The organism is Streptomyces sp. NPDC017936 (assembly GCF_044328485.1).
In the GTDB taxonomy this organism is placed as follows: Bacteria; Actinomycetota; Actinomycetes; order Streptomycetales; family Streptomycetaceae; genus Streptomyces.
In genome coordinates, this window is record NZ_JBIRHK010000002.1 from 117,887 (window position 1) to 174,249 (window position 56,363).

General features: G+C 74.8%; 50 protein-coding genes and 4 pseudogenes (2 of these 54 running past the window's edge). 36 read left to right on the plus strand and 18 right to left on the minus strand.

Annotated features, from left to right (window positions below):
- The 3 genes in view from ACH4F6_RS04105 to ACH4F6_RS04115 are tightly spaced (each overlapping or abutting the next) and all read left to right on the plus strand, a layout consistent with a single transcriptional unit that may run on beyond the window.
- Window positions 1–388 carry the 3' portion of a LysR substrate-binding domain-containing protein gene (locus ACH4F6_RS04105; protein ID WP_397958316.1) on the plus strand. It extends 236 nt beyond the left edge of the window, so the window shows 388 of its 624 coding nt (coding positions 237–624); its start codon lies beyond the left edge, outside the window; the stop codon is at window positions 386–388.
- A complete protein-coding gene (locus tag ACH4F6_RS04110) occupies window positions 385–1,137 on the plus strand; it encodes an alpha/beta fold hydrolase (protein ID WP_397958317.1) in 753 nt (250 codons plus the stop codon). The genes ACH4F6_RS04105 and ACH4F6_RS04110 overlap by 4 nt, the downstream gene beginning before the upstream one ends.
- Window positions 1,134–1,961, plus strand: coding sequence for a class I SAM-dependent methyltransferase (locus tag ACH4F6_RS04115; RefSeq protein WP_397958318.1), 828 nt, complete (start codon window positions 1,134–1,136; stop codon window positions 1,959–1,961). Before ACH4F6_RS04110 ends, ACH4F6_RS04115 begins: the two co-directional genes overlap by 4 nt.
- Here the strand turns inward: ACH4F6_RS04115 and ACH4F6_RS04120 are convergent.
- Entirely contained in the window at window positions 1,954–2,262 is a 309-nt protein-coding gene (locus tag ACH4F6_RS04120) for an ArsR/SmtB family transcription factor (protein ID WP_397958319.1), read from the minus strand. The two genes, ACH4F6_RS04115 and ACH4F6_RS04120, sit on opposite strands and share 8 nt — an antisense overlap.
- Window positions 2,263–2,429: 167 nt before the next feature.
- Here ACH4F6_RS04120 and ACH4F6_RS04125 point away from each other — a divergent pair, with 167 nt between their 5' ends.
- The 5 genes from ACH4F6_RS04125 to ACH4F6_RS04145 all read left to right on the plus strand — a co-directional run bounded on the left by ACH4F6_RS04125 (window position 2,430) and on the right by ACH4F6_RS04145 (window position 8,050).
- Entirely contained in the window at window positions 2,430–3,665 is a 1,236-nt protein-coding gene (locus ACH4F6_RS04125) for a serine hydrolase domain-containing protein (RefSeq protein WP_397958320.1), read from the plus strand.
- A gap of 14 nt (window positions 3,666–3,679) precedes the next feature.
- Complete coding sequence (locus ACH4F6_RS04130) at window positions 3,680–4,507, plus strand: cyclase family protein (RefSeq protein WP_397958321.1); 828 nt, start codon at window positions 3,680–3,682, stop codon at window positions 4,505–4,507.
- A 28-nt stretch (window positions 4,508–4,535) separates the two neighbouring features.
- Window positions 4,536–5,366, plus strand: coding sequence for a class I SAM-dependent methyltransferase (locus tag ACH4F6_RS04135; RefSeq protein ID WP_397958322.1), 831 nt, complete (start codon window positions 4,536–4,538; stop codon window positions 5,364–5,366).
- A 171-nt stretch (window positions 5,367–5,537) separates the two neighbouring features.
- Window positions 5,538–7,013: an MFS transporter gene (locus ACH4F6_RS04140; RefSeq protein ID WP_397958323.1), complete on the plus strand. Its 1,476-nt coding sequence runs from the start codon at window positions 5,538–5,540 to the stop codon at window positions 7,011–7,013.
- Window positions 7,010–8,050 carry a GDSL-type esterase/lipase family protein gene (locus ACH4F6_RS04145; protein ID WP_397958324.1) on the plus strand — a complete coding sequence of 347 codons (1,041 nt, stop codon included), beginning with the start codon at window positions 7,010–7,012 and terminating at the stop codon, window positions 8,048–8,050. Before ACH4F6_RS04140 ends, ACH4F6_RS04145 begins: the two co-directional genes overlap by 4 nt.
- Window positions 8,051–8,163: 113 nt before the next feature.
- Here ACH4F6_RS04145 and ACH4F6_RS04150 read toward each other — a convergent pair whose 3' ends face one another.
- From ACH4F6_RS04150 to ACH4F6_RS04160, 3 genes are all read right to left on the minus strand, one after another.
- The gene (locus tag ACH4F6_RS04150) at window positions 8,164–8,571 is read right to left on the minus strand and encodes a hypothetical protein (RefSeq protein WP_397958325.1); all 408 of its coding nucleotides are present in this window, start codon (window positions 8,569–8,571) and stop codon (window positions 8,164–8,166) included.
- 230 nt (window positions 8,572–8,801) lie between these two features.
- A complete protein-coding gene (locus ACH4F6_RS04155) occupies window positions 8,802–9,449 on the minus strand; it encodes a nitroreductase family protein (RefSeq protein ID WP_397958326.1) in 648 nt (215 codons plus the stop codon).
- 240 nt (window positions 9,450–9,689) lie between these two features.
- Entirely contained in the window at window positions 9,690–10,511 is an 822-nt protein-coding gene (locus ACH4F6_RS04160) for an alpha/beta fold hydrolase (RefSeq protein WP_397958327.1), read from the minus strand.
- Window positions 10,512–10,704: 193 nt separating this feature from the next.
- On the opposite strand from ACH4F6_RS04160, the gene ACH4F6_RS04165 reads away from it, so the two are divergent.
- The 3 genes from ACH4F6_RS04165 to ACH4F6_RS04175 all read left to right on the plus strand — a co-directional run bounded on the left by ACH4F6_RS04165 (window position 10,705) and on the right by ACH4F6_RS04175 (window position 13,146).
- A complete protein-coding gene (locus ACH4F6_RS04165; RefSeq protein WP_397958328.1) occupies window positions 10,705–11,643 on the plus strand; it encodes a LysR family transcriptional regulator in 939 nt (312 codons plus the stop codon).
- Between the two features lie 310 nt (window positions 11,644–11,953).
- Window positions 11,954–12,868 carry a HipA family kinase gene (locus ACH4F6_RS04170; RefSeq protein ID WP_397958329.1) on the plus strand — a complete coding sequence of 305 codons (915 nt, stop codon included), beginning with the start codon at window positions 11,954–11,956 and terminating at the stop codon, window positions 12,866–12,868.
- Window positions 12,865–13,146 (plus strand): SelT/SelW/SelH family protein, encoded by a 282-nt coding sequence (locus ACH4F6_RS04175; RefSeq protein ID WP_397958330.1) that lies wholly within the window; start codon window positions 12,865–12,867, stop codon window positions 13,144–13,146. The genes ACH4F6_RS04170 and ACH4F6_RS04175 overlap by 4 nt, the downstream gene beginning before the upstream one ends.
- 3 nt (window positions 13,147–13,149) lie before the next feature.
- Here ACH4F6_RS04175 and aceB read toward each other — a convergent pair whose 3' ends face one another.
- A complete protein-coding gene (aceB, locus tag ACH4F6_RS04180; protein WP_397958331.1) occupies window positions 13,150–14,775 on the minus strand; it encodes a malate synthase A in 1,626 nt (541 codons plus the stop codon).
- A gap of 206 nt (window positions 14,776–14,981) precedes the next feature.
- Window positions 14,982–15,581, minus strand: coding sequence for an NTP transferase domain-containing protein (locus ACH4F6_RS04185; RefSeq protein WP_397958332.1), 600 nt, complete (start codon window positions 15,579–15,581; stop codon window positions 14,982–14,984).
- Window positions 15,582–15,798: 217 nt separating this feature from the next.
- Here ACH4F6_RS04185 and ACH4F6_RS04190 point away from each other — a divergent pair, with 217 nt between their 5' ends.
- Window positions 15,799–16,086: a DUF5955 family protein gene (locus tag ACH4F6_RS04190; protein WP_397958333.1), complete on the plus strand. Its 288-nt coding sequence runs from the start codon at window positions 15,799–15,801 to the stop codon at window positions 16,084–16,086.
- 36 nt (window positions 16,087–16,122) lie between these two features.
- Here ACH4F6_RS04190 and ACH4F6_RS04195 read toward each other — a convergent pair whose 3' ends face one another.
- Window positions 16,123–16,923, minus strand: a complete 801-nt coding sequence (locus ACH4F6_RS04195; protein WP_397958334.1) for an IclR family transcriptional regulator — start codon at window positions 16,921–16,923, stop codon at window positions 16,123–16,125.
- A gap of 287 nt (window positions 16,924–17,210) precedes the next feature.
- Here ACH4F6_RS04195 and allB point away from each other — a divergent pair, with 287 nt between their 5' ends.
- The gene (allB, locus tag ACH4F6_RS04200; RefSeq protein WP_397958335.1) at window positions 17,211–18,548 is read left to right on the plus strand and encodes an allantoinase AllB; all 1,338 of its coding nucleotides are present in this window, start codon (window positions 17,211–17,213) and stop codon (window positions 18,546–18,548) included.
- 53 nt (window positions 18,549–18,601) lie between these two features.
- The gene (alc, locus tag ACH4F6_RS04205) at window positions 18,602–19,726 is read left to right on the plus strand and encodes an allantoicase (RefSeq protein WP_397958336.1); all 1,125 of its coding nucleotides are present in this window, start codon (window positions 18,602–18,604) and stop codon (window positions 19,724–19,726) included.
- A gap of 253 nt (window positions 19,727–19,979) precedes the next feature.
- Here alc and ACH4F6_RS04210 read toward each other — a convergent pair whose 3' ends face one another.
- Window positions 19,980–20,726, minus strand: a complete 747-nt coding sequence (locus tag ACH4F6_RS04210) for an SDR family oxidoreductase (protein WP_397958337.1) — start codon at window positions 20,724–20,726, stop codon at window positions 19,980–19,982.
- 205 nt (window positions 20,727–20,931) lie between these two features.
- Here ACH4F6_RS04210 and ACH4F6_RS04215 point away from each other — a divergent pair, with 205 nt between their 5' ends.
- Window positions 20,932–21,327, plus strand: coding sequence for a ribonuclease domain-containing protein (locus tag ACH4F6_RS04215; RefSeq protein ID WP_397958338.1), 396 nt, complete (start codon window positions 20,932–20,934; stop codon window positions 21,325–21,327).
- A gap of 90 nt (window positions 21,328–21,417) precedes the next feature.
- On the opposite strand, the gene ACH4F6_RS04220 is transcribed toward ACH4F6_RS04215, so the two are convergent.
- On the minus strand, window positions 21,418–21,621 hold the full coding sequence (locus ACH4F6_RS04220) for a hypothetical protein (RefSeq protein WP_397958339.1): 204 nt from the start codon (window positions 21,619–21,621) through the stop codon (window positions 21,418–21,420).
- Between the two features lie 177 nt (window positions 21,622–21,798).
- Between ACH4F6_RS04220 and ACH4F6_RS04225 the strand changes: the two genes are divergently transcribed.
- From ACH4F6_RS04225 to ACH4F6_RS04235, 3 genes are all read left to right on the plus strand, one after another.
- Window positions 21,799–23,046, plus strand: coding sequence for a histidine kinase (locus tag ACH4F6_RS04225; protein ID WP_397958340.1), 1,248 nt, complete (start codon window positions 21,799–21,801; stop codon window positions 23,044–23,046).
- 99 nt (window positions 23,047–23,145) lie between these two features.
- Complete coding sequence (locus ACH4F6_RS04230) at window positions 23,146–23,877, plus strand: response regulator (protein WP_397958341.1); 732 nt, start codon at window positions 23,146–23,148, stop codon at window positions 23,875–23,877.
- Window positions 23,878–23,929: 52 nt separating this feature from the next.
- Window positions 23,930–25,114: a cytochrome P450 gene (locus tag ACH4F6_RS04235; RefSeq protein ID WP_397958342.1), complete on the plus strand. Its 1,185-nt coding sequence runs from the start codon at window positions 23,930–23,932 to the stop codon at window positions 25,112–25,114.
- A gap of 413 nt (window positions 25,115–25,527) precedes the next feature.
- Here ACH4F6_RS04235 and ACH4F6_RS04240 read toward each other — a convergent pair.
- Window positions 25,528–26,538: pseudogene (locus ACH4F6_RS04240) on the minus strand (Gfo/Idh/MocA family oxidoreductase); the annotation flags it as partial.
- Window positions 26,539–26,668: 130 nt separating this feature from the next.
- Here ACH4F6_RS04240 and ACH4F6_RS04245 point away from each other — a divergent pair.
- The 9 genes from ACH4F6_RS04245 to ACH4F6_RS04285 all read left to right on the plus strand — a co-directional run bounded on the left by ACH4F6_RS04245 (window position 26,669) and on the right by ACH4F6_RS04285 (window position 38,178).
- Complete coding sequence (locus ACH4F6_RS04245; protein ID WP_397958776.1) at window positions 26,669–27,406, plus strand: GntR family transcriptional regulator; 738 nt, start codon at window positions 26,669–26,671, stop codon at window positions 27,404–27,406.
- A gap of 232 nt (window positions 27,407–27,638) precedes the next feature.
- On the plus strand, window positions 27,639–28,643 hold the full coding sequence (locus tag ACH4F6_RS04250; RefSeq protein WP_397958343.1) for a sugar ABC transporter substrate-binding protein: 1,005 nt from the start codon (window positions 27,639–27,641) through the stop codon (window positions 28,641–28,643).
- Window positions 28,640–29,683, plus strand: a complete 1,044-nt coding sequence (locus tag ACH4F6_RS04255) for an ABC transporter permease (RefSeq protein ID WP_397958344.1) — start codon at window positions 28,640–28,642, stop codon at window positions 29,681–29,683. Before ACH4F6_RS04250 ends, ACH4F6_RS04255 begins: the two co-directional genes overlap by 4 nt.
- Window positions 29,680–30,537, plus strand: a complete 858-nt coding sequence (locus ACH4F6_RS04260; protein ID WP_397958345.1) for an ATP-binding cassette domain-containing protein — start codon at window positions 29,680–29,682, stop codon at window positions 30,535–30,537. Before ACH4F6_RS04255 ends, ACH4F6_RS04260 begins: the two co-directional genes overlap by 4 nt.
- Before the next feature lie 136 nt (window positions 30,538–30,673).
- Window positions 30,674–31,822, plus strand: coding sequence for an ROK family glucokinase (locus tag ACH4F6_RS04265; protein WP_397958346.1), 1,149 nt, complete (start codon window positions 30,674–30,676; stop codon window positions 31,820–31,822).
- Entirely contained in the window at window positions 31,819–32,412 is a 594-nt protein-coding gene (locus tag ACH4F6_RS04270; protein WP_397958347.1) for a sugar kinase, read from the plus strand. The genes ACH4F6_RS04265 and ACH4F6_RS04270 overlap by 4 nt, the downstream gene beginning before the upstream one ends.
- A gap of 133 nt (window positions 32,413–32,545) precedes the next feature.
- Window positions 32,546–35,377: an SNF2-related protein gene (locus ACH4F6_RS04275; RefSeq protein ID WP_397958348.1), complete on the plus strand. Its 2,832-nt coding sequence runs from the start codon at window positions 32,546–32,548 to the stop codon at window positions 35,375–35,377.
- On the plus strand, window positions 35,377–37,959 hold the full coding sequence (locus ACH4F6_RS04280; protein ID WP_397958349.1) for an SWIM zinc finger family protein: 2,583 nt from the start codon (window positions 35,377–35,379) through the stop codon (window positions 37,957–37,959). Before ACH4F6_RS04275 ends, ACH4F6_RS04280 begins: the two co-directional genes overlap by 1 nt.
- 42 nt (window positions 37,960–38,001) lie before the next feature.
- Window positions 38,002–38,178, plus strand: coding sequence for a hypothetical protein (locus ACH4F6_RS04285; RefSeq protein ID WP_397958350.1), 177 nt, complete (start codon window positions 38,002–38,004; stop codon window positions 38,176–38,178).
- 96 nt (window positions 38,179–38,274) lie between these two features.
- Here ACH4F6_RS04285 and ACH4F6_RS04290 read toward each other — a convergent pair whose 3' ends face one another.
- Complete coding sequence (locus ACH4F6_RS04290; RefSeq protein WP_397958351.1) at window positions 38,275–38,649, minus strand: hypothetical protein; 375 nt, start codon at window positions 38,647–38,649, stop codon at window positions 38,275–38,277.
- A 466-nt stretch (window positions 38,650–39,115) separates the two neighbouring features.
- Here ACH4F6_RS04290 and ACH4F6_RS04295 point away from each other — a divergent pair, with 466 nt between their 5' ends.
- The 3 genes and pseudogenes from ACH4F6_RS04295 (at window position 39,116) to ACH4F6_RS04305 (ending at window position 41,735) form a co-directional block, all read left to right on the plus strand.
- Window positions 39,116–40,021, plus strand: a complete 906-nt coding sequence (locus ACH4F6_RS04295; RefSeq protein ID WP_397958777.1) for a universal stress protein — start codon at window positions 39,116–39,118, stop codon at window positions 40,019–40,021.
- A gap of 58 nt (window positions 40,022–40,079) precedes the next feature.
- Window positions 40,080–40,481: pseudogene (locus ACH4F6_RS04300) on the plus strand (universal stress protein); the annotation flags it as partial.
- Window positions 40,482–40,694: 213 nt separating this feature from the next.
- Entirely contained in the window at window positions 40,695–41,735 is a 1,041-nt protein-coding gene (locus ACH4F6_RS04305; protein WP_397958352.1) for a 2-hydroxyacid dehydrogenase, read from the plus strand.
- 100 nt (window positions 41,736–41,835) lie between these two features.
- Here the strand turns inward: ACH4F6_RS04305 and ACH4F6_RS04310 are convergent, their stop codons facing one another.
- On the minus strand, window positions 41,836–42,300 hold the full coding sequence (locus ACH4F6_RS04310; RefSeq protein ID WP_397958353.1) for a Crp/Fnr family transcriptional regulator: 465 nt from the start codon (window positions 42,298–42,300) through the stop codon (window positions 41,836–41,838).
- A 367-nt stretch (window positions 42,301–42,667) separates the two neighbouring features.
- On the opposite strand from ACH4F6_RS04310, the gene ACH4F6_RS04315 reads away from it, so the two are divergent.
- From ACH4F6_RS04315 to pflA, 6 genes and pseudogenes are all read left to right on the plus strand, one after another.
- Window positions 42,668–43,594: a carbamate kinase gene (locus tag ACH4F6_RS04315; protein ID WP_397958354.1), complete on the plus strand. Its 927-nt coding sequence runs from the start codon at window positions 42,668–42,670 to the stop codon at window positions 43,592–43,594.
- A gap of 511 nt (window positions 43,595–44,105) precedes the next feature.
- Entirely contained in the window at window positions 44,106–44,546 is a 441-nt protein-coding gene (locus ACH4F6_RS04320) for a pyridoxamine 5'-phosphate oxidase family protein (protein ID WP_397958355.1), read from the plus strand.
- Window positions 44,547–44,740: 194 nt separating this feature from the next.
- Window positions 44,741–44,986, plus strand: a pseudogene (locus ACH4F6_RS04325) (universal stress protein); the annotation flags it as partial.
- Window positions 44,987–44,991: 5 nt separating this feature from the next.
- Window positions 44,992–45,216: pseudogene (locus ACH4F6_RS04330) on the plus strand (hypothetical protein); the annotation flags it as partial.
- 236 nt (window positions 45,217–45,452) lie between these two features.
- Window positions 45,453–47,714: a formate C-acetyltransferase gene (pflB, locus tag ACH4F6_RS04335; protein WP_397958356.1), complete on the plus strand. Its 2,262-nt coding sequence runs from the start codon at window positions 45,453–45,455 to the stop codon at window positions 47,712–47,714.
- Window positions 47,711–48,457, plus strand: coding sequence for a pyruvate formate-lyase-activating protein (pflA, locus tag ACH4F6_RS04340; protein ID WP_397958357.1), 747 nt, complete (start codon window positions 47,711–47,713; stop codon window positions 48,455–48,457). Before pflB ends, pflA begins: the two co-directional genes overlap by 4 nt.
- A 165-nt stretch (window positions 48,458–48,622) precedes the next feature.
- Here pflA and ACH4F6_RS04345 read toward each other — a convergent pair whose 3' ends face one another.
- The 6 genes from ACH4F6_RS04345 to ACH4F6_RS04370 form a co-directional block, all read right to left on the minus strand.
- Window positions 48,623–48,973 (minus strand): ArsR/SmtB family transcription factor, encoded by a 351-nt coding sequence (locus ACH4F6_RS04345; RefSeq protein WP_397958358.1) that lies wholly within the window; start codon window positions 48,971–48,973, stop codon window positions 48,623–48,625.
- A gap of 386 nt (window positions 48,974–49,359) precedes the next feature.
- A complete protein-coding gene (locus ACH4F6_RS04350) occupies window positions 49,360–51,084 on the minus strand; it encodes a SulP family inorganic anion transporter (RefSeq protein ID WP_397958359.1) in 1,725 nt (574 codons plus the stop codon).
- A gap of 417 nt (window positions 51,085–51,501) precedes the next feature.
- Entirely contained in the window at window positions 51,502–54,165 is a 2,664-nt protein-coding gene (adhE, locus tag ACH4F6_RS04355; protein ID WP_397958360.1) for a bifunctional acetaldehyde-CoA/alcohol dehydrogenase, read from the minus strand.
- A 207-nt stretch (window positions 54,166–54,372) separates the two neighbouring features.
- A complete protein-coding gene (locus tag ACH4F6_RS04360; RefSeq protein ID WP_397958361.1) occupies window positions 54,373–55,035 on the minus strand; it encodes a CBS domain-containing protein in 663 nt (220 codons plus the stop codon).
- Between the two features lie 480 nt (window positions 55,036–55,515).
- Window positions 55,516–55,767 (minus strand): hypothetical protein, encoded by a 252-nt coding sequence (locus ACH4F6_RS04365; protein ID WP_397958805.1) that lies wholly within the window; start codon window positions 55,765–55,767, stop codon window positions 55,516–55,518.
- A gap of 93 nt (window positions 55,768–55,860) precedes the next feature.
- Window positions 55,861–56,363 carry the end of a zinc-dependent alcohol dehydrogenase gene (locus ACH4F6_RS04370; RefSeq protein WP_397958362.1) on the minus strand. Its footprint extends 508 nt past the window's final position, so the window shows 503 of its 1,011 coding nt (coding positions 509–1,011); its start codon lies beyond the right edge, outside the window; it ends in the stop codon at window positions 55,861–55,863.

A 56,363-nucleotide genomic window follows, 5' to 3' on the forward strand; every position in this document is an offset into this window, starting at 1 on the left:
CGTGCTGCTGCGGGCCGGGCACCCCCTCGCCGGGCGGGACACGCTCTCCGTCGAGGACCTCGTGCCGTACGACCTGTTCCGCCGCCCCGGCGACTTCCCGGCGTACGTCTGGGACCAGGTCGTGCCGCCCCGCACACCCCGGAAGGCGGCGCTGCGCCGGGTGCGGGAGATGACGACCATGGCCGCCCTCGCCGAGACGCTGACCGGGTCGGACGCCGTGCACCTGTCGTTCCTGTCGCTGGAGGGGATCGTGCCGCCGCAGGTGCGGGTCGTACCGGTGTCCGACCTGCCGCCCGCGCCCGTGTCGCTGGCCTGGCTGCGCGGGGGGCCGCCGGTCGCGGGACTCGCCGAGTTCGTCGCCGCCGCCGGGCGGAGGGCCGTACGGTGACCGCGCTCGTGCTGCTGCACGCGCTGCCGCTGGACTCCTCGATGTGGCGGGCCCAGGTCCAGGGCCTCGGAGCGCTCGGGCACCGGGTGCTGGCCGTCGACCAGCGCGGCTTCGGCGACCGGCCGTCGGGGGAGGCGGCGCCTTCCCTGGACGTCGTCGCGGACGACCTCGCCAGGACCCTGGACCGGGAGGGCCTGGACCGCGTGGTCCTCGCCGGCTGCTCGATGGGCGGATACGCGGCGCTCGCCTTCCTGCGCCGCCACCCCGGCCGGATCCGCGCCCTCGCGCTGCTCTCCACCCGCGCCGAGGCCGACACCGCCGAGGCGGCCGCCCGCCGCCGGGCCTTCGCCGGGGCCATGCGCGACCCCGCCGCCCGTGACCGACTGGTCGAGGCGACGACACCGGTCCTCCTCGGCGCGACGAGCAGGAGCCGGAACCCGGCCCTGCTGGGCGAGTTGCTGCTGGCCGCCGAGTCCGCCGATCCGGAGGCGGTCGCCCGGGCCCAGGAAGCCGTCGCCGACCGCCGGGACGGCCTCGACGTCCTGCGGACGACCGACGTCCCGGCACTCGTCGTCGCGGGGGAGGAGGACGAGCTGGTGTCCCTCGCGGAGTCACGGGCGGCGGCGGACGCCCTGCCCCGGGGGCGGCTGGTCGTCCTGCCGGGAGTCGGCCATCTGCCACCGCTGGAGGACCCCGCCACGGTGACGCGCCTGCTGGCGGGACTGGCGGAGGAAGGGGCACGGCCATGACCGCCGAGAACGCGACCGTGGACCACCGCTCCTGGGGCTACACCGCCTCCACCGGCCTCGCCTTCACCCGGGAGGACATCGTCGAGGCCCACTTCGAGGCGTGCGCGGGGCCCTACCGGGCCGCGCTCGACTCGGTCGGCATCCGGCCCGGATGGCGGGTGCTCGACGCGGGCTGCGGCAGCGGCGCCTTTCTGCCGTGGCTCGTCGAGGCGGTCGGGCCGCAGGGCCGGGTGCACGGCGTCGACCTCGCGGCGGAGAACGCCGAGCGGGCCGCCGCGCGGACGGGTGGCACGGCGGAGGTGCGGCAGGGGGACATCCTGCGCCTCGACCACCCCGACGACAGCTTCGACGCCGTCTGGTGCGCCAACACCACGCAGTACCTCGACGACGACCAGCTCCTGCGCGCCCTCGCCGAGTTCCGCCGCGTCGTACGGCCCGGCGGGGTCGTCGCCGTCAAGGACCTCGACGCCGCGCTGATCGCCGTACGGCCCGGAGATCCGTACCTGTTCCCGGACTTCTTCCGGGACGCGGGGCGACAGCCCGGCTACGCACGCCAGTTGCTGCGGACCGCCGAGCTGGACCGGTGGCTGGAGCGGGCCGGGCTCACCGACGTGCGGCGGCAGACCCTGCTCATCGAGCACTCCGCACCCATGCCGCCCGCCGTCCTGGACTTCTACACCCGGGCCTGCGAACGGATCGCCCGGATGGCCGGGGGCGAGGAGTGGGAGGTGTTCCTCGACCCCGAAGGGTCCGGTCACCCCCTGCGCGACCCCCACGGATATGTCCGTGAGGGCAACACGGTGGCGGTGGGTGTCGTCAGGTGAGCGGCTCCGGGCGCAGGACGATCTCCAGGAGGCCGGGGAAGCGGGCGTCCAGGTCCTCGCGGCGCAGCGACATCAGGCGGTGGGTGCCCTCCACCCGGGTGCGGGTCACGCCCGCGTCCCGCAGCACCTTCAGGTGGTGGGAGAGCGTCGACTTGGCCATCGGGATGTTCAGCCCGCTGCACGACTGCTCGTGCTCGTCGCCGAGCCCCCGCACGATCGCCAGGCGCGTCGGGTCGCTCAGCGCGTGGAACACGTCCGTGAGCTGGATCTCCGCGCGGTCGGGGTGCTTCAGCGTGCGCACGTCTCGGACTCCTCGGGCGACAAACGGCCTGCTTCTCGGAACTCGGCCCGGGGAAGCCCTTGTTCCCGCGCCCGAGCGCTTTCTATAGTTCCACAAGTTCCATAGTTCCGTAGATAGCGAACTATGGAAATAAGCTCCCCGACGTCACCGCTCACACAGGAGGCACGGTGCCCGAGCTGAAGATCGAGGTCGACCCGGCGGACGTGGGTCTGGACGCCGACCGGTTACGGCGGCTCGACCGCTACCTGGCCGCCTACGTCGACGACGGCCGGCTGCCCGGCTGGCAGCTCGCGGTGACCCGCCGCGGCAAGGTGGCCCACCTCGCGGAGTACGGCCGCCGCGACATCGAGAACGACCTGCCCAGCGAGGGCGACACCCTCTACCGCGCCTGGTCCATGACCAAGCCCGTCACCTCCGTCGCCGCGCTGACCCTGGTCGAGGACGGCACGATCGGCCTCCAGGACCCGGTCGCCAAGTACATCCCCGCCTTCGAGGACGTCCGCGTCTACCAGCACGGGCCCGCCGCCCGCCCGGTCACCACGGCCGCCGCGAACCCCATCCGCATCCAGCACCTGCTCACCCACACCTCGGGCCTGACCTACGGCTTCCACCGGGCCCACCCGGTCGACGAGATCTACACCGCGAACGGCTTCGAGTGGGCCACCCCGCCCGGCCTCGACCTCGCCGCGTGCTGCGAGCGGTGGGCGTCCTTCCCGCTGCTCTTCGAGCCCGGCACGGCCTGGAACTACGGCGTCTCCAGCGACGTCCTGGGCCGGGTCGTCGAGGTCGCCTCCGGCCGGAGCCTCGACGCGTTCTTCGCCGAGCGCATTCTCGACCCCCTCGGCATGACCGACACCGCCTTCCACGTCCCGCCGGAGAAGGCCGACCGGCTGGCCGCCTTCTACACCGCCGACCCCGCCACCGGCCGGGCCGTGCGCGCCGACCACCTCGGCGCGGGCGCGCTGCACCCGCCCGCCTGCCTCTCCGGCAGCGCGGGACTGGTCACCACGCTCGCCGACTACCACCGCTTCACCCAGATGCTGCTCGGCGAGGGCGTCCTCGACGGTCAGCGCGTCCTCGGCCCGCGCACCGTGCGCCACATGCGCCGCAACCACCTGCCCGGTGGCAAGGACCTGCACACCGTGGGCCGTCCCGTCTTCTCCGAGATGCCGACCGCCGGCGTCGGCTTCGGCCTCGGCTTCGCCGTGATCGAGGACCCGGCAGCCGCCGGAGTCCCCGCCAACCCCGGCGAGTACGCCTGGCACAGCGCGGCCGGGACCGTTTTCTGGGTCGACCCCGAGGCGGAGCTGACCGCCGTCTTCCTCACCCAGCTGATGCCGTCCAGCGCCCACCCCCTGCACAGCCGCCTGCGCCAGCTGGTCAACCAGGCCCTGGCCGACTGAGGGAGCGAACCGTCATGTGTGGTCCCGAAACCATCCTCGGCGCGGCGTCCGGCGAACCGCCCGAGCGCCTGCCCCAGAGCTTCACCGGGAAGCAGACCCCCACCGAGGGGTCCGCCCCGGCCGGGGCGCCCGCCCCGTACGTCCCCCAGGGGGTCGTCCGCGATCTCACGCACGTCCTCGGCACCGACTGGCCGGTCTTCTCCCTCTACGTCGAGCCCATGCGCATCAAGCGGCTCGCCAACCTCGCCGAGCACGAGTACAACGCCTTCGAACTCACCTACAACGAACACATCGGCACCCACATCGACGCCCCCGCCCACTTCGACGACGACGGCCTGACCGTCGAGCAGATCCCGGCGCAGGCGCTCGTCGCCCCGCTCGCCGTCGTCCGGATCCGCGAGCGGGCGGCCCGGGACAACGTCACCGAGCTGAGCGTCGACGACCTGCTGCGCTGGGAGAGCCGGCACGGCCGGATCCCGGACGGCGCGGTGCTCGCCGTCGACAGCGGCTGGTCCGAGCGCATCGACACCCCGGGCGCCTTCCTCAACTACGACGAGAAGGACGGCCACTACCGCTACCCGGGCATCTCCGTGGAGGCCGCGCACTTCCTCGTCGAGGAGCGGTCCGTGGTCGGCGCCGGCATCGACACGCCCAGCCTGGAGCCCGGCACCCGCCCCGCCGACCCCTTCACCCACCGCGTCCTGCTGCCCGCCGGGGTCTACGGCATCGAGAACCTCGCCCACCTGGACACCGTTCCCGACCTCGGCGCCACGGTCGTCGTGGGCGCCCCCAAGCACTCCGGCGGCACGGGCGGCCCCGCCCGGGTGCTGGCCTTCGTCTGAACTCTGCGACCCTGAGGAGAACGCACAGATGACCGCGACATCAGGCACGGCCGCCCCCGAGGAGCGCTGGGAGTGGACCCAGGAGCGTTACCGCGACGGCGTGTTCAGTCACGCCGTGTCCACCGAGCGGGAGCGGCTGAGGCTCCTGGAGTCCGTCCTCGACGAGCACACCCGCGGCAACTTCCGCCGCCTCGGCCTCGCCCCCGGCCACCGCGTCCTCGAAGTGGGCGGCGGGGGCGGCTCGGTGGCCCGCTGGCTCGCCGAGCAGGGCGCCGAGGTCACCGTCACCGACCTCGACACCACCTACCTCGACGAACTGACCGACATCGGCGTGCGGGTGCTGCGCCACGACGTCTACCAGGACGACTTCCCGCCCGGCTCCTTCGACTTCATCCACACCCGGTACGTCGTGATCCACCTGCCCGACCCCGAACGCGCCGTGGCGAGGCTCGCCCGGTGGCTCAAGCCGGGCGGTGTGCTCCTCCTGGAGGAGCCGTCGTTCTTCCCCATCAAGGACTCCCCGCACCCGGCGTACCGCAAGGTCATGCGCGCCTTCCGCAGTCACCTGGAGAGCGCCGTCGGCACCGACACCGAGTGGGCCCGCAACCTGCCGGTGCCGCTGGCCGGCAAGGGCCTCGGCGACATCGGCTACGACGCCCGCTTCCAGCGCATCACGGGCGGCGACGACGAGGCCGAGTGGTGGCGCCTGACGCTGGAGCAGACCCGGCAGGCGGTGGTCGCCGGAGGACTCGCCGAGGACGAGGACTTCGAGGCCGCCTACCGGGAGCTGGCCGATCCCGGCTTCCACGACCTCTCCCTCGCGGTGTTCACGGCCTGGGGCACCAGGCAGGCCGACTGAGGGTCGCGGGGAGCGGACGACGGCCGGTGCCGCACCGGGCAGGGAGCGCCCCGGTGCGGCACCGGCCGTGCTGTCGGTAGATAGTTTGACGGCAGATTATTTCGCTGCTACTTTCATGGCCCAATCGTTGATGTGCAGATTGATGTCTGCAAGACGAAATGGCAGGGGTAGATGTCGGATCGCCAGTCGAACGCCTTAACGGCGCCCGCCGGACCGGGCGCGCGCAAGAACCTGGTGCTGCTGGTGCTGTGCGCGCAGCTCTTCCTGGACTCCATGGACGTCTCGCTGATGGGCGTGGCCCTGCCCGAGATGCAGCACGACATGGGCCTCAACGCCGAGCAGCTGCAGTGGATCATCTCGGGTTACGCCGTCGCGTACGGCGGCTTCCTGCTCCTGGGCGGCCGGGCCGCCGACCTCTTCGGCCGACGCCGGATGTTCTTCTGGGCCACGGTCGTCTTCGCGGCCGTCAGCCTCGTCGGCGGCCTGGTCACCGACGGCTGGCTGCTCATCATCACGCGCGTCGTCAAGGGCGTCGCCGCCGCGTTCATCGCGCCGGCCGCCCTGTCGATCATCACGACCACGTTCCCGGAGGGCCCCGAGCGCAACCGGGCGATGAGCATGTTCGGCCTCACCGGCGCCAGCGGTTACGCGGCCGGTCTGGTCTTCTCCGGGCTGCTGACCTCGCTGAGCTGGCGGCTCACCTTCTTCGTCCCGTTCGTCGTGGCCGCGCTCGTCCTGCTGACCGCGCGCAGCGTCATCGCCCCCGACGAGCGCGCCGACGGCCGGAAGCCCGGCTTCGACGCCCTCGGCGCGGTCACCGCGACCGGCGGTGTCCTGCTGCTGGTCCTCGCGCTGACCCGGGCCCCCGAGGTCGGCTGGGGCTCGGCGGTCACCGTGGCCAGCCTGGTGGTGTCGGTCCTGCTGCTCATCGCCTTCGTGGTGATCCAGAACCGGCGCACCGACCCGCTCGTCGACCTCGCGATCTTCCGCTCGCGCACGCTGTCCGCGGCGAACGTCGTCGGCGTCGTCTGGGCCTGCGCCACCATCGGCTGGCAGTTCATCGCCCTGCTCTACCTCCAGGACGCGCTCGACTACAGCGCCCTGAAGGCCGGCATGGCGATCGTCCCGATGGCCGTGTCCATCCTGGTCGCCGTCAACATCGCGCCGAAGGTGATCGCCAGGATCGGGCTGCGGGTGCCCGCCGTGATCGGCCTGCTCCTGCAGGGCGCCGGCATCTTCCTCTTCCTGCGCGCCGGCGAGGACGCCTCCTACCCGGCCGTGCTGCTGCCCGCGCTCATCGTCCACGGCCTGGGCAACGGCACCAGCTTCCTCAGCTTCAACATCGCGGGCGTCAGCGGCGTCGCCGACGACAAGCAGGGTCTCGCGGCCTCGCTCATCCAGTCGGCCGTCCAGCTCGGCGGCGGCCTCGGCGTCGCGGTCGGCGCCGCCGTCCTCGCCGGGTCGGCGGGCGGCGCCGGGATCAGCGCCTACCACCACGCCTTCGTCGCGGTCGGCGTCTTCTCCCTGGTCGGCGCCCTCGCCTCGGCGATCGGACTCGGCGCTCCGCAGCACACCGGCGGCGAAGGGGCCGCCGGGGAGGCGCCCGCCGGGGAGGCGCCCGCCGGGGTCGAGAGCGGGCGCGTGTGAGCGTGCGGACCGTCGCCGGGGCGCGGGAGACCGAGTGGCTCCCGCCCGACGACCCCCGGCTCGCCTGGGACGGGGTCGCCGAGTCGGAGCGCCTCCCCGGGGGCTGGCTGCCCCGCCGGATCTCCCGGCGGCGGCTCGCCACCACCCTCTCGCCCGATTTCACCCGCCTCGCGGCGATGCCCGCCGGCATCCGCTGCGGGGTGCGCACCGACGCCCGCGAACTCGTCCTGCGGATCGGCGTCGAGGGCGGCGACGCCCCGGTCGACGTCCTGGTGGACGGGGAGCTGGCGCTGCGCGCCGCCGTCGAGGGCACCCGCGAACTCTCCGTGCCCCTCGGGCCGGAGGCGGAGCCGAGGGACGTCGAGGTGTGGCTGCCGAACCTCGGGTACGTGCTCGTCGACGAGGTCGGCTTCCGGGGGCACACGGTGCTGGCGCCCGCCGAGCGGACCGGGCCGCGCTGGGTGACGTACGGCAGCTCGCTCACGCAGAGCGTGTTCGCGGCCGGGCCGTCCGAGACGTGGAGCGCGCTGGTCGCCCGGGAGGGCGGCTGGCGGCTGCACAACCTGGGGTTCTCCGGGCAGGCGCACCTCGACCCGGTGGTCGCGCGCACGATCCGGGAGCTGCCCGCCGACCTGATCTCGCTGGAGCTGGGGATCAACGTCCACAACAAGGGCACGTTCGCCGAGCGCAGCTGGACGCCCGCCGTGTGCGGGTTCGTGGAGACCGTCCGCGACGGCCACCCCGAGCTGCCGATCGTGGTCGTCACCCCGTTGTCCTCGCCCGAACGGGAGGACACCGAGAACGCGGCCGGCCTGACGCTGGCGCAGATCCGCACGCGCACGGCGGAGGCGGTCCGGGTCCTGGAGCGCCTCGGCGACCGCAACCTGCACACCCTGGACGGCCTGACGGTGGTCCCGGCCGCCGAGGCGGACGGGGTCTACGCGGACGGACTGCATCCCACGGCCGAGGGCGAGCACGTGCTGGCCGCGAGAATCGGGGACTTCCTGCGGAAGGTCATGCCGCCGTCGCATTCCTGACGGCGTGACACGAGCCACCCGCAGTGGCGGACGGGTTACATTCCCCCGGTCCGTTCCGCCGCTGCGGGTTTTCCCGTGCGCGGGTTTTCCCGTGCGCGGGGTTTCCCGTGAACTCAGCTCACTTCGTATCCGATCCGGGCGAGCACTCCCCATTTCCCGTCCTGCCGGGTCACGACATAAACGGAGTCGAACACGGCCAGCCGCCTCCCTTCGGCGTCCAGGCGGCTGAACCGCACCGCGGCGTGCACCTGATCGTCGGAGACCTGCGGGAACGCGACCTCGTCCCAGGCGCTGCGACGCCAGCCGGAGGCCAGCAGCGCCTCCAGCTCGGCCTGCGAGGCGCGGATGTACTCCTCGGGGTCGTCCCAGACCGTCACCGCGCCTTCGTGCACGCGTATCTGGGGGAAATTCAGCGTGGCGGTCCACTGCGCCAGATCGTGGCTGTTGAGTCCGTCGAGAAAGGCGTCGAGGGCCGCGCGGGCCTCTTTCGTGACGGCGGCGAAATCGCGATCTGCGGTCATGGCGAGTGCCTTTCGAGCGAAGTCGGTTCGTACGGCATCGAGGGGAAGAATACCCACCGGATTCGCCTTTTCTTCCTGGCCTTCGGTCCAGGAGGAAACCGGCCGGAAGGCGGAAGCGGGAAACCGCTCCGGGGCCGCAGGACCGATCCGGTGAAACCCGTCTCACCCGAAGCCGGACCGGCCCTCGACCGCAGCTCCCCGGCCCCGGACCCCCGCCGGGGGCGCCGCCGCTACCAGCGGTCCCAGTGCAGCACCTCCTCGCGCGGGACGCGCGGAGCCGGCTTGAAGTCGGTGCCGATCGTGAAGGCCAGCGGGACGAACGCGGCGAGCATGACCTCGTCGTACGGCACGTCGAGCGCCTTCGCCAGCTCCCGTTCCAGCGGGCCCTGGGCGGTCGTCCAGACCGTGCCGAGACCCCGGGCGCGCGCCGCGAGCATGAAGCTCCACACGGCCGGCAGGATCGACCCCCAGGTCATCGACTGGTCCAGGACGGAGGCGTTCTCGGTACGGCCCTCCACCGCCGGGATGACGAACGCGGGCACCCGGTGCACGTTCGCGTACAGGTGCTGGAGGCCCTCGTAGATGCGCTCCATGGACCCCGGGTGGTGGTTCATCCGGCGCAGGTCGCGGGCGTTGACCGGCTGGCCGCCGCCGGTGTTCAGGGCGCGCCGGAAGATGTCGGCGACCACCAGGCGCTGCTGTTCCTCGGTGACGACGAGGAAGTGCCAGCGCTGTCGGTTGCGCCCGGTGGGCGCCTGCGTGGCCAGGTCCACGCACTCCTCGATCAGTTCACGGGGGACGGGACGGGTGAGGTCCAGGCGCTTGCGCACCGCGCGCGTCGTGGACAGCAGTTGATCGGGGGTCAGGTCCAAGGTCATAGGCGTGACCGTAGGGGCACATTCGTCTGATGTCAAACAATTGGCTGTCAAACTGTTTTACGACGGGCCGCGCTCGGCGCCGCCGCTCGCGTCCGGCAGCACCCCCGACACGATCGGGCTGACGGCTCCCGCGCTCACCCCGAGCCCGTGGAGCACGGCGAGGTCACCGCGCGACCGCCGGGCGGGTCGCCCCGGACAGGACGTGGGAGGCGCCGGCGAGCCGGTCACCGGTGGACGTCGTCACAGCGTCGCCAGCCATCGGTCGATCTCGGCGTTCACACGGTCGGGCAGCTCCCCGTGGAGGAAGTGCCCGGCGCCGGTGACGGCGATCGCCTTGCAGTCCGGGTGCGTGAAGCAGCGCTCGTCGGCGCGCATCCGGTCCGGGTCCCGGTGCAGCGCCAGCACCGGCTGGGGGCGCCGTCGCAGGACCGCCTCGGCCTCGGGCAGGAAGCGGACGCCCGCCGGGTGCAGGACGTGTCCCCGGAAGACGTGCGCCCGGGTCTCCGGGGTCGCCCACAGTGCGGCGAGCCGCTGACGTTCCACCAGGTGGGCCGGGGTGTTCGGGCCCCGGGCCAGCCCGGTGACGATCCGCAGCGCGGTGGCCTCCGCGTCCGGTCCGTCGAGCGCGTCGGCGAGCGCCCGCAGCCGGTCCCGGCTGTCGTCGGCGCCCGCGTAGTCCGGGTCGAGGGCCACCAGCGCGCGCACCAGGTCGGGGCGGCGGGCGGCCAGCACCGAGGCCACCGACGCGCCCATCGAGTGCCCGACCACGACCACCGGCCCGGTGTCCAGCCGCTCCAGCAGCCCCGCCAGGTCGTCGGCGTGCCGCTCGGTGGACCAGTCCCCGGCCGGAGGGCCCGTCCGGCCGTGCCCGCGCAGGTCCACGGCGACGGTCCGGCAGCGACCGCGCAGCCGGGGGAGCTGATGGACCCAGGTCTCGGCGTTGTCCCACAGCCCGTGCACCAGGAGCGTGGGCAGCCCGAGCGCCCCGGCGGGTCGTGCGCCGGGCGGGGCGGGCAGGTCGACGTGGAACATCCGCCCGGCAGGCAGATCGGCACAGGGCATCGCGACAACTCCCGCCTCGGGGGAAGGGGGTGGGACGGACGGGGTGCGCACCGCGGGAGGGGAAGAGGCCGCCGGGGGCGGGCGGGTCCGGCCGACCGACCCATTACAGACCGGCGCCCCACCTGCCGTCCAAGTCCCCTCCGGCAGAGCCGTTATGCTCACCGGGCATGGCCGGAGGTGCTCGGGGGAGTGGATGGAACTGCGTCACCTGCGGTACTTCGTGGCGGTCGCCGAGGAAGGGTCGGTGAACCGGGCCGCGCGGCGGTTGCTCGTCTCCCAGCCGTCGCTCAGCCGGCAGATCCTCCAGCTCGAACGCGACCTGGGGCAGCGGCTGCTGCAGCGGACCTCGCGCGGAGTACGGCTCACCCCTGCCGGACAGGCCCTGCTGCCGCACGCCCACCAACTGCTCGCGATGGCCGACGCGACCCGTGAGACGGTGGCCGGGGCGGGCGCCGTACGGCAGCCGGTCACCCTCGGGGTCCCGCCCGGGACGGACGGGATCTGGCTGATCGCCCTCGTCGACACGGTCCGCGCCCGGCTGCCGCACGTGGCCCTGGAGTACGTCGAGGCCACCAGCGCCGACCAGCTCCGGCTGCTCGGCGGGGGCCGGATCGACCTCGGTCTCGTGCACCGGCCGCCGCCCGACCCCCTCCGCGCGTGGGAGCTGCGCCGCGACCCGCTCGGGATCGCCGTACGGCCCGGGCACCCGCTCGCCGGGCGGGACGAGTTCGAGCTGGCGGACCTCGACGGGGTGCGCACCCTGCTGCACGCCCAGGACCGGCTCCCCGCCGAGCAGCACGGGCTCGTCGCCGCCGCGCGGACCGCCGGGGTCCGGCCGCACTGGCGCTTCGCGCAGTTCACCGAGCACGTCCTCGCGCACGCCCACGCGACCGGCTGCGACGCGGTGCTGGTCGTCGCGCACGCGGCCGCCGACCGGCTGCCGGGGTGGCGGTGGGGACCACTGGCCGACCTGCCGCTGAGGATGACCACCTGGCTGGTGGCGGCGCCGGACGCGCGTCCCGTCGCGGAAGAGGCCGCCGCGGTGCTCGGGTCCTGCGGGACGGCCGGCTCCGAGGGGTCCAGGTGGCGGGAATGTGCCGATTTCGGCGATCTCGATAGGACTGGTGCCTGAGGTGCCGTACGGTTGCTCGTGCGAGGTGCGTCCGGCGGCCGTCGGCCGGCCGGGGCGACGTCGGTGCGACGGCTCGGGCGCTCGTCCCCGGATGTCACGCTCGGTTACTATGCTCACTTCGTACCGGAGGCCGGAGGCCGGGGGCAGGGGCCGCACCGTCGTCGACGGAGCGCCGGGGAGACAGGGAGACGTGGATGCCGGTCGCAACTCCCCGGATTCCCCCCAAGGCTGACCGGGGGCTTTCCCCGGATCGCACCACAGGGGAGTCGACCGTGGAATCTGAGGCGATCAAGTTGCGGAGCCTTGGGAGATGCTGAGAGAGGTCACTGCCACCCGCTATCTCAAGCCCCTCCGCTCCGGCGGCTCCGTCCCCGGCGTCGTCGAGGCGGACGACCTGGGCACGTACGTCGTGAAGTTCACCGGCTCCGCGCAGGGCCACAAGGCGCTGGTCGCCGAGGTGATCGTGGGCGAGCTGGCGCGGGCGCTGGGGCTGCGCTTCCCCGAACTGGTCCTGGTGCACTTCGACCCCGCGATCGCCGACGACGAGCCCCACCTGGAGGTGCGGGAGCTGCACGGCGCCAGCGCGGGCCTCAACCTCGGCATGGACTACCTGCCGGGCGCCCGCGACTTCACCCCCGAGGCGGCGGAGACGTTCCGGGTGGATCCGCTGGAGGCGGGCAGGATCGTCTGGCTCGACGCCCTGACGGTGAACGTCGACCGCACGGTCCACAGCTCCAACCTCATGATCTGGCCCACGCTGGGCACGGTCCCGCCGCGCCTGTGGCTCATCGACCACGGCGCCGCCCTCGTCTTCCACCACCGCTGGGACGCCTCCGATCCCGCCAAGGCCTACGACTTCCGCCACCACGCCCTCGGCCACTCGACGCCGGACGTGCGGGCGGCCGACGCGGAGCTGGCGCCGAGGGTGACGCGGGAGCTGCTGCGGGACGTCGTGGCCCGGGTCCCGGACGCCTGGCTGTTCGGCGAGGAGGGTTTCGCCGCGCCGGACGACATCCGGACGGCGTACGTGGACTACCTCCACGCGCGCGTGGCGGCCTCCGCGGCCTGGCTCCCCACCGACTTCCCCTCGCGGGAGGAACTCGCCGCCGAGGAGGCCCTCCGGGCGGCACGTACCCGGCAGGGCCGTCCGGAGTGGCTGAAGTGGGTCCCCGACCTGCACGGCAAGCCGGCGGCGGAACAGGATGGGGCGGTGCACCTGGGATGACGGACGCACAGCGGGTCGAGATCGAGTACTGCACGCAGTGCCGCTGGCTGCCCCGGGCGGCCTGGCTGGCCCAGGAACTGCTGACGACCTTCGAGGCCGAGCTGACGGAGCTGGCGCTGCGGCCCGGCAGGGGCGGGGTGTTCGTGGTGCGGGTGAACGACGAGGTCGTGTGGGACCGCCGCGAGCAGGGCTTCCCGGAGCCGACGGCCGTCAAGCGGCTCGTACGCGACCGGGTGGCCCCGGGGAGGTCCCTGGGCCACTCGGACGCGTCCGGGTGAGCGTCAGCCTTCGAGCCGCTCGTACGCCGGCAGGGTGAGGAAGTCCGCGTAGTCCTCGTCCAGGGAGACCTGGAGCAGCAGGTCGTGGGCCTGCCGCCAGTGTCCGGCCGCGAAGGCCTCCGCGCCGAGTTCGGCCTCGACGGCGCGCAGTTCCTCGGCGGCGATCCTGCGGGCGAGCTCCGGCGTGGCCTTCTCGCCGTTCTCGAACTCGACGCCCGCGTTGATCCACTGCCAGATCTGCGAGCGCGAGATCTCGGCGGTGGCCGCGTCCTCCATCAGGTGGAAGATGGCGACCGCGCCGAGCCCGCGCAGCCAGGCCTCGATGTAGCGGATGCCCACCTGGACGGCGTTGACCAGGCCCGCGTAGGTCGGCTTCGCGTCGAGGGAGTCGACGGCGATCAGGTCGGCCGCCTCGACGCGGACGTCCTCGCGCAGCCGGTCCTTCTGGTGCGGCTTGTCGCCGAGCACCCTGTCGAAGGACTCCATGGCGATCGGGACGAGGTCGGGGTGGGCGACCCACGAGCCGTCGAAGCCGTCGGCGGCCTCGCGGTCCTTGTCGGCGCGGACCTTCTCGAAGGCGACCTTGTTGACCTCGGGGTCGCGGCGGGACGGGATGAAGGCCGCCATGCCGCCGATGGCGTGCGCGCCGCGCTTGTGGCAGGTGCGGACGAGGAGTTCGGTGTATGCCCGCATGAACGGGGCGGTCATGGTGACCGCGTTGCGGTCCGGCAGGACGAACCTCGCGCCGCCGTCGCGGAAGTTCTTGACGATGGAGAACAGGTAGTCCCAGCGGCCGGCGTTCAGCCCCGAGGCGTGGTCGCGCAGTTCGTAGAGGATCTCCTCCATCTCGTACGCGGCGGTGATCGTCTCGATGAGCACGGTGGCGCGGACGGTGCCCCGGGGGATGCCGACGTGGTCCTGGGCGAAGACGAACACGTCGTTCCACAGGCGGGCTTCGAGGTGCGACTCGGTCTTGGGGAGGTAGAAGTACGGCCCCTTGCCGAGGTCGAGCAGGCGCCGGGCGTTGTGGAAGAAGTACAGGCCGAAGTCGACGAAGGCGCCCGGGACCGGGGTGCCGTCGGCGTCCACCAGGTGCCGCTCGTCGAGGTGCCAGCCGCGCGGCCGCATGACGACGGTCGCCAGTTCCCCGTTCGGCCGCAGGGCGTACGACTTGCCGGACGCCGGGTCGGTGAAGTCGATGTTCCGGGTGTACGCGTCGATCAGGTTGACCTGGCCGGTGACGACGTTCTCCCAGGTGGGCGCGGAGGCGTCCTCGAAGTCCGCGAGCCAGACCCGGGCGCCCGAGTTGAGGGCGTTGACGGTCATCCTGCGGTCGGTGGGGCCGGTGATCTCGACACGGCGGTCGTTCAGGGCGGCGGGGGCGGGGGCCACCCTCCAGGAGTCGTCGGCGCGGATCGCGGCGGTCTCCGGGAGGAAGTCCAGGGCCGCGGTGCGGGCGATCTCGGCGCGGCGCCGCGCGCGGCGGGCGAGGAGCTCGTCACGGCGCGGGGTGAACCGGCGGTGCAGCTCGGCCACGAAGGCGAGGGCCGCGTCGGTGAGGACCTCCTCCTGCCGGGGCAGGGGCTCGGCGTCGACGATGGCCAGCGGGGACGGCGCCGGTGCGGACATGAGCGGTCACTTCCTTCAGCGAGCGTGGCCCCGGGCGCCGGGAGACCCGGGTGGGGCGGGGGAGGGCCGTGGAGGGCCGGACGCGGCCGGATGATTCTGTTTTTTGGATAGTAGTTTCCTCATCGTGGAAGTTCAATGGTTTGTTGATGCCGGGGTCTCCGGGCGTGCCGCGGTGGTTCCGCGCGCCGTCCCGTTCCCTCCTCCGTTCACTCGAGGCGGGTCAGATCCGCGGCCGTGTCGATGTCGTAGGGCTCGGCCACGTCCGCGCACTCGACGAGCCCGACCGCCTCCTCGTGCGCCCTCAGGTAGGCGCGTGCCCCCCGGTCGCCGGTCGCGGTCGCCGCGATGCCGGCCCAGTGCGCGGCGCCGAACAGGACGGGATGCCCGCGCACCCCGGCGTAGGCCGCGGACACCAGCGACGACTCGTCCTCGTACGCGCCGAGCACCCGCGCCGCCGCCTCCGGCCCGATGCCGGGCTGGTCGACCAGCGAGACCAGCGCGGCCCGCGCCCCCGTCCCGGCGAGCGATTCCAGCCCGGCCCGCAGCGAGGAACCCATGCCCTGCTCCCACTCCGGGTTGACGACCAGCACGCAGTCCTCCAGCCGCGCCCGCTGCCGTACGGCGTCGGCGGCGGCCCCCAGGACCACGTGCACGCGCGTGCACCCCGCCGTGCGCAGCACCCGCACCGCGTGTTCCACGAGCGGCCGCCCCCGGTGCGTCAGCAGCGCCTTCGGGCGCCCGCCGAGCCGCCGTCCCCCGCCCGCCGCGAGCAGCAGCCCGGCCACCTCGTCCTGCCTGTGCGTCATGGGTCCTGCATACCTGACGCGGCGTCGGACACGCGGTTCCCGGGGGCTGAATTTCGGTCCCCGCGGTGGCGCGCCGGGCGCCGGCGGCGGTTTACTGACCCGCGTCCCGCGGCGCCCGACCAGCGCCACGGAGGTGCGGGCGGGAGCACGAGGCGCTCGCGCACCAGGACGTGCCACAGGGGGGAGAGCTGTGTTGCGGAGCTTGGGACAGAGGCCGGTGACCGGCAGCGACGAGGATCCGAGGGCGGCGGAACTGCGCACCGCGGTGTCCCGGCTGCGCCGCGAACTCGCCGCGCATCCCGCGGACTTCCCGGACCGGGTCGTCGCCGAGGACGAACTCGCCGCCCTCGCCGCGATGGCGGACCACGGCGTCCCCGAGGCCCCGCGGCTGCGCCGCTCCCTGCTGCTGGTCGCGGGCGCGATCGGCTCGGTGAGCGCGCTGGCGCGGGGGCTGTCGGACGTGCGCAACGCGGTGGAACTGTTCGGGGAGCCGCCCCGGGGGTGAGGCGGGCCCGCCCGGGCGGCCCCGCCGGGGCGCCGCTCAGGCCGGGGTGCCGCCCGGGTTCGACAGGGCCTGCGACAGTTCCGCCGCCACCTCCCGCAGCACCGGCACGATCGTCGCCGTGGCCGCCTCCGTGACCCGGCCGGCCGGTCCGGAGATGGAGACGGCCGCCGGGGTGGGCGAGCCGGGGACCGGGACCGCGAGGCAGCGGACGCCGATCTCCTGTTCGTTGTCGTCGACCGCGTAGCCCTGGCCGCGCACGTCCTGGAGCGCGGCGAGGAAGCCGTCCGGCGTGGTGATGGTCCTGTCGGTCGCGGCGGGCATGCCCGTGCGGTGCAGCAGGGCGCGCACCTCGTCGTCCGGGAAGCCGGCGAGCAGGGCCTTGCCCACACCCGTGGAGTGCGGCAGGACGCGCCGGCCGACCTCGGTGAACATGCGCATCGAGTGCTTGGAGGGCACCTGCGCCACGTACACGATCTCGTCGCCGTCCAGCAGCGCCATGTTCGCCGTCTCGCCGGTCTCCTCGACCAGGCGGGCCAGGTAGGGGCGGGCCCAGGTGCCCAGCAGCCGGGAGGCCGACTCGCCGAGGCGGATCAGGCGCGGGCCGAGCGCGTACCGGCGGTTGGGCTGCTGGCGGACGTAACCGCAGGTCACCAGGGTGCGCATCAGGCGGTGGATGGTGGGCAGCGGGAGCCCGCTGCTCGCGGACAGCTCGCTCAGCCCGACCTCGCCGCCCGCGTCCGCCATCCGCTCGAGCAGATCGAAGGCGCGCTCGAGGCTCTGGACCCCTCCGCCGGCGGGCCTGGCGGTGTCGGTGGTGCTGGCGCTGGACCTCGGCACGGCGCGTTCCTTTCGAAACTGGCGGGAAGGGCTGAAGCCTACCCGGCGGTCGATCCGCCCCCCCTGGCTTGTGCGTCACCACGTTCTGTCTGTCGAAAGGATAATTCCGCTGTGTGAAAACGCCAGGGTCGGCGACGAGGGGCGCGGCGCGGAGGAAGGAGCCCTTGACGGCGGCGCGGACGGAGGTGAAGACTCCTTCAACAGAAAGTTGAATTCCGTTACGCGGAAGTCACGCGGGAGTAAATCCCGGCGGCCCGGAAGCGCGACGGCGGCAGAGAGGGGTCCGGGTGCCCGACGCTGAACTGGTGCTGCGCTCGACACGCGTCATCACCCCCGCGGGGACGCGCGCCGCCTCGGTCGCGGTGTCCGCCGGGACGATCACGGCCGTACTGCCGCACGACGCCGAGGTGCCGGCGGGCGCCCGCCTGGAGGACCTCGGCGACGACGCCCTGCTGCCCGGCCTGGTCGACACCCATGTGCACGTCAACGACCCCGGCCGCACGGAGTGGGAGGGCTTCTGGACCGCCACCCGCGCGGCGGCGGCCGGCGGCATCACCACCCTCGTCGACATGCCGCTCAACTCCCTCCCGCCGACCACCACGGTCGACCACCTCCGCACCAAGCGGGAGGCGGCCGCCGGCAAGGCGCACGTCGACGTCGGCTTCTGGGGCGGCGCCCTGCCCGACAACGTCGAGGACCTGCGCCCGCTGCACGACGCCGGGGTCTTCGGCTTCAAGGCCTTCCTCTCGCCCTCGGGCGTGGACGAGTTCCCGCACCTCGACCAGGACCGGCTGGCCCGGTCCCTGGAGGAGATCGCCGGCTTCGACGGTCTGCTCGTCGTGCACGCCGAGGACCCGCACCGCCTCGGCGCGGCCCCGCAGCGGGGCGGCCCCCGGTACGCCGACTTCCTCGCCAGCCGCCCCCGCGACGCCGAGGACACCGCCGTCGCGCACCTCGTCGCCCGGGCGGGACGTCTCCACGCGCGCGTGCACGTCCTGCACCTGTCCTCCTCCGACGCCCTGCCGCTGATCGCCGCCGCGAAGGCGCGGGGTGTGCGGATCACGGTCGAGACGTGCCCGCACTACCTCACCCTCACCGCCGAGGAAGTCCCGGACGGAGCCAGCGAGTTCAAGTGCTGTCCGCCCATCCGCGAGGCCGCCAACCAGGACCTGCTGTGGCGGGCGCTGGCGGACGGCACCATCGACTGCGTGGTCACCGACCACTCCCCGTCCACGGCCGACCTCAAGACGGGTGACTTCGCCACGGCCTGGGGCGGCATCTCGGGCCTCCAGCTGAGCCTGCCGGCCGTGTGGACCGAGGCGCGGGGGCGCGGCCACGGCCTGGAGGACGTGGTCCGCTGGATGTCCACGCGCACGGCGGCCCTCGTGGGCCTCGACCGCAAGGGCGCCATCGAGGCCGGCCGCGACGCCGACTTCGCCGTGCTGGCTCCCGAGGAGACCTTCACCGTCGACCCGGCGGCCCTCCAGCACCGCAACCGGGTCACGGCGTACGCCGGCAGGACCCTGCACGGCGTCGTGAGGTCGACCTGGCTGCGCGGCGAGCGCATCCTCTCCGACGGCGAGTTCACCGCCCCGAAGGGCCGGCTGCTCACCCGCGCCCGCTGACCGCCCGCCCCGCCCCCGCAGGGGCCGACTCCCGAAAGGCAGACCTGATCACCGTGACGGCGACACCCGGCTTCACCGGCGACGCGAACCCCTACGGCGGCGGCGACCCCTACGCGGACTACCGCACCGCCGACTTCCCCTTCACCCGGCACACCGACCTCGCCGACCGGCGGCTCGGCGCCGCCGTCGTCGCCGCCAACGACGAGTTCTTCGCCCAGCGCGAGAACCTGCTGCTGCCCGGGCCCGCCGTGTTCGACCCCGAGCGCTTCGGGCACAAGGGCAAGATCATGGACGGCTGGGAGACGCGCCGCCGCCGCGGCGTCTGCGCCGACCACCCCTGGCCGGCCGACGACGACCACGACTGGGCGCTGGTCCGGCTCGGCGCGCCCGGCGTGATCCGGGGCATCGTCGTCGACACGGCCCACTTCCGCGGCAACCACCCGCAGGCCGTGTCGGTCGAGGGCACGGCGGCCGAGGGCTTCCCCTCCCCGGAGCAGCTGCTGGGGGACGACGTGAAGTGGACCACGCTCGTCCCCCGCACGCCGGTCGGCGGCCACGCGGCGAACGGCTTCCCGGTGGCGGTGGAGCAGCGCTTCACCCACCTGCGCGTCAACCAGCACCCCGACGGCGGCATCGCCCGCCTGCGGGTGTACGGCGAGGTCGTCCCCGACCCCGCCTGGCTCGGCGTCCTCGGCACCTTCGACGTGGTCGCCCTGGAGAACGGCGGCCGGGTCGAGGACGCCTCCGACCTCTTCTACTCGCCGGCCGGCAACACCATCCAGCCGGGCCGCTCCCGCCGGATGGACGACGGCTGGGAGACCCGGCGCCGCCGTGACCGGGGCCACGACTGGATCCGCTACCGCCTGGCCGCGCAGGCCCGGATCCGCGCCCTGGAGATCGACACGGCGTACCTGAAGGGCAACAGCGCCGGGTGGGCGTCGGTGTCGGTGCGGGACGCCGACGACAGCGGCACCGGCGCGTGGCACGAGATCCTCCCGCGCACCCGCCTCCAGCCCGACACCGTCCACCGCTTCGTCCTGCCCGAGCCGGCCGTCGGCACGCACGCGCGCGTGGACGTCTTCCCGGACGGCGGCATCTCCCGGCTGCGCCTGTTCGGCTCGCTGACGGAGGAGGGCGCGAGGCGCCTGGCGGCGCGGCACCAGGAACTGGGCGGCTGAAAACCCGGGGCGTTCCGTCCCCGCGCCGTCGCCCTCCCGCTCTCGGCTTCGTGCGAGCGGGGGGACCCCCGCCGTCCCCGGGGACCGCCGCCCCGGCCCTGCACGGGCCTCGTCCTCGAACTCCCCGCAGGGGGCGCCCCAGGGCGGGCTGCATCCGCTCGCCCTTCTTCCCGCCGAGTCGGGGGTGGGCGAATGCCCGGGGTCCGGGGACGGGGCGGCCGTGGGCGGCGGGGGCGAGGCCGCCCGCACGGCGTCACGCCGCGTGCCCCCCGTCCACCGCGAACTCCGCGCCGGTGACGTACGCCGCGCCCGCCAGGTGCGCGACCGTCTCCGCCACCTCCTCCGCCCGGCCGAAGCGGCCCAGCGCCGTCATCGCCGCCTGCCCGGCCGCGAACGGCCCGTCCGCCGGGTTCAGGTCCGTGTCGATCGGCCCGGGATGGACGATGTTCGCCGTGATCCCGCGCGGCCCGAGCTCCCTGGCCAGCGCCTTGGTCAGCCCCACCAGGGCCGACTTGCTCATCGTGTACAGCGTCCCGCCCGGCCCGGGCACCCGCTGGGTCATGCAGGTGCCGACGGTGATGATGCGGCCGCCGTCCGTCATCCGCCCGGCGGCCGCCTGCGAGGCCAGGAACACCGCGCGCACGTTCACGGCCAGCACCCGGTCGACGTCCAAGAGGCCGAGGCCCTCCAGCGGCCCCAGCACCCCGATCCCCGCGTTGTTCACCAGCACGTCGAGCCGGCCCAGGGCCTCCGCCGCCGACGCCACCGCACCCGCCGCCTCCCCGGCGTCGGCCGCGTCGGCGCGCAGCGCCACGGCACGCCGCCCCAGCGCCTCCACGGCCCGTACGGCGTCCTCGGCAGCCGCTTCGTCGTTCACGTAGGTCAGTGCCACGTCCGCGCCCTCCCGCGCGAGCCGCACCGCCGTCGCCGCCCCGATGCCGCGGCTGCCGCCGGTCACCAGGGCCACCTTGCCGTCCAGAGTTCCGCAGGTCGTCGTCATGGGTCCATCCCAGCGTCCGGCGCGCCGGAGCACCGGCGGCGAACGGACGCCGACCTCCCCGGCCGGACTCCCGCGCCCGCCTCGCGGCGGCCTTCCGGACGGAGTCGAGCCGCACGTTAACTTCCCGAAAACTCACAGGACTTGACGGGAAAATCCTCAGAGGTGTCATTGACATGCCAACGTCTACGCGCGTCATCATGAGGCCATGAGATTCCCCCCACGGATCACCCGCGCCGGCGGCGCGGCCGCCCTGCTCTGCGCCCTGCTCGCCGGCGGCACCGTCTCCGCCGCACCGGCGACCGCCGCCGCCTCGGCGGTCGGCGAGATCTGCTACAGCGACCTGCCCGCGCAGGCGTACGACACGCTGGAGCTGATCGAGCGGGGCGGCCCCTTCCCGTACGCGCAGGACGGCGCGGTCTTCCAGAACCGGGAAGGCGTCCTGCCGAGGCAGTCGACGGGCTACTACCACGAGTACACGGTCAAGACGCCGGGCTCCTCCACGCGCGGCGCGCGCCGTGTCGTCACCGGCCGGCAGTACGAGGAGGACTACTACACCGCCGACCACTACGCGAGCTTCGACCTCGTCGACCACGACTGCTGAGCCGACCTCATCGGCCGCGACCGCCGAGCCGGCCCCACCCGGCCGCGGTCGCCGAGGAACGGTGCGACCGGCCGGAGGCCCGGTGCACGCTCATCCGGGCCTCCGGCTCTCCGCGGCGGCGAACAGGGCGAACGCCAGGACGATCAGCGCGACGCTCACGTAGATCTCGTAGCCGTCCAGGAGCGCCCACTGCTGTGTGACGCCCCAGCCCAGCTTGCCGGTGAGCTCGTGCACGAGGCCGCCCGTGCCCTGCACCAGGGCGATGAACCCGAAGAACTCCAACAACTGCTTCATGGCGCGACCCTCGCCCCGCGGACCCCCGGCGCGCATCGGCCGCGGGGCGGTACCGGCCCGACGAAAGTCCGTGTCCGGCGGGGCCGGCCGCGCCGAAAGTCCCGAGGGCCGCGACTTCGGTCGACCGTGCCGCCCGCACGGCGGTGGCGCGGAACCCCGCCGCGTAGATTGCCGACCGTGAGTGGTGACGAACAGGGCGCCGGGCCGCGGGTGTTCGAGGGGCGGCGGTGGCTGCTGCCGTCGGCCCTGGTGGCCGAACTCGACCCCGGCGCCGGACGCTCCGGCCGGACCCCGCGCACCGCGCGCGACTGGGTGGTCGACTTCTCCTGCTTCCTGCTGGCCGTCGTCGTCGGCCTGCTGGCCGCGGGCACGCTGCCCGAGGAGGACCTCCCGCCCGGCGTCGGCCTCGCCGACCAGCTGCTGGGCGTGCTCGCCTGCGCCGCCCTCTGGCTGCGCCGCCGCCATCCGTACGGGCTCGCCGTGGCGACGGTCCCGGTCTGCTTCCTGTCGAACACCGCGGGCGGCGCGGGCGTCATCGCCCTGTTCACGCTCGCCGTGCACCGGCCCTTCCGGCACGTGGCCTGGGTGTCCGGGGCGTCCCTGGCCCTGGTGCCGGTCTTCTTCCGGCTGCGTCCCGACCCCGATGTGCCGTACGGCTGGGCGATCGGCTTCGTCGTGCTGCTGACCGTCGCGGCGGTCGGCTGGGGCATGTTCGTCCGCTCCAAGCGGCAGCTCCTGCTCAGCCTGCGGGACCGGGCCCGGCGCGCCGAGACCGAGGCGCGGCTGCGTGCCGAGCAGGCGCAGCGGCTGGCCCGCGAGGCGATCGCGCGCGAGATGCACGACGTGCTCGCCCACCGGCTGACCCTGCTCAGCGTGCACGCGGGCGGCCTGGAGTTCCGGCCGGACGCGCCGCGCGAGGAGGTCGCACGGGCGGCCGGCGTCATCCGCGAGAGCGCCCACGAGGCCCTCCAGGACCTGCGGGAGATCATCGGCGTGCTGCGGGCCGGCGGACCCGACGAGCCGGGCCGCCCCCAGCCGACGCTCGCCGCCCTCGACGCGCTGGTGGCCGAGTCCCGCGAGGCCGGCACGGAGGTCACCCTCGACCGGCGCGTCACCGACCCGGCGGCCGTTCCCTCCTCCGTCGGCCGCACCGCCTACCGGATCGTGCAGGAGTGCCTGACCAACGTCCGCAAGCACGCCCCCGGCGTCCAGGCCGCGGTCACCGTCGCCGGCGGCCCCGGCGAGGGACTCACCGTGACCGTCCGCAACCCCGCCCCGCGGGGCGACGTACCGCCCGTCCCCGGCTCCGGCCAGGGCCTGATCGGCCTCGCCGAACGCGCGACCCTCGCCGGCGGCCGCCTGGAGCACGGGCCGCGGGAGGACGGCGGCTTCGAGGTCCGGGCCCTGCTGCCCTGGCCCGCCTGACGCCCGTCCCCGAACGCCCCTGGCGCGGCAGGGCGTTCGGGGACGGACGCCGGACCGCGCGCGGCGACTCACGTGCCGCGACCGTGGTTTCGTAAGGCCATGACTGCGATCAGACTCCTCCTCGTCGACGACGACCCGCTGGTGCGGGCCGGTCTGTCCTTCATGCTGGGCGGTGCCGACGACATCGAGATCGTCGGTGAGGCCGCGGACGGCGGCGAGGTCGAGGCGCTCGTCGACCGCACCCGCCCGGACGTGGTCCTGATGGACATCCGGATGCCGTCGGTGGACGGGCTGACCGCCACCGAGCGGCTGCGCGCCCGCGAGGACGCCCCGCAGGTGGTGGTCCTCACCACCTTCCACGCCGACGAGCAGGTGCTGCGGGCGCTGCGCGCGGGCGCCGCCGGGTTCGTCCTGAAGGACACCCCGCCCGCCGAGATCCTCGACGCGGTCCGCCGGGTCGCGGCCGGCGACCCCGTCCTGTCGCCCGCCGTCACCCGTCAGCTGATGGACCACGCGGCCGGTTCCGCCGCCGACACCCGCCGGGCACGCGCGCGTGCCCGGATCGCCGCCCTGGGCGAGCGCGAACGCGAGGTCGCCGTGGCCGTGGGCCGGGGCCTGTCCAACGCGCAGATCGCCACCGACCTGTTCATGAGCGTCGCCACCGTCAAGAGCCACGTCTCCCGCGTCCTCGCCAGGCTCGGCCTGAACAACCGGGTGCAGATCGCGCTGCTGGCCTACGACGCGGGGCTGCTCGACGAGGACGCGGGGGACGGGCACCAGCGGGCCCGCTCGCGCGTTGAACCCGGTGACGGGACGCGGGGGAACCGGTGACGGGACGCGGGGGAACCGGTGACCGGAAGGGGAGCGACATGCGGGAAGCGACATGACCGACGTGATCGACCTGGGCGCGTTCGGCGACGGGTTCCGGCGGGACCCGCACCCGGTGTACGCGCGGCTGCGCGAGCGCGGCCCGGTGCACCGGGTGCGTCCGCCCGGAGCCGACGGCGCCTACGAGACCTGGCTCGTCGTGGGGTACGAGGAGGCGCGCGCCGCGCTCGCCGACCCACGGCTGGTCAAGGACGGCGAACGGATCGGCGCGGCCTTCCTGGACGAACAGCTGATCGGCAAGCACCTGCTGGTCACCGACCCGCCGCAGCACACGCGGCTGCGCGCCCTCGTCACGCGCGCGTTCACCGCGCGCCGGGTGGAGGAGCTGCGCCCGCGGGTGCGGCGGATCACCGACGACCTGCTCGACGCGATGCTGCCGCGCGGCCGCGCGGACCTGGTGGAGTCCCTCGCCTACCCGCTGCCCATCACCGTCATCTGCGAGCTGCTCGGCGTCCCGGAGATCGACCGCGCGGCGTTCCGCGAGATGTCGACGGAGGTGGTCGCCCCGACCGGTGCGGACAGCGGTTACGAGGCGTTCGTGCGGCTCGGCGCGTACCTGACCGAACTGATCGAGGACAAGCGGTGCTCCGGACCGGGCGGCGACCTGCTCGGCGACCTCATCCGCACCACCGCCGAGGACGGCGACCGGCTGTCCGCCGAGGAGCTGCGCGGCATGGCGTTCCTGCTGCTCGTCGCCGGCCACGAGACCACGGTCCACCTCATCACCAACGCCGTCCACGCCCTGCTCACGCACCCGGACCAGCTCGCGGCGCTGCGCGCCGACCCGGACCTCCTCGACGGCGTGGTGGAGGAGACGCTGCGCTGGGAGGGACCGGTGGAGAACGCCACGTACCGGTTCGCCGTCGAGCCCCTGGAGATCGCGGGCGTGACGATCGGGAAGGGCGATCCGGTGCTGATCGGCCTCGCCTCCGCCGACCGCGACGCGCGCCGCTACGGGGACGCCGACCGCTACGACGTCCGCCGCGACCCGCGCGGGCACCTCGCCTTCGGCCACGGCGTCCACTACTGCCTGGGCGCGCCGCTGGCCCGGCTGGAGGCCCGCGTCGCCCTGGGCTCCCTCCTGGAACGCGCCCCCGCCCTCGCCCCGGACGGACCGCCCGGCGAGTGGCTGCCGGGCATGCTGATGCGCGGGCTGCGCAGCCTGCCGGTCCGCTGGTAGCGCCCGCCCCGCGGCCGGGCGGCGGGGCGGGCACGGGTTCACCCGTGGCGCGGGACCCCGTGGGCGCCCGGGGACGGCGTCCCGGGCACGTCCCCGGGCACGCCCCGGGGCGCCACCGCATCCGGCGGCCCGGAGGCGCCGACCGCGTCAGGCGCCCGCGGCACACCCGCGGTCCCCGCCGCCCCCGCCGTGTCCGGTGCGCCCGCCGTACCCGCCGGACGCGTCGTGCCCGGGCCGCCTGCCGTTCCTGACACGCCCGCCGTTCCTGACACGCCCGCCGTTCCCGGTGTGCCTGTCGTCCCCGGCGTGCCCGCCGTCCCCGGCCCGCCCGGCGTCCCCGGTACGCCGGCCGCGCTCACCCTTCCCGGCCCGCCCGTCGTCCCCGGCCCGCCCGGCATTCCCGGCGCGCCGGGCGCCTCCCCGGCCCCCGGTATCTCCGCCAGGGCCACCGCCCGCCGTTCCCGGCGGGACACCTCGCAGGCTTCCGCGACGCGCAGGGCCTGGAGGGCCTCGCGGCCGTCGCAGGGGCTGGGCCGGCCCGCCCGCACGACCTCCACGAACGCGTTCAGCTCCGCCTCGTACGCCGGGCCGAAGCGCTCCAGGAACCCGGTCCACGGCTTGTCCGCGGCCGGGGGACCGGTGGGCTCGGTGGAGGCGATCGGCGTGCGGTCGTCCAGGCCCACGACGATCTGGTCCAGCTCCCCGGCCAGCTCCATGCGGACGTCGTAGCCCGCGCCGTTCAGCCGGGTCGCCGTGGCCGTGGCGAGGGTGCCGTCGTCCAGGGTGAGGACCGCGGCCGCCGTGTCCGCGTCCCCGGCCGCGCGGAACATCGCGGGCCCGGCGTCCGACCCGGCGGCGTACACGTCCACCACCTCGCGTCCGGTCACCCAGCGCAGCACGTCGAAGTCGTGGATCAGCGCGTCCCGGAAGATCCCGCCGGACACCGGCAGCCAGGCGGCCGCCGGCGGCGACCGGTCGGACGTCACCGCCCGTACGGTGTGCAGCCGGCCGAGCCGCCCGGACCGCACCGCCTCCCGCGCCCCGGTGTAGCCGGTGTCGAAGCGACGCTGGAACCCCATCTGCAGGATCGTTCCGGCGGCCTCGACCTCGGCGATCGCGGCCAAGGTCCCCGCCAGGTCCAGGGCGACGGGCTTCTCGCAGAACACCGGGAGCCCGGAGCGCGCCGCCCGGCCGATCAGCTCGGCGTGGGCGGAGGTCGCGGTGGTGATCACGACGGCGTCCACGCCCCACCGGAAGATCTCGTCCACCCCGGGAGCGGCCGTCTCGCCCAGCCGGAGCGCCAGTTCCTGGGCCCGGGCGGGGTCCGTGTCCGTCAGGATGAGGGACCCGACCTCGCGGTGACGGCTGAGGGTGTTCGCGTGAACGGTGCCGAGGCGGCCCGTCCCGATGACGCCGATGCGCATGGAATCACCGTGGCGTCGGAGCCCGCACCCTGTCAATCTCCATGTCCGGACAACCGGACTACACGACTTCCCGTCAACCGGCCGCGGAGCTACGCTCGGCCCCGTGCCGAAACCAGAAGTGGATCCGACCGTGCAGCTCGAACTCCGCGTGGACCGAAGCTCTCCGGTGCCGCTGTACTTCCAGCTGTCCCAGCAGCTCGAAGCCGCCATCGAACACGGATCGCTCACCCCCGGCAGCCTGCTGGGCAACGAGATCGAACTCGCCGCCCGGCTGGGCCTGTCCCGGCCGACCGTGCGCCAGGCGATCCAGTCCCTCGTCGACAAGGGCCTGCTCGTGCGCCGGCGGGGCGTCGGCACCCAGGTCGTGCACAGCCAGGTCAAGCGCCCCCTGGAGCTCAGCAGCCTCTACGACGACCTGGAGGCGGCCGGCCAGCGCCCCGCGACCACGGTCCTGGTCAACACCGTCGTCCCCGCGGGCGCCGAGGTCGCGGCCGCCCTCGGGGTGGCCGAGGGCAGCGAGGTGCAGCGCGTGGAGCGGCTGCGTCTCGCCCACGGCGAGCCGATGGCGTACCTGTGCAACCACCTGCCCCCCGGCCTGCTGGACCTGGACACGGCGCAGCTGGAGGCCACCGGCCTGTACCGGCTGATGCGGGCCGCCGGGATCACCCTGCACAGCGCCCGCCAGTCCATCGGCGCCCGGGCCGCCACCGCCGCCGAGGCCGAGCGGCTCGCCGAGGACGAGGGCGCGCCGCTGCTCACCATGCAGCGCACGACCTTCGACGACACCGGCCGCGCGGTCGAGTTCGGCGACCACATCTACCGCCCGACCCGCTACTCCTTCGAGTTCCAGCTGCTCGTGCGGTCCTGATCCGCTCCTGATCGCCGCGGCGCGTGAGGCCCGCGGCGGCCCCGGGGCGCGCGAGGCCCGCCGTGGCCGCCGTGCCCCGGCCGGGCGACCGAATGTCCGGACAAGGTGACCGCCGGGCGGTCCCCGGCCGCGGAACCTCCGAGGCCCGTGTTCGATACTGGGGCGTTTGCGTCCGGTGAGCGGTCACCGGACGCGCGCGTACGACAGGACACGGCAAGAAGGGCACGGCCTCGTGGCACGGTTTCGGACCTGGGCAGGGATCGCGTTGGCGGGGGTGGTGTGCGTCTGTCTCGCGGGGTGCAGCAGCACCGGCGGCAAACGCGCCGAGGACGCCCGCGAGGCCGCGGCGGCCCAGGGGAAGGCGGCGGTGAACACCCCCCGCTGGACGTTCGCGATGATCACCCACTCGGGGGACGGCGACACCTTCTGGGACATCGTCCAGAGCGGCGCCGAGCAGGCCGCCCTCAAGGACAACATCGACTTCCTCTACTCCCACGACGACGAGGCCCAGCAGCAGGCCCAGCTCGTCGACGCGGCGGTCGACAAGAAGGTCGACGGCATCATCGTCTCCCTCGCCAAGCCCGACGCCCTGAAGGCCGCGGTCGCGCGGGCCGTGCGGGCCGGCATCCCGGTGATCACGGTGAACTCCGGCTCGGCCGAGTCCGAGGCCTTCGGCGCGCTCACCCACATCGGCCAGGACGAGACGATCGCCGGTGAGGCCGTCGGCGAGGAGCTGAACGAGCGCGGCCGGAAGAAGGCCCTCTGCGTGCTGCACGAGCAGGGCAACGTGGGCCACGAGCAGCGCTGCGCGGGCGTCGCCGCCGCCTTCGCGGGCGAGGTCGACGACCTCTACGTCAACGGCACCAACATGCCCGACGTCCAGTCCGCGATCGAGGCCAAGCTCCAGGCCGACCCGTCGATCGACTCCGTCGTCACCCTCGGCGCCCCGTACGCCGACACCGCCGTGAAGGCCAAGCAGGGCGCCGGCAGCAAGGCCGAGATCGACACCTTCGACCTGAACGCCAAGGTGGCGGCCGGCCTGGAGGGCGGCACCCTCGGCTTCGCCGTCGACCAGCAGCCCTACCTCCAGGGCTACCAGGCCGTCGACCTGCTGTGGCTGTACCGGTACAACAAGGACGTCCTCGGCGGCGGCAAGCCCGTGCTGACCGGCCCGCAGATCATCACCGGGGACCAGGCGGCCGAGCTCGCCGCGTACACCGAGCGGGGCACCCGATGAGCGCCGGAACGGCCGGCGGGAGCACAGAAAAAACGTTTCTGCAAAGCTCGCCGCTGCGCACCCTGCTCGGCCGCCCCGAACTGGGCTCGGTCGTCGGCGCGGTCGCGGTCTTCGCCTTCTTCGCCGTCGCCGCCGACAGCTTCCTGCGCGTGAGCAGCCTCAGCACGGTCCTGTACGCGTCCTCGACGATCGGCATCATGGCCGTCCCGGTCGCGCTGCTGATGATCGGCGGGGAGTTCGACCTGTCGGCCGGCGTCATGGTGACGTCCTCCGCGCTGATCTCGTCGATGTTCAGCTACCAGATGACGGCGAACGTCTGGGCCGGCGTGGGGGTCTCCCTCCTCGCCACCCTCGCGATCGGCGCCTTCAACGGCTTCGTGCTCACCCGCACCCGGCTGCCCAGCTTCATCATCACGCTGGGCACCTTCCTCATGCTGACCGGCATGAACCTCGGCTTCACCAAGCTGATCGACGGCACGGTGTCGACGAAGAGCATCGCCGACATGGAGGGCTTCCCCACGGCGCGGGACGTCTTCGCCTCGACGCTGACCGTCGGCGGCGTCGACGTCAAGGTCACCATCCTGTGGTGGTTCGCGCTGGTCGCGGTGGCCTCCTGGATCCTGCTGCGCACCCGCGCCGGCAACTGGATCTTCGCGGTGGGCGGCAACCGGGACGCGGCCCGCGCCGTCGGCGTCCCCGTGAACAGGACCAGGATCGGCCTCTACACGGGCGTGGCCCTCGGCGCCTGGATCTCCGGCCAGCACCTGCTGTTCAGCTACGACGTCGTCCAGTCCGGCGAGGGCGTCGGCAACGAGCTGACCTACATCATCGCCGCCGTCATCGGCGGCTGCCTGATCACCGGCGGCTACGGCAGCGCGATCGGCTCGGCGGTCGGCGCGCTCCTCTTCGGCATGACGAGCAAGGGCATCGTCTTCGCCGAGTGGAACCCCGACTGGTTCACCTTCTTCCTCGGAGCGATGCTGCTCCTCGCGACCCTGCTCAACGCCTGGGTCCGCAAGCGCGCGGAGGCCACGAAATGACCGGCACACCGGTGCGCGGCGGCGACGACACGACCGGGACGCCGGCGCACGGCGGCGACGGCGCGACGGGGGCACGCGCGCGCACGGCGCTCGTCGAGCTGTCCGGCGTCAGCAAGCACTACGGCACCGTCCGCGCCCTCGAAGGCGTCTCCCTCGAGGTCCACCCGGGCGAGATCACCTGCGTCCTCGGCGACAACGGCGCCGGCAAGTCGACCCTCATCAAGATCGTCGCCGGGCTGCACCGGCACGACGGCGGCGTCCTGCGCCTCGACGGCGAGGAGACGACGTTCTCCTCCCCGCGCCAGGCCCTGGACCGGGGCATCGCCACGGTCCACCAGGACCTGGCCGTCGTCCCGCTGATGCCGGTCTGGCGCAACTTCTTCCTCGGCTCCGAGCCCACGAAGGGCGTGGGCCCCTTCAAGCGCATGGACGTCGACCTCATGCGCCGCACCACCCACGCCGAACTGCTGCGCATGGGCATCGACCTGCGGGACGTGGACCAGCCCATCGGCACCCTGTCGGGCGGCGAACGCCAGTGCGTGGCCATCGCACGGGCGGTGTACTTCGGCGCGAAGGTCCTGATCCTGGACGAGCCGACGGCGGCGCTGGGCGTGAAGCAGTCGGGAGTGGTCCTGAAGTACGTGGCGGCGGCACGTGACGAGGGGCTCGGTGTCGTGCTCATCACCCACAACCCCCACCACGCGTACCTCGTCGGGGACAGCTTCGTGCTGCTGCGGAGGGGCGCGACGGTGGGCTCCTACGCGCGCGACGACATCACGCTGGACGAGCTGACACGCCAGATGGCGGGCGGGAACGACCTGGACGACCTGCGCCACGAGCTGCAGCGGAGCTGAGGGCGCGGGCCGTGCCGGCCGGGTCCGCGCCGCGCGCCGCGACCGGCCGGCGAGCGTCCTCGTGCGCGCACCACGCGCCCGGCCCGTCGCCGCCCCGCACCCCACCCGCCATCCCGGTGAGGCAGAATCGGGCCTGATGAGCACCTACGGCAACTTCACCGCCCCCATCGGCTCCCGCCGGGCCCCCGCCCTGCGCACCGTGGGAACGCGCGAGCGTCGCTCGCACCTGACCGCGCCCCGTGTGCCGACCGTCGGCATCGACATCGGCGGCACCAAGGTGATGGCGGGCGTCGTCGACGCCGACGGCAACATCCTGGAGAAGGTCCGCACGGAGACCCCGGACAAGTCCAAGAGCCCGAAGGTCGTGGAGGACACGATCGCCGAGCTGGTCCTGGACCTGTCCGACCGGCACGACGTGCACGCCGTCGGCATCGGCGCGGCCGGCTGGGTCGACGCCGACCGCAACCGCGTCCTGTTCGCCCCGCACCTGTCGTGGCGCAACGAACCGCTGCGGGACCGCCTCTCCGGCCGTCTGTCGGTCCCCGTCCTCGTCGACAACGACGCGAACACCGCGGCCTGGGCGGAGTGGCGCTTCGGCGCGGGCCGCGGCGAGGACCACCTGGTGATGATCACCCTCGGCACCGGCATCGGCGGCGCGATCCTCGAGGACGGACAGGTCAAGCGCGGCAAGTACGGCGTCGCCGGTGAGTTCGGGCACATGCAGGTCGTGCCCGGCGGCCACCGCTGCCCGTGCGGCAACCGCGGCTGCTGGGAGCAGTACAGCTCCGGCAACGCCCTGGTCAGGGAGGCCAAGGAGCTGGCCGCCGCCGACTCGCCGGTGGCGTACGGGATCATCGAGCACGTCAAGGGGCAGATCGGCGACATCACCGGCCCGATGATCACGGAGCTGGCCCGCGAGGGCGACGCGATGTGCATCGAGCTGCTGCAGGACATCGGCCAGTGGCTCGGCGTCGGCATCGCCAACCTGGCCGCCGCCCTCGACCCGTCGTGCTTCGTCATCGGCGGCGGCGTGTCGGCCGCCGACGACCTGCTGATCGGACCCGCGCGGGACGCGTTCAAGCGCCACCTCACCGGCCGCGGCTACCGCCCCGAGGCCCGGATCGTGCGCGCCCAGCTCGGTCCCGAGGCCGGCATGGTCGGCGCCGCCGACCTGGCCCGCCTGGTCGCCCGCCGCTTCCGGCGCGCCAAGCGCCGCCGGGTGGAGCGCTACGAGCGCTACGAGCGGTTCACGGAGGCCGCCCGCCGGGCCCGGGACACCGCATGACGGCCGCGCTGCCGCACCAGGACGCGTCCCCGGCCCGGCCGTCGCGTCTGCGGGAGACCCGGTCGCACGTGATCCGCCGCAGGGCCCTCACCCTGCTGATCATCGTGCTGCTCATCGGCGTACCGGCCGGCTACCTGGTGATCTCCGCCAACCAGAGCCGGGACAGCGGCAAGGACAAGGAGGCGAAGTACTCGGCGACCGGCCTCACCGAGGGCTGGCCGTCCATGGTCCAGCGCCGCCTGTACCAGGTGCCGGTCCCGCACCCGTCGAACCAGGTCGCGTACTACGAGACGAACAACTGGAAGACCAGCCGCCTCTACGTGCAGTTCCAGACCACGCACGCCGGCCTGGACTCCTTCCTCGCCGAGCTCGGCCTCGGCCGGTCCGCCCTGGCGAAGGGCGACATCACCATCGGCGAGCGCGACCGGGACGTCACCGGCTGGACGTTCTCCGGGCCCGGCGCCCGCTCCGGCGACTACTTCGGCTTCGTCCACGCGCAGAAGGACCCGCAGCCGACGCTGGACGTCGTGGTGAACACCGGCAACCCGCTCTACCCCATGGTGTACGTCGTCTCCCGCACCGTCCCCTGACCCCGCACCGTCCCCTGACCCCGCGACGGCCGCCGGGCCCGGTCCGGACCGGCCGCCGGGGCCGGTTGTCAGACCCCGCCCGTAGAGTCGGAGACGACTGATCCGACACACGGGCGGGAGGTGGACACCGCGCATGAGCGACACGACCGCGCCCGCCGGGCGCACGGCGGAGCCGCCCGGCACGCGCCTGCCCGCCGTCTTCCTGCCCGCGGCCCTCCCGCGTGACGGCCGGATCGCCTTCTGGGACCCGGACGGCGGCCCCCTGCCCGCCCCGCCGGCCGCCGACCGCACCGAACTGACCGTCGTCCGCCGCCACGGCGCCGCCGTCCGCCGCCACCGGACCCCCGCGCTGACACTGCCCCTCGACCGGGCGCTCCCGCTGCTGGTGCGCGCCCGCCGCGACCCCGCCGCCCACCCCGCGACGGCCTGCTGGGGCGCGGCCGCGCTGCACGCGCTGGGGCTCACCGCCCGAGGCCGCCTGCTGCCCGGCCTGACCCCCGCCGGACACGACGCCTGGCGGGCCGGCCCGCTGGACCCGGAGGACGTCGCCCACCTGCGCGCGGTCGCCGCGGCCCTCCCGTACGAGGGGCACGCCGTCCCGCTGCCCGGCCCGGGACCGCTGCGCCTGCCCCGGCCGGAAGCCCTGGTGAGGTCCTTCCTCGACGCCGTCGCGGACACCCTGCCCCGCACCCCCGCCGCGCCGTACGCCTGCGGGAGGCCCTTCGCCGACCGCAGGCCGCAGCGCCTGCCCGGCGCCCACGACTGGGCGGCCGAGGTCGCCGCCGGCATGGACGCCGGCGTGCGGATCTCGCTGCGGCTGGACCTGGCCGCGTACGACCTGTTCGACGACGGCGCGGGAGCGCGCCGGGCCGGCGCCGCGGTCGTCCAGGTGCACAGCCTCGCCGACCCGACCCTGGTGACCGACGCGGCGGCACTGTGGGCGGGCGAGGCGGACGGCGCCTTCGGCGCCCGCGCGCGCGTGGACGCCGCCCTGGCCGTCCGGCGCGCCGCCCGCGTCTGGCCCCCGCTGGCCCGGCTCGCCGACCAGGACGCACCCGACGTCCTCGCCCTGTCCGAGGACGAGCTGGGCGACCTGCTCGGCGTGGCCGCGACCCGCCTCGCCGCGGCCGGGGTGGCCGTGCACTGGCCGCGCGACCTCGCCCAGGACCTGAGCGCGGCCGCGGTCGTACGGCCCGCCCCCGGCTCCGCGACCGACGGCACCGGCTTCTTCGAGAGCGGGGAGCTGCTCCAGTTCCGCTGGCAGCTGGCGCTCGGCGGCGACCCGCTCACCGAGGCCGAGATGGACACCCTCGCCGAGGCCCACCGCCCGGTCGTCCGGCTGCGCGACCAGTGGGTCCTCGTCGACCCCGCCCTCGTCCGCAGGGCCCGCAAACGCGAGCTGGGCCTGCTGGACCCGGTGGACGCCCTGTCCGCCGCCCTCACCGGCACCGCCGAGGTCGACGGGGAGACCGTCGAGGCGGTGCCCGTCGGCGCCCTGGCCGCCCTGCGCGACCGCCTCACCGGCGGCGTACGCCCCGCCGAACCGCCGGCCGGGCTGCACGCCACCCTGCGCGACTACCAGCTGCGGGGCCTGGCCTGGCTCGACCTCATGACCTCCCTGGGCCTCGGCGGCTGCCTCGCCGACGACATGGGCCTCGGCAAGACGATCACCGTCATCGCCCTGCACCTGAAGCGGGCCCGCAGCGAACCCACCCTGGTGGTCTGCCCGGCGTCCCTCCTCGGCAACTGGCAGCGCGAGATCACCCGCTTCGCCCCCGGCGTCCCCGTGCGCCGCTTCCACGGTCCCGACCGGACCCTGGACGACCTCGCCGGCGGCTTCGTCCTCACCACCTACGGCACCATGCGCTCGGCGGCCCCGGCACTCGCCGGGCAGTCCTGGGGCATGGTCGTCGCGGACGAGGCCCAGCACGTGAAGAACCCGTACTCGGCGACGGCGAAGGCCCTGCGCACCCTCCCGTCCCCCGCGCGCGTCGCCCTCACCGGCACCCCCGTCGAGAACAACCTCTCCGAGCTGTGGGCCCTCCTCGACTGGACCACGCCCGGCCTCCTCGGCCCCCTGAAGTCCTTCCGCGCCCGGCACGCGCGCGCCGTGGAGACCGGCGAGGACGAGGCGGCGGCGGAGCGGCTCGCCCGCCTGGTCCGCCCCTTCCTGCTGCGCCGCAGGAAGTCCGACCCCGGCATCGTCCCCGAGCTGCCGCCCAAGACGGAGACCGACCACCCCGTCCCGCTCACCCGCGAACAGGCCGCGCTGTACGAGGCGGTGGTGCGCGAGTCGATGCTCGCCATCGAGACGGCGGACGGCATCGCCCGCCGCGGCCTGGTGCTCAAGCTCCTGGGCGCCCTGAAGCAGATCTGCGACCACCCGGCGCTCTACCTCAAGGAGGAGACCCCCGCCACCGGCGACTCCCTCGCCGCCCGTTCCGGCAAACTCGCCCTCCTGGACGAGCTGCTGGACACCCTGCTCGCCGAGGACGGCTCGGCGCTCGTCTTCACCCAGTACGTCGGCATGGCCCGCCTGATCACCGCTCACCTGGCCGGCCGCGCGGTCCCCGTGGACCTCCTGCACGGCGGCACCCCGGTACCCGAGCGCGAGCGCATGGTGGACCGCTTCCAGAGCGGGGCGACCCCCGTCCTGGTGCTCTCGCTGAAGGCGGCCGGCACCGGACTGAACCTCACCCGCGCGGGCCACGTCGTCCACTTCGACCGCTGGTGGAACCCGGCCGTGGAGGAGCAGGCCACCGACCGCGCCTACCGCATCGGCCAGACCCAGCCCGTCCAGGTCCACCGCCTCATCACCGAGGGCACGGTCGAGGACCGCGTCGCCGAGATGCTCGCCTCCAAGCGCGCCCTCGCCGACGCGATCCTCGGTTCCGGCGAGACCGCCCTCACCGAGCTGACCGACCGTGAGCTGACCGACCTCGTCAGGCTGCGGAGGGAGGCGTGATGGAGGAGCAGGACGCCCACCCGGCCGACGTGGCCCGCCGCGCGCTGCGCGCCGCACGGGAGAGGACGCAGGGCCAGCCGCCGGCACGGCCGGCGGGCCCGGCACAGGAACGGCCCCGGCGGCTGGGGGGTCCGGCGCGGGACGAGGAGGCGACGCGGCGTCAGGACGGGCCGCGCGAGCAGGAACGGGAGCACGGCCGGTCGCCGGAGCCGGAGCCGGAGCAGGACGGGGCGCGAGGGCGGGAGCAGGAGGGGCCGCGGGTCCGGCCGGAGGGTCCGGCGCAGGAACAGCCTGTGGAGCAGTCGCGGGGGCAGGCGCGGAACCCGGAGACGGGGAGCCCGCAGGACCCGCGGCCGGAGCGTCCGCAGGACCCGCGGCCGGAGCGTCCGCAGGGGGAGGCGTCGGAGGACTCCTCGTCGGAGGGGGCGGGGGAGCAGTCGGCGAGTCGTCCCCCGAGGCCGGGTGACGCCGCTCGCGCGGCTCTGCGGCGTGCGACGGACGCCTCCCGGACGGGCGGTGCCGCCGAGCCGGACGCTCCCGCGGCAGCCGACGGGCCCCGCGCGTCACGGACCCCGACCGGCGCGCGCCCCGGTGACATCGCCCGCGAGGCCCTGCGGACGGCCCGTGCGCAGGCCCGGCAGGAGGCGGACCGGGCCGGGCGGCCCGGGGAGGAGACCACCCGCCGCACCCTCCGCGCGGACGCCCGCCCCGCGCCCGCGCGGCGCCCCGCCCGGACGCGTGACGCCGTCGCCGACGAGCGTACGCGCCACGTGCGGACCTTCCTCGCGGGAGCCTTCCGGATGCCGTCGGAGGGCACGACCGCGGGGAACGAGCCCACGGCGGACGAACCCACGGCGGACGAGCCCGGGCCGCTCGGCACCGGCACCCCCCGGTGGGCCGACCCGGAGACCCACGGGGCGGGTTCACCGGCCCCGGCGGGCGCTGATCCCGGCCCCGCCCCGAAGCCGCAGCCGACGCCGTCCCGCACCCCCGACGCCGAGCCCACCCCCGAGTCCACTTCCGGTCCCGAGGTCACCCCCGGTCCCGAGGTCACCCCCGGTCCCGAGCCCACTCGCGGCTTCAAGCCCTCTTCCGGCCCCGAGGTCACTGTCGGCGTCGGGACCGCCTCCGGCGTCGAGTCCACCCCCCGTCCCGAGTCCACCCCCCGTCCCGAGTCCACCCCCCGTCCCGAGCGCATCCACCGTTCCGAGTCCGCTTCCCGGCCCGAGTTCACTCCCGGCCCCGAGACCACCCCCCGCCCCGAGTCCCGGCCGACGCGCACCCCCGTCCCCACCATGGCCGCCCCCTCCCGCGACGGCGACCACCGCCGGACGTTCCCCCGCCTCCCGGCCCGGGCGGACGGGGAGGACGGCGGGTTCGCGGGGACGTGGTGGGGCAACGCCTGGATCACCGCCCTGGAGCAGGGCGCCCTGGACGCCAAGCGCCTGGCGCGCGGCCGAGATTACGCCGAGCAGGGACACGTCGACGCCATCACCGTCACCCCCGGTCTCGTCCTCGCCTACGTGCAGGGCAGCCGTCCCCGCCCGTACCGCGTGCAGGTACGGCTGCGCACCCTGCGCGACGAGGACTGGGAGCGCTTCCTGGACGCCGCCGTGGAGCGTCCCGGGCACATCGCCGCGCTGCTCGACAAGGAGATGCCCGAGTCCCTCGCCGAGTGCGGGGTGCCGCTGCTCCCCGGACCCGGGGACCTGGAGCCCCACTGCAGCTGCCCCGACCGGGGGCACCCCTGCAAGCACGCCGCCGCCCTCTGCTACCAGACGGCGCGTCTGCTCGACGCCGACCCGTTCGTGCTGCTCCTGCTGCGCGGCCGGGGCGAGCGCGAGCTCCTCGACGCGCTGTCCCGGCGCAACGCCACCCGGGCGGCCCGCGCCGCCCAGGAACAGGAGCCGGGGTCCCTGCCCGGCGTGCGGGCCTCGGAGGCACTCGCCCCCGACCGCGGGCTCCCGCCCCTCCCGCCCCCGGCGCCGGCGCCCCCGCACCCCGGGCAGCCGCCCGCGTACCCGGCCGTCCCCGACGGCCCCGACTCCTTCGCGCTGGACCAGCTCGCCACCGACGCGGCCGCCCGCGCCCACGCCCTGCTGACCACCGGTCAGGACGAGGCCGGTGCGCTGACCCTGTGGCAGGACGCCGTCCGCATCGCCGCGTCCCGCCCCGGCTCCGGGCTCACCGCCGCCACCCGCGCCCTCTACGCCTCCCTCGCCTCCGCGGCCGACCGCACCCCGGCCGACCTGGCCCGCGCGGTCGCCGCCTGGCGCCAGGGCGGCCCCGGCGGACTCGACGTCCTGGAGGAGCCGTGGGACCCGCCGGCCGGCCGTTTCGACCGGGCCCGCCCCCTCCTGCTCGCCGCCGACCTCCCCGCCTTCCGCCCCTGGCGCAACCACCTCACCCACCCCCGCGGCCACGTCCAGCTCCGCTTCGGCCGCGACGGGCTGTGGTACCCGTACGAGTCGGAGCCGGGCCGCGACGACTGGTGGCCGCGCGGCACCCCCGACCCCGACCCGGTGGGCGCGCTCACGGGTCTGGACGGCGCCGACGACGACGTGGGGCCGGAAACCTGGTAGTCAGCGGCGTGCAGCGGATCGTCGCGCAACGGACCGTCGCTCGTGCCGCGCGACCTGGAGCCGGGCACCGACGAGATCGTGTCGGACCGGCCCGCCTCGGCCGGGACCGGCGCGGTCAGCGCCGGCGGGCGCGACGTGGTCCTCCGGTCCGCGGCCGACGACCCCGTGCCCGGCGACACCGACGGCACGTCGGACGTCCTCGTCCGCCGCTTCTCCTGACCGCCCCGGCCCGCCGCCGCGGCCCCGCCCTCACCTCGTACGACGGCCCGGCCGGCGGGCGTCACCGGCCGGGCCGTCGCCCGACCCGCCGCGGACTCACGCGGACCGCGGGCCGCCGCGCCACGGCGGGGCCACCGGCCGGTGACCGTCGTCCCCCGCGTGCGCGGCCTTGTCGGTCCGGCGGCGCGACCGGTCCTGGAGCTGGTCCACGAGCCCCGTGCCCGTGGCCTCCTCGGCGAGGACGGCGACCTGCCGCCCGCCGACGTGCAGATCGGCCGTGGCCGACCAGGGGCGGGGCGCGTGGTGAGCGGCCGCCCGGACGGTCCGCACCTCACCGGTGACGGCGGGCAGTTCCGGCCGCCCCACGACGGCGTCGATCTTCGTCCGCGCGTACGCCAGGGTCTCCTCGTCCACCGGGCCGTCGGTGCGCAGCCGCACCGTGGGCGCGGCCTGGGTGCTGTCGCCGGTCATCGTGGGTTCCTCCTCGGGACGGGGGGACGTTCGGTTCGGTCCCCGCGGCGCTGCCGGGCAGTCGGAGGTCGGATGCCGAGGACCTCGTGGCGGATGTGCCGTGGCGGCACCTTCTGGGGAGCAGGCTCCCGGCCGCGCTCCGGCGGTGTTTCCCGGCGCCGGGCGAAGAGGGGCCGAACGGCCCCGTCGGTCCGGGCACTTCGGCCCCCGGCCCGCCCCGTCGCGGGGCCGCACGGCACCTGGACGGCCCGCCGGCCGGGCCGCCGACCGGTCCTGCCGGCTCCGCCCCGGCCGTCGCACCCGGGACCGTCTCCGCGCCGGGCCGGGGACCGCCGGACGAGGACGGGACGCGACCCGTTCCGGAAGGGGGCCGGTCGGCCCCGGGTGCGGGACCTGCGGTCTCTGCCCGGGGCCGTTCCCCGGAGGGGACGCTGTGATCGCAACCCCGATCCAGGAGGAGGACACCATGTCCCGCAACGTCACCGTGGGTCTCGACGGCTCGTCCGAGAGCCGGGCCGCCGCCGAGTGGGCGGCCCGGGAGGCGAAGTCGCGCGGTCTGCCGCTGCGGCTGGTGCACGTCTGGCAGCCCGTTCCGGAACCCATGACACAGGCCCCGGTCCTGGGCACGGAGACACAGCAGCACTGGAGCGAGCGGATTCCGCGCGAGGCGGCGGAAGGCGTCCGTCTGCGCCACCCGGGTGTGGAGGTGTCCGTCGAGCAGATCCCGGGCAACCCGATGGACAAGCTGGCCGAGGCGGCGCAGGACGCCGAGCTGCTGGTCCTCGGCTCACGCGGGCTGAGCGGGATCGGGGGGTTCCTCGTCGGGTCCGTGGGCATGTCGGTCATCGCGCACACGCAGACCCCCGTGGTCCTCGTGCGGGCCGGGGAACAGGCCGCCGACGAGCACGAGGCGGATCCGGCGGGCATCCCGTCCGCGGCCACCGCGTACCGGCCCGTGGTGCTCGGCCTCGACACCGGCCACCCGCACGACGCGGTGATCGCCTTCGCCTTCGAGGAGGCCGCCCGCCGCGGCACCGCGCTGAAGGCCGTGCACGGCTGGAACCTGCCGCCGTACTACGCCTACGCCCTCCCCGCGGACCTCGGACTCAACGCCGAACTGGGCCGGCAGGAGGCCGCCGCACTCACCGAGGTGCTGCGCCCCTGGCGGCAGAAGTTCCCGGACGTCGAGGTGGTCGAGGAGACCCGCATGGGCAGCCCCGCCGACCACGTCGTCGACGCCTCCCGCGAGGCGTCGCTGGTCGTCGTCGGCCGCCGGGTCCGCCGCGGCCCGCTCGGCGCGCACATCGGACCCGTCACGCACGCGGTGCTGCACCACGCCACCGCCCCCGTCGCCGTCGTCGCGCACGACTGACCGCACCCGAAGGAGTGGAGACCATGGACGCAGCGGCCGCCCGAGGCCGGCGTGGCCCCTGGTCGTGGGCGTGGACGGCTCCGAGCCGAGCCTGCGGGCCGCCGACTGGGCGGCCGACGAGGCCGCGCTGCGCGGCGTGCCGCCGCGGGTGGTGTACGCCTGCCTGTGGGAGCGGGACGAGGGCGCCGCGCTCGCCCGCGACATCGGCAGGCCGACCGTGCTGCCGCTGCCCCAGGACGTCGTCGGCGCCGCCGCTCGGCGGGCCCGCGCCCGGCACCCCGAACTGCGGGTGACCGCCGACGTGGTGTTCGAGGAGCCGGAGTACGCCCTGGTGCGCGAGGGGCGGGACGCCTCGGCGCTGGTGGTGGGCACCCGCGGCCGCGGCGGCATCACCGGGACGCTGCTCGGCTCCGTCGGCCTGGCCGTCGCCGCCCACGCCGACTGCCCGGTCGCCGTCGTACCGCACCGGGACCACGACGCCTGACCGGCACCGCGCGGGCGGCCCCGCCGCCCGCGGACCGGCACGGACGCGCGTCCCCGGTCCACGGCGGCCCGGCCGCCGGATCGCGCATCGCGGCGGCACGCCGTGGTACCACACGGAGGGCGGCGGCCGCTCGGGCTCCCCCGTCCTACGGTGGAGCGACGGCCACCCGCCCCGATGGGAGGAGAACACGTGGAGATCGTTGCGTACGGCGTCCTCGCGGACGAGGAGCCGCTGCTGCAGAAGGCGTTCGACCGGGCCTTCGGAGGCCGGCACGAGCTGCGCTGCCTGGGGCTGTTCCTGAACCGGGACACCGCCCCGACGGCCGCCGGCCACGAGGTCGTGCTCTGCAGCGTCAACGACACCCTGGACGCGGAGGTGCTGCGCTCGCTGGCCGACGGCGGCACGAGGATGATCGCCCAGCGGGCCACCGGCTTCAACAACATCGACCTGACGGTGGCCGAGGAACTGGGGCTGACGGTGGCCCGGGTGTCCTTCTACTCCCCGTACTCGGTCGCCGAGTTCGCCTGGGCGCTCGCCCTGGCCGTCGACCGCCGGATCGTCCGGGCCGCCCACCGCACCCGGGAGTTCGACTTCCGGCTCGACGGACTCATGGGCCGCGACCTGCACGGCCGGACGGCGGGGGTGGTGGGCACCGGGAAGATCGGGACCGCGTTCGCCCGCGTCGCCCACGGCTTCGGCATGCGGCTGCTGGGCTGGGACATCAGCGAGAACCCCGACTGCCGGGCCCTGGGCATGGAGTACGTGGCGCGCGAGCGGCTGTTCGCCGAGGCGGACCTGGTCAGCCTGCACGTGCCGCTCCTGCCGAGCACCCACCACCTGGTGGACGCCGAGGCGCTGGCGCTGATGAAGGACGACGCGATCCTGGTCAACTCCAGCCGCGGCGGCCTGATCGACACCGACGCCCTGCTGGACACCCTGCGGGCGGGGAAGCTGGGCGGTGTCGGCCTGGACGTGTACGAGGAGGAGGCCGGACTGTTCTTCCTCGACAAGTCCCTGGAGGTGATGACCGACGAACGCCTCGCCCGGCTGATGACCTTCAACAACGTCCTGATCACCTCGCACCAGGCCTACTTCACCCGGGACGCCGTCGAGCAGATCGCCGACACCACGGTCCGCAACGTCGACGACTACTTCGCCGGCCGCACCGGCGACGACACCCTGGTCGCGCCCTCGCCCGCGGACCACGACGGGACGGGGGCCCCGCGCTGATCCGGCGGCACCGCGGCCGGCCGGCCGCGGCCGCCGCCCCGGCCGCCGAGGGCGCCGCGGACCTCGGGTCCGGTCCCCCGCGCTCCGGGCGGCGGAGCGGTCACAGGAGGCTGCCCCTGCCGTAGGGGGCGTACAGGTCCAGCAGCCGGGTGCGCGCCGAGCGCAGGCGGTGGGCGAGGACGGCGCCCACCCACTGGGCGATGCTCGCGCCGAACGCGGGGTCGTCCCGGCACAGCGAGCGGATCGCGGTGGCGTCGAACTCGTAGGCGCGCACCGGGCTGGTCGCCTGGGCGCCCATGTGCCAGGTGTGCGGGGCGAACAGCCAGGAACAGCCGACGAGTTCACCGGGCCGGAGGGTCTCGATGACGGCGGCGCGCCGGCCGGGCACGCGCACGTCGAGGTCGACGCTGCCGGTACGGACGATCCAGAACCGGTCGGCGTGGCCGCCTTCCCGGAAGAGACGGCTGCCCTGCGGGAACGACACCTCGCGGGCGAAGCGCATCAGCCGGTCGCGGTGCTCGGCCGGCAACGTCCGCGACATGCCGGTGGTGGCGGGAGCGTTCATGGCGTGCCTCCAGTCAGGGCGTACGAACCTGCCGCGTCCAGCGTGCTCCGGCGTCCCGGGCCGGACCATGGGCCACCCGGCCCCCCGGCCGGGCCGTCCGGCACCCCGCCCGGGTCCTTCGGCACCCTGCGCCCGTGACCGCCCCGGGTGTTCGATGACGGTGAAGGGCGAACCGATGGAAGGGGGGCATGATGGCCACGTCACCGACCTCGCGGTCCAGGAAGCCGTTCGCGGTTCTCCTGGCGGCTTCCACGGCGGTCACGTTCGTGCTCGGCGCGGTGCGCGACGCCCGCGCGGTGCGCGGGCGGCGTCGTGCCGGCCGCACACCATCAGCGCCGCGTTCCCGGCCACCCGGAGGTCCCCAGCCATGCGTATCGTCATCTCCCTCGGCGGCAACGCCCTGCTGCACCGGGGCGACCGCCCCGACGCGCACGTCCAGGCGGAGAACATCGACCGGGTGACCACCGCGGTCGCCGGCCTCGCCCTGGACCACGAGATCGTCGTCACCCACGGCAACGGGCCGCAGATCGGTCTGCTCGCCGAGGAGAGCGCCACCGATCCCGCGCTGAGCGCCCCCTACCCCCTGGACCTGCTCGGCGCCCAGACCCAGGGGATGATCGGCTCGCTGCTGGTGCGCGCCCTGTACGACGCGCTGCCGGGGCCGCGCCGGATCGCCTCGCTGGTGACCCACACCCTCGTCCGGGCCGACGACCCCGCCTTCGGCCGGCCCACGAAGCCCGTCGGCCGGGTGTACCCCCGCGAGGTCGCCGAGTCCCTCGCCCGCGAGCACGGCTGGCACATCGCCGAGGACGGCGGGGGCTGGCGCCGCGTCGTGCCGTCGCCGTCGCCCGAACGGATCCTGGAGACGGAGACCGTTCACCAGCTCCTGGACAGCGGCGCCCTGGTCGTCTGCGCCGGCGGCGGAGGCGTCCCCGTCACCGCCGACCGCGCCACCGGCGCGCTGACCGGCGTCGAGGCGGTCGTCGACAAGGACCTCACGGCGGCCCTGCTCGCCGAGGACCTCAAGGCCGACTTCCTGCTCGTCCTCACCGACGTCCCGTGCGTCTACGCCGGCTACGGCACCCACGACCCGCGGCCCGTCCTCGACGCGACGCCCGAGGACCTGCGCCGCGGTGGCTTCCCGGCCGGCTCCATGGGCCCCAAGGCGGAGGCCGCCGCCCGGTTCGTCGAACGCACCGGAGCGCTGGCCGCCATCGGCGCCCTCGACGCGGCGTACGAGATCGTCCACGGGAGGTCGGGGACCCTGGTGCGCCGCGACCTGACCGTCGGCTGACCCACCGGAACCGGCTGCCCCGCACTCCCGGCGCGGACCGGCTGCCCCGCACTCCCGGCGCGGACCGTCCGGCCTGTGCCCTCGGCGTGGATCGTCCGAGCTCGCGCCCCCGGCGCGGACCGTCCGGCCCGCGCCCCTGCCCGCACGCCCGCCGCGCCGCCGGCCGGGACCGCACCGTGCGGGGCCCCGGCATCGCGGGCGAAGGCCGTCCGGGGCCGGCTCCCGGCGGGCGCCGGGCCGTTCGGCCCGTGCCCCGGGCACGGGGAGGACCGGCGGCGCACAGGCCGGGGCCCTGCCCGGGCCGGATCCCGAAGACGCCGGCTGGGCCGACGGCGCGGAGCACCCGCCGCAAGCGCACGCTGCCGGTGAGCGGGCGCGGCCCGCCGACCGGGGCCGGTGCCGGGCCGTTCTCCGGCGCGGCAGGGACGCATGGCCCCTCGGCCCCGGGCGTCGGCCGGCGCACCGTGGAAGGACGCAGTACCGCTGCTCCAGGTGAAGGACGGATTGGCTGATGTACTCCCACGACGGTTTCCGTGAACTCGGGCGGCAGGAGTGCCTGCGGCTGATGGCCGAGGTGCCCGTCGGCCGCGTCGTCCACACGCGCCGGGCCCTGCCCGCCGTGCTGCCGGTCAACTTCGCACTGGACGACGACGGCGCGGTCCTGCTGCGCACCTCCGCGGCGTCGGAACTGGTCCGCGCGATCGACGGCGCCGTGGTCGCCTTCGAGACCGACGACGTCGACGCGGCCCGGCACTCCGGCTGGAGCGTCGTCGTCACGGGCCCGGCCTCGGTGGTGACCGACCCCGCCGAGCACGAGCGCCTGGCCCGCACCGGCCCGGTCTCCTGGGTGCCCGCGACGCACGAGGTCTTCGTCCGCATCGAACCCGAGCTGGTCACCGGGCGTCAGCTCGTCGGCGGACGCACCCTGTACGGCGTGAACCTCATCGCCTGAACGTCTCTCCCGGCCTTCCGGGCCCCTCGCCCCACCCGCCCTCCTTCTCGTCCGGCCGGGGACCGGCACCGGGCCCGTGCGGCCCGACGGGACGGGCGGTACGGCGTGCCGGCGGGGCCGGCGGCGCACTCGCCGCGGCCCTCGCCGCCCGCGAGGGCCGGACACCCTCACGACGAACGGAAGGGGAAAGGGTCATGACCGACCGTCATGCGGTCGCCGGAGTCGACGGTTCGCTGCCCGCCGTACGGGCGCTGGACCGGGCCGCGGAGGAAGCGGCGCGCCGCGGCACGCCGCTGCGGATCGTGTACGCCGTGGCCGACCGCGACGAGGCGGATCCGGTTCCGGCGTCGGCCGCCGCCCGGGTCCACGAGCGTCACCCCGGCCTGCCGGTGGAGACCGGGGCCGTGGAGACCGGGGCCGTACGGGCGCCGGCGGCGGAGAGGACGCCGGCACCGCGATGATGGCGCTGATGTGGATCGCGGGGCGGCCGCCGGCCCAGCACCTGTCCGACGGGTCGGCGAGCATGTCGACCAACCCGTTCGCCGACCACCACGTGGTCCACGCCCTCGTCCTCGTCGCCCTCGCGGCCGCCGGCGCCGGCGCCACCTGGGGTCTGGGCCGGGCCCGGGCGCGGCTGCCCTTCGTCGGCCGCCACCGCCGGCTCCTCTGAACGGTGCGCGCGCACAGGACCGGGGCGCCTCCGCCGACGAGCGGAGGCGCCCCGGTCCTTTCGCGTCCCCGGCCCGGCCGGTGCGGCGGGGTCCCGGCGGGACCGGGCCCAACGGCCCGGCGGTCAGGGACGGACGGCGTGCCGCCGGTGCGCCCACCGGCCCTCCTCGCGGGACCCGCGAGCGACGAGCATCGAGGTGCAGACAGTTCCCGTGCAGAACGAGGGAGAGACCGGCGATGACGGCAACGATGACAGCTGGAGCCCGGGCGACGACCGAGGCATGGCGCGGCTTCGCCGGCACCCACTGGCAGGACCACGTCGACGTGCGCGAGTTCATCCAGGCCAACTACACCCCGTACGAGGGCGGTCCGGCGTTCCTCGCCGGCCCGACCGAGCGCACGCTCGCCGTCTGGCAGAAGGTCGCCGGCCTGTTCCCCGAGGAACGGCGCCGGGGCGTCCTCGACGTCGACCCGGGCCTGCCCTCCACCATCACCTCGCACCGGCCCGGCTTCATCGACCGCGACCGCGAACTGATCGTCGGCCTGCAGACCGACGCCCCGCTGCGACGCGCCATCATGCCCAACGGCGGCCTGCGGATGGTGGAGAACGGCCTGAAGGCGTACGGCTACGAGGCCGACCCGTTCGTCACACGCGTCTTCAGCACCTACCGCAAGACCCACAACGACGGCGTCTTCGACGCCTACACGCCCGAGATGCGGGCCGCCCGCAAGGCCGGGATCATCACCGGCCTGCCCGACGCGTACGGCCGCGGCCGGATCATCGGCGACTACCGGCGGGTCGCGCTGTACGGCACGGACCGGCTGGTCGAGGCCAAGCGCGCCGAGCGGGCCCTGCTGGACGCGCGGCCTTCCGGCCCCGACGTCATCCGTGACCGCGAGGAACTGGCCGAACAGATCAAGGCGCTGGGCGAGCTGGCCGAGATGGCTGCCTCGTACGGCTGCGACGTCACCCGCCCCGCCGCCACCGCGCACGAGGCGGTGCAGTGGCTCTACCTCGGCTTCCTGGCCGCGGTGAAGGAGCAGAACGGCGCCGCGATGTCGCTGGGCCGCACCTCCACCTTCCTGGACGTCTACCTCCAGCGCGACCTGGACGAGGGGACCCTCGACGAGACGCGGGCGCAGGAACTGATCGACGACTTCGTGATCAAGCTGCGGATCGTCCGCTTCCTGCGCACCCCCGAGTACGACGCGCTGTTCTCCGGCGACCCGACCTGGGTGACGGAGTCCATCGGCGGCATCGGCGCCGACGGCCGGCCGCTGGTCACCCGCACGTCCTTCCGCTTCCTGCAGACCCTGTACAACCTCGGCCCCGCGCCCGAGCCCAACCTGACCGTGCTGTGGTCGCCGCGACTGCCCGCCGGCTTCAAGGAGTTCTGCGCCCGCGTCTCCATCGACACCAGCGCCATCCAGTACGAGTCCGACGAGCTGCTGCGTCCGCGCACCGGCGACGACACCGCGATCGCCTGCTGCGTCTCCGCCATGGCGGTGGGCAGGCAGATGCAGTTCTTCGGGGCGCGGGTGAACCTGGCCAAGGCGCTGCTGTACGCGGTCAACGGCGGCCGGGACGAGATGACCGGCGAGCAGATCGCACCGGCGACGCCGCCGCTGACGGGCGAGTACCTGGACTACGAGGAGCTGTCGGCGGCGTACGACCGGACGCTGGACTGGCTGGCCGGGACGTACGTCAACACGCTCAACGTCATCCACTACATGCACGACAAGTACGCCTACGAGCGCATCGAGATGGCACTGCACGACCACCCCGTGCACCGCTTCATGGCGTGCGGCATCGCGGGCCTGTCGGTCGCCGTGGACAGCCTGTCCGCCGTCAAGCACGCCCGGGTGAAGGTCTTCCGGGACGCGAGCGGACTCGCCGTCGACTTCCGGACCGAAGGGGAGTTCCCGGCGTACGGCAACAACGACGACCGCGTGGACGCGCTCGCCGCCGAGCTGGTCCGGTCGTTCATGGCGAAGGTGCGCCGGTACCCCACGTACCGCGACGCCGAGCACACCCAGTCGGTGCTGACCATCACCTCGAACGTGGTGTATGGCAAGCACACCGGCAACACGCCCGACGGCCGCCGCGCGGGCGCTCCCTTCGCACCCGGCGCCAACCCGATGAACGGCCGCGACCGGCACGGGGTCGCCGCCTCCGCGCTCTCCGTCGCCAAGCTGCCGTACGAGCAGGCCCGGGACGGCATCTCGCTGACCACGACGATCACGCCCGAGGGACTGGGCCACGACCCGGCCGAGCGGGCGGGCCACCTGGCCGGCATCCTGGACGCGTACATGGCCTCCGGCGGGTTCCACATGAACGTCAACGTCCTGGACCGGGCGACGCTGGAGGACGCCATGGAACACCCGGAGAAGTACCCGGAGCTGACGGTCCGGGTCTCCGGATACGCCGTCAACTTCGTCCGCCTGACCCGCGAACAGCAGCTCGACGTGATCAGCCGCACCTTCCACGGATCGCTGTGAGCACCGCGACCCGGCCGGTGACGGGGCGCGTCCACTCCTGGGACCTGTCCACGGGAGTGGACGGTCCCGGGACCCGGTTCGTGCTGTTCCTCAGCGGCTGCCCGCTGCGCTGCCTGTACTGCGCCAACCCGGACACCTGGCACATGCGCGACGGCCGGCCGGTCACCGTGGACGAGGTGATGGCCGAGATCGAGAAGTACCGGCCCTTCGTCACCACCGCGGGCGGGGGAGTGACCCTCACCGGCGGCGAGGCCCTGCTGCAGCCCGCGTTCACCGCGGGGATCCTCCGCCGCTGCAAGGAGCTCGGCCTGCACACGGCCCTCGACACCTCCGGCTTCCTCGGCGCCCGCGCCACCGACGAACTCCTCGCCGACACCGACCTGGTCCTGCTGGACGTCAAGTCCTTCGACATCCGCACCTACCGGAAGCTGACCGGAGGGGACCTCGCCCCGACCCTCGGCTTCGCCACCCGCCTGGACCGGCTCGGCGTCCCGGTGTGGATCCGCTACGTCCTGGTGCCCGGCTGGACCGACGACCCGGCCGCCGTCGACGGGCTCGGCGCGTTCCTCGCCGGACTGGGCAACGTCGACCGGGTGGACGTCCTGCCGTTCCACAAGCTCGGCGCCCACAAGTACGACGCGCTGGGCGTCCCCTTCCCCCTGCGCGACACCCCCACCCCCGGCCCGGACCTGACGGAGCGCGTGCGCGAGCAGTTCCGCGCGCACGGTCTGCGGGCGCTGTGACGGGGGAGGAGCGGCCCGGAACCGGGAGATCCGGGCCGCGGGCGGACGGAGCCCCGGCCGGAAGGCGAACCGGCCGGGGCGCCGAGGCGGGTGCGGGCCCGCGGTCACGGCGGCGCCCGCCTCGCACCGGCTCCCCGTCCGGCGGCCGCCGGACGCGGGGCACCGCTACGCGGGCGGCTTCGCCTCGCCCTGCGCCGACTGCAGGTCGGCGAGGAGTTCGGCCTGGCCGGCCAGGACGCCGGAGAGGATGGTGCGGGCGACGCGCAGGAGTTCCGCGACGTGCGGGCTGGTCAGCGAGTAGTACACGGTCGCGCCCTCCTTGCGGGACACCACCAGGTTCGCCCGGCGCAGCACCGCCAGCTGCTGGGAGAGGTGGGCGGGCTCGATGCCCACCTCGGGCAGCATCTCGGCGACCGCGTGGTCCCGCTCGCTCAGCAGCTCCAGCACCCGGATGCGGGCCGGGTGACCGAGGGTCTTGAAGAACTCGGCCTTCAGTTGGTACAGCGGCGTGCTCACCGTGCTCTCCCCTCTCCGGCACGGCGGCCCCGCCCGGCCGGCCGGGACCCGGCGCCTCGCATGCGGCCACTCCTCACGAACCTGCGTCCCTTCCCTCGCCCGCGGCACCGGCGGCGCCGGAACCGTTCCCCGTCCCCGGACCCGCCGGTGAGCACATCGGCAATTGCCGACATTAGCAATCCCCGAGGTCCGCGGCGGACAGCCGTGCGGCTCACCCCGCCCCACCGCCGTCACCCCGGACGACCGCCTGGGCGGGCCACCCGGGGGCGCGCGCCGCGCGGCGGCCCCACGGGCTCCGCGCTTCCCGCGCCGGAGGCCTCCGCGCCGGTGCCCTCCGCGCCGGGGCCCGGGCCGTCACGGAGCACGGCGGGGAACGCCCGCAGCGTTCACCGCAGGGCTTGCTCGCCGGACGTCCGGGGCTCGGGGACGGGCCGGACGGGCAGGAGTCCGGCCGTCTCCAGGTGGTCGCGGGCCGCCCGGATCGCCTCGGGGGTGGTCGCGTACTCCCGGCCCCCGTGGCACAGCGGTTCCAGCGCGCCGACGGAGTCGAGGACGCGGCGCTGGCCGGGCCGGACCCCTGAGGCCAGGACGAGGATGCCGCGCCGGTTCAGCTTCTCGACCGCGTCCTTCAGGACGAGCGCGCCGGTGGCGTCCATCGTCGACACCCGCGACATGCGCAGGACCACGACGCGGACGTCGTACACCTCGGTCAGCTCCAGCAGGAAGCGGTGGGCGGCGGCGAAGAACAGCGGCCCGTCGATGCGGTAGGCGACGATGTGCTCCGCCAGCAGGGCGTGTTCCTCGGCGGTGTGGTCACCGCGGTCGAGCGGCACCCGGTCGAAGCGGGCCTGCTTCGCCACGGCACGCAGCGCGAGGGCGCCCGCGACGGCCAGGCCGATGACGACGGCCTGGACGAGGTCCAGGACCAGGGTCGCGACGGCGGTGAGGACGAGGATCGCGGCGTCGGAACGGGTGGCCTTCGCCATCGCCCGCAGCGAGCCGACCTCGACCATGCGGACCGCCGTGGCCAGCAGGACGCCGGCGAGCGCGGCGAGCGGGATCCTCGAGACCAGGGGCGCCGCCGCGAAGACGATCACGGCGAGGACCGCGGCGTGGGTGAGGGAGGCGAGCCGGGAGGTCGCGCCGGTGCGGACGTTGACCGCGGTGCGGGCGATCGCGCCGGTCGCCGGTACCCCGCCGAACAGCGGAGCGGCGATGTTCGCCAGGCCCTGGCCGAACAGTTCCCGGTCCGGGTCGTGCTGCTGCCCGACCGTCATGCCGTCGGCGACGGAGGCGGACAGCAGGGACTCCAGGGCGGCCAGGGCGGCGACCGCCGCGGCCGGGGCGACGAGCGAGCCGAGGGCCCCGGCGTCCAGGAAGGACAGCGAGGGCACGGGCAGCCCGGAGGGCAGGGCGCCGATCGGCTCGGCGGCGTCCAGGCCGGCGGCCTGCGTGACCACCGTCGCGGCGATCACGGCCAGGAGGGAGAACGGAACGGCCGGCCGCCACCGCGCCCCGGCCAGCATGACCGCGGCCACCGCGACGGCGACGGTGACGGCGGTCCAGTTCGGGTGCCGTGCGAACTCCCCGACCGCGCGCCAGGTCACCACCGGCATCCGGTCGCCCTCGGGCGCGGGCACGCCGAGCGCGTTCGGGACCTGCTGCAGACCGATCACGCAGGCGATGCCCAGCGTGAAGCCCTCGACGACGGGCGCCGGGACGTACCGCATGCAGCGCCCGGCCCTCAGCGCGGCGAGGGCGACGAGCAGGACGCCGGCCATCAGGCCGACCGTGAGGACGCCCGTCGGCCCGTGCTCGCCCACGATGGGGACGAGGACCACCGTCATGGCGCCGGTCGGGCCCGACACCTGCAGGTTCGATCCGCCGAAGAGCGCGGCGAGCGCGCCCGCGACCACGGCCGTGGCCAGCCCCGCCTGGGCGCCCAGGCCGGAGGAGACGCCGAAACCCAGGGCGAGCGGCAGCGCCACCACGGCCACGGTCAGCCCGGCCGACAGGTTCCGCCGCGGGTCGCGGCGCAGGTTTGTCAGGTCGGCGCGGGCGGGCAGCAGCGCCGCGATCCGGGTCAGGACCCGGCTGATCGGAGAGGTCATCGCGCGGCGACCCCGGCTTCCCCCGGTGCGGGCCCGGCTGCCTCGACCTGGCGCGGCGGAACGGACACGGCTCCTCGCCTCCCTCGGAGCTCCGCCCTCCGGGGGCGGACGCGAAAGGCTGTGCCCGCGGCTACCTGCGGGCACAGCCACTACAGCATCCAAGTAGTTGCGAAATTTCGCAACTCAGCATTTCGGCATCCTGTTCGATGCCGTCCGGCACGCGGGAGGAAGCCGGCCCGTCCCCGCGCCGCGCGCACGCGCCCCGCCGGCAGCCGCCCCGAGGCGGCCCGACCGTGGGCGGCGAACCCCGGCCGGCGAACCACGGCCGGCGAACCACGGCCGGCGAACCACGGCCGGCGAACCCCGGCCGGCCGGTGAGGGCCGTGCCGGGGTCCGCCGCCGTAGGGTCGCCCGGGCCTATACGCCGGGCGCCCGCTCCGGTCCGAAGTAGGCCGCGCGCATCAGCTCCTGCATGTCGTCGAGCATGGGCATCCGCGGATTGGCGGGCGCGCACTGGTCCTCGTAGGCGTTGAGGGCCTGCTGGGGCAGGGCGGCCAGGAAGGCCCGCTCGTCGACGCCGAGGGCCTGGAACGACGGCTCGATGCCGACGGCGTCGCGCAGCCGCTCGACGGCGGCGGCGAGCGACTCCACGCCCTCCCGCGGGGTGGCCGCGGGCAGGCCGAGGGCGCGGGCGATGTCCTGGAAGCGTTCGGGGGCCCGGTAACTCTCGTACTTGGGCCAGCCGGTCAGCTTGGTGGGCACGGTGCCGTTGTAGCGGATGACGTGCGGCAGCAGGACGGCGTTGGTGCGGCCGTGGGCGATGTGGAAGGTGGCGCCGAGGGTGTGGGACATGGCGTGGACGATGCCGAGGAAGGCGTTGCCGAAGGCCATGCCCGCGATGGTGCCGGCGTTGTGCATCTTCTCCCGGGCCCCGGGCGAGCCGGCGCGGTCGTTCACCGCCGCCTCGAGGTGCTCGAAGATCAGCCGGATCGCGTGCAGCGCGGGGCCGTCGGTGAAGTCGTTGGCGTAGACGGAGACGTACGCCTCGATGGCGTGGGTGAGGGCGTCGAAGCCGCTGTCGGCGGCCAGCGCCCGGGGCAGGGCGGCGGTCAGCAGGGGGTCGACGATGGCGACGCTGGGGGTCAGGGCGTAGTCCGCCAGCGGGTACTTCTTCCCGGTGGCCGGGTCGGAGATGACCGCGAAGGGCGTCACCTCGGCGCCGGTGCCGGAGGTGGTGGGCACGCACACCAGACGCGCGAGCCTGCCGAGGACCGGGAAGCGGAAGGCGCGCTTGCGGATGTCGGAGAACTTCTGCCGCATGTCCGCGAAGTCGACGTCCGGCTGCTCGTACAGCAGCCACATCACCTTCGCCGCGTCCATGGGCGAGCCGCCGCCGAGGGCGATGATCGTGTCCGGGCGGAACTCCCGCATGAGGCCGGCGCCGCGGCGCACGGAGTCGATGCTCGGCTCGGGCTCGACGTCGTCCAGGACCTGGACGGTCACCGGCTCGCGGCGGCGCTGCAGGACGCGGGTGACGCGGTCGACGAAACCGAGGCGGGTCATGGTGGCGTCGGTGACGATCGTGACGCGGTGGACGTCCGGCATGGACTGCAGGTAGCGGATGGCCTGCGGCTCGAAGTAGATCTTGGGCGGGACCTTGAACCACTGCAGGTTGTTGTGGCGGGTGGAGACCCGCTTGACGTTCAGCAGCTGGACGGCGGAGACGTTGTCGGACACCGAGGTGCTGCCCCAGGAGCCGCAGCCCAGCGTCAGCGACGGCAGCAGACTGTTGTAGACGCCGCCGATCGCGCCCTGCGAGGACGGGGAGTTGACGATGATCCGCACCGTCTTCATCCGGCGGCCGTACGCCTCGGCGAGCGCGGGGTCCTCGGTGTGGATGACGGCGCTGTGCCCCTGGCCGTGGAAGGCGACCATGTCGGCGGCCAGGCCGAAGCCCTCCTGCTCGGAGCCGGCGCGCAGCACGGCGAGCACGGGGCAGAGCTTCTCCCGGGTCAGCGGCTCGTCGGGGCCGACCCGGCCGGCCTCGACCAGGATGACCGAGGTGTCGGCGGGAACGGTGAAGCCCGCCTGTTCGGCGATCCACGCCGGACTGCGCCCGACGGCCGCGGAGTTGACCTTGGGCTCGCAGCCGCCGCCCGCGGCCTCGCCGGCGGGGAAGAGGAAGGTCTCCAGCTTCGCCTTCTCCGCGGCGGTGGCCACGTGGGCGTGCAGGGCGCGGAACTCGGCCAGGGCGGCGTCGTAGATCTCGTCGTCCAGGATGACGGCCTGCTCGGAGGCGCAGATCATGCCGTTGTCGAACGACTTGGACAGCACCAGGTCGTTGACGGCCCGGCGCAGCTTCGCGCTCCTGTGGACGTAGGCGGGGACGTTGCCCGCGCCGACGCCCAGGGCGGGCTTTCCGGCCGAGTAGGCGGCCTTGACCATGGCGTTGCCGCCGGTGGCGAGGATGAGGGAGACCCCCGGGTGGTGCATCAGGGTGCGGGTGGCCTCGACGGACGGCGTCTCGATCCACTGGACGCAGTGCTCGGGCGCGCCCGCCGCGACGGCGGCGTCGCGGACGATCCGGGCCGCCTCGGCGCTGCACCGCTGGGCGGAGGGGTGGAAGGCGAAGACGACCGGGTTGCGGGTCTTCAGGGCCATCAGGGCCTTGAAGACCGTGGTGGAGGTCGGGTTGGTGACCGGGGTGACCGCGGCCACCACGCCGACCGGCTCCGCGATCTCGACCATGTCCTCGATGTCGTCGCGGGCGATCACGCCGACGGTCTTCATCGGGCCCATGCTGTGCGTGACGTGCTCGCACGCGAACATGTTCTTGGCCGCCTTGTCCTCGAACAGGCCGCGCCCGGTCTCCTCCACCGCCAGCCGCGCCAGCGCGGTGTGCCGGTCGAGCGCGGCGACCGACGCCTTCTTGACGATGTGGTCGACCTGCTCCTGGTCGAGTTCCTCGTAGTCGGCCAGTGCCTTGAGGCCGTTCGTGACCAGTCGGTCGACGGCGACGGCGATGTCGGACGGCGCCTCGGCGGGGACAGCGGTCGTGGTGCGGTCGTCGTGGCGGGTCATGGAGGTGCCTCCGTCGTCGAGGTGGAGCCGCACGGCCGGCGGCCCGGGGGAACGGCGCCACGGGGGACCGGCGCCGTTCCACCCTCAGCGTCCTCCCGCAGCCGCCGCGCCGCGCGGGTCCGCAGGGTCCCCGTCCGGTGTCCGTCCGTCCCGGATCCCCAGGGCCGTACGGCCCTCACGGCCGCGTCCGGCCGCCGGGGCCGGCCGTCAGCCGTCGCGCGGTGAGGGGCGGGTGTCGTCGACGCGGAACGTCAGGTGGTTCACGACGCCGACCACGCCGTCCACCCGCCACGCCAGCCGGAGGGCGAGCGGGACGTCGCTGCGCCGTCCGGCCCGCCCCTCGAGCGTGACCACGCCGTCCCGGACGGAGGCGGTCGCGGCGCCGGGCGGCAGGCACAGGGCGCGGGTGAGGACGCCGCCGGTCACGTCCCGGCGGATCTCCTCGTCCGTGCGCAGGAAGACCCGCAGCAGGTCCCGCCGGGTGGCGATGCCGATCAGCCGGTCCTCCTCGTCGACCACGGGAAGCCGGTCGACGCGGTGGCGTTCCATGACGCGCGCGGCGTCCGCGACGCGCTGTTCGGGGTGCACCGTCACGGCGGGCGTCGACATCAGCTCCTCCGCGGTCGTCGCCCGGGCCGCCGCGGCCGGGTCACGGGGGGAACGGCGCGCCGCCCCCGCGCGGCCGCGGACGGCGCCGCGGCGCGCCAGGTCGGTCCCGGAGACGACGCCCACGACCTTGTCGTCGTGGTCCACCACCGGGAGCCCGCCGATGCGGTGCCGGTCCAGCAGCCGTGCCAGCTCCTCGACCGGCGTCTCCCGGCGCGCCTCGACGACCTCGCTGGTCATCACCTCGCCGACGGTACGGGTCATCACGCACACTCCCTTCCGCGTCCACCGTCCGCGGGCCGGCGCGGCGGATGCTGCTGTGACGGGACGCCCGCCGGCGTGAAGTCGGGGTGAGGCGCGGCGTCCGCGACGGCACCGGGACCGGGACCGCGGCCGCGGGCTCCGCCGGCCGGGCGGCCGCTCCCGTCCCTTTGGACCGTCCCGGGGGATCCGGCCACCGGTGCCCCTCCAGCGTCCCTCACCCCACGGCGCCGGGGCAGGGCCGACGGTCCCGGGACGGCGGACCGGAATGCCCCGGTCCGCCGGGTCCCGACGGCACGCGGCCACCGGCCGTCCCGTCACGCCCCGGCCGGCCGGGACCGGGACGCGACGGTCTCCCCGGGCCGGGACGGCCGCCCCGGACGGCGTACGGGCCACGTGTCGGACGGCCCCGGTGCGGGCGGACGGCCCGCACCGGGGCCGTCGAGGGAGCCGCCCGGCCGCGGCGCGGCGCCGGGACGTCCGTCACCTGCTGTCACCGGCCTCCGTCGCGCGGAGCGCGGCCCGCCCGGCCTCCAGGCGCGCGACCGGCACGCGGAACGGCGAGCAGGAGACGTAGTCGAGCCCGACGGCGTGGAAGAAGTGCACCGACTCGGAGTCCTCTTCCTTCCGGCGCTGCAGGGGGAGAGGGGTCCCGGCCGCCCGCGGCCGCACCCCGGTCGGTGCGGGGGGCGCGGCGGGCCGGTGCGGCCGGGTCGTGTCTGCGTGACGGGTCACGCCCGCGCGGTGCGTCCCCGCCGCGGGGACGCACCACGCGGTGGGGCGTGTTCGTGGTGGGAGGCGCGGACGGCGGGAGGTGCGGGCGGCGGGTCACATCTCGAAGACGATGCGGGCCTTGATCTGCCCGCTCAGGACCTCGGCGATGGACTCGTTGACGGTCTCCAGCGGGCGGGTCTCGTGGATGACCCGGGTGCGTCCGGCGGCGTGCAGCCGGAACACCTCGTCCAGGTCCTGGCGGGTGCCGACGATCGAACCGATCACGGAGGTGCCGTTCAGGACGGTGTCGAAGACCGGGACCTGGACGGTCCCGCCGGCGGGCAGGGCGACCAGGACCAGCTTGCCGCCGCGCCGCAGCCCGCGGTAGGCGGCCGCGAACGCCCGCTCGTCGACGGCCAGCGCGATGGCCGCGTGGGCGCCGCCGTACCGCTTCAGCACCTCGGCCGGGTCCTCCTTGCGGGCGTCGACGAGGATGTCGGCGCCGAGCTCCCGGGCGAGTGCGAGCTTGTCGTCGGTGACGTCGATCGCCGCGACCGTGGCCCCGGCGATCTTCGCGTACTGCACGGCCAGGTGACCGAGACCGCCGACGCCGGAGA

Coding starts and splice junctions, on each gene's coding strand:
- ACH4F6_RS04260 (WP_397958345.1), top strand. CDS start 29,680: ATGACCGGCACACCGGTGCGCGGCGGCGACGACACGACCGGGACGCCG.
- ACH4F6_RS04140 (WP_397958323.1), top strand. CDS start 5,538: ATGTCGGATCGCCAGTCGAACGCCTTAACGGCGCCCGCCGGACCGGGC.
- pflB (WP_397958356.1), top strand. CDS start 45,453: ATGACGGCAACGATGACAGCTGGAGCCCGGGCGACGACCGAGGCATGG.
- ACH4F6_RS04135 (WP_397958322.1), top strand. CDS start 4,536: ATGACCGCGACATCAGGCACGGCCGCCCCCGAGGAGCGCTGGGAGTGG.
- ACH4F6_RS04265 (WP_397958346.1), top strand. CDS start 30,674: ATGAGCACCTACGGCAACTTCACCGCCCCCATCGGCTCCCGCCGGGCC.
- ACH4F6_RS04270 (WP_397958347.1), top strand. CDS start 31,819: ATGACGGCCGCGCTGCCGCACCAGGACGCGTCCCCGGCCCGGCCGTCG.
- ACH4F6_RS04310 (WP_397958353.1), bottom strand. CDS start 42,300: ATGAACGCTCCCGCCACCACCGGCATGTCGCGGACGTTGCCGGCCGAG.
- ACH4F6_RS04230 (WP_397958341.1), top strand. CDS start 23,146: ATGACTGCGATCAGACTCCTCCTCGTCGACGACGACCCGCTGGTGCGG.
- ACH4F6_RS04235 (WP_397958342.1), top strand. CDS start 23,930: ATGACCGACGTGATCGACCTGGGCGCGTTCGGCGACGGGTTCCGGCGG.
- aceB (WP_397958331.1), bottom strand. CDS start 14,775: ATGTCCGCACCGGCGCCGTCCCCGCTGGCCATCGTCGACGCCGAGCCC.
- adhE (WP_397958360.1), bottom strand. CDS start 54,165: ATGACCCGCCACGACGACCGCACCACGACCGCTGTCCCCGCCGAGGCG.
- ACH4F6_RS04215 (WP_397958338.1), top strand. CDS start 20,932: ATGAGATTCCCCCCACGGATCACCCGCGCCGGCGGCGCGGCCGCCCTG.
- ACH4F6_RS04295 (WP_397958777.1), top strand. CDS start 39,116: ATGTCCCGCAACGTCACCGTGGGTCTCGACGGCTCGTCCGAGAGCCGG.
- ACH4F6_RS04155 (WP_397958326.1), bottom strand. CDS start 9,449: ATGACCTTGGACCTGACCCCCGATCAACTGCTGTCCACGACGCGCGCG.
- ACH4F6_RS04315 (WP_397958354.1), top strand. CDS start 42,668: ATGCGTATCGTCATCTCCCTCGGCGGCAACGCCCTGCTGCACCGGGGC.
- ACH4F6_RS04210 (WP_397958337.1), bottom strand. CDS start 20,726: ATGACGACGACCTGCGGAACTCTGGACGGCAAGGTGGCCCTGGTGACC.
- ACH4F6_RS04290 (WP_397958351.1), bottom strand. CDS start 38,649: ATGACCGGCGACAGCACCCAGGCCGCGCCCACGGTGCGGCTGCGCACC.
- ACH4F6_RS04165 (WP_397958328.1), top strand. CDS start 10,705: ATGGAACTGCGTCACCTGCGGTACTTCGTGGCGGTCGCCGAGGAAGGG.
- ACH4F6_RS04280 (WP_397958349.1), top strand. CDS start 35,377: ATGGAGGAGCAGGACGCCCACCCGGCCGACGTGGCCCGCCGCGCGCTG.
- ACH4F6_RS04175 (WP_397958330.1), top strand. CDS start 12,865: ATGACGGACGCACAGCGGGTCGAGATCGAGTACTGCACGCAGTGCCGC.
- ACH4F6_RS04275 (WP_397958348.1), top strand. CDS start 32,546: ATGAGCGACACGACCGCGCCCGCCGGGCGCACGGCGGAGCCGCCCGGC.
- ACH4F6_RS04350 (WP_397958359.1), bottom strand. CDS start 51,084: ATGACCTCTCCGATCAGCCGGGTCCTGACCCGGATCGCGGCGCTGCTG.
- ACH4F6_RS04170 (WP_397958329.1), top strand. CDS start 11,954: ATGCTGAGAGAGGTCACTGCCACCCGCTATCTCAAGCCCCTCCGCTCC.
- ACH4F6_RS04220 (WP_397958339.1), bottom strand. CDS start 21,621: ATGAAGCAGTTGTTGGAGTTCTTCGGGTTCATCGCCCTGGTGCAGGGC.
- ACH4F6_RS04255 (WP_397958344.1), top strand. CDS start 28,640: ATGAGCGCCGGAACGGCCGGCGGGAGCACAGAAAAAACGTTTCTGCAA.
- ACH4F6_RS04130 (WP_397958321.1), top strand. CDS start 3,680: ATGTGTGGTCCCGAAACCATCCTCGGCGCGGCGTCCGGCGAACCGCCC.
- ACH4F6_RS04150 (WP_397958325.1), bottom strand. CDS start 8,571: ATGACCGCAGATCGCGATTTCGCCGCCGTCACGAAAGAGGCCCGCGCG.
- ACH4F6_RS04360 (WP_397958361.1), bottom strand. CDS start 55,035: ATGACCCGTACCGTCGGCGAGGTGATGACCAGCGAGGTCGTCGAGGCG.
- ACH4F6_RS04160 (WP_397958327.1), bottom strand. CDS start 10,511: ATGCCCTGTGCCGATCTGCCTGCCGGGCGGATGTTCCACGTCGACCTG.
- ACH4F6_RS04320 (WP_397958355.1), top strand. CDS start 44,106: ATGTACTCCCACGACGGTTTCCGTGAACTCGGGCGGCAGGAGTGCCTG.
- ACH4F6_RS04115 (WP_397958318.1), top strand. CDS start 1,134: ATGACCGCCGAGAACGCGACCGTGGACCACCGCTCCTGGGGCTACACC.
- ACH4F6_RS04185 (WP_397958332.1), bottom strand. CDS start 15,581: ATGACGCACAGGCAGGACGAGGTGGCCGGGCTGCTGCTCGCGGCGGGC.